General features: G+C 65.6%; 48 protein-coding genes (2 of these 48 cut by a window edge). 29 read left to right on the forward strand and 19 right to left on the reverse strand.

Annotated features, from left to right (window positions below; all coding sequences use genetic code 11):
• From ACQR1E_RS11255 to ACQR1E_RS11310, 12 genes are all read right to left on the reverse strand, one after another.
• Window positions 1–184, reverse strand: partial view of a phosphotransferase gene (locus ACQR1E_RS11255; RefSeq protein WP_434897044.1) — the 5' portion only. It extends 854 nt beyond the left edge of the window; 184 of the gene's 1,038 nt are visible here — the first part of the coding sequence; the start codon lies at window positions 182–184; its stop codon lies beyond the left edge, outside the window.
• Window positions 171–788 (reverse strand): hypothetical protein, encoded by a 618-nt coding sequence (locus ACQR1E_RS11260; protein ID WP_315753231.1) that lies wholly within the window; start codon window positions 786–788, stop codon window positions 171–173. The genes ACQR1E_RS11255 and ACQR1E_RS11260 overlap by 14 nt, the downstream gene beginning before the upstream one ends.
• Window positions 789–797: 9 nt before the next feature.
• Complete coding sequence (locus ACQR1E_RS11265; RefSeq protein ID WP_315753230.1) at window positions 798–1,835, reverse strand: zinc-binding dehydrogenase; 1,038 nt, start codon at window positions 1,833–1,835, stop codon at window positions 798–800.
• Between the two features lie 8 nt (window positions 1,836–1,843).
• Complete coding sequence (locus ACQR1E_RS11270; RefSeq protein WP_315828209.1) at window positions 1,844–2,767, reverse strand: transketolase family protein; 924 nt, start codon at window positions 2,765–2,767, stop codon at window positions 1,844–1,846.
• A complete protein-coding gene (locus ACQR1E_RS11275) occupies window positions 2,764–3,612 on the reverse strand; it encodes a transketolase (protein ID WP_316169683.1) in 849 nt (282 codons plus the stop codon). Before ACQR1E_RS11275 ends, ACQR1E_RS11270 begins: the two co-directional genes overlap by 4 nt.
• Before the next feature lie 45 nt (window positions 3,613–3,657).
• Window positions 3,658–4,656, reverse strand: coding sequence for an NAD-dependent epimerase/dehydratase family protein (locus tag ACQR1E_RS11280; RefSeq protein WP_315828207.1), 999 nt, complete (start codon window positions 4,654–4,656; stop codon window positions 3,658–3,660).
• Between the two features lie 12 nt (window positions 4,657–4,668).
• On the reverse strand, window positions 4,669–5,277 hold the full coding sequence (locus tag ACQR1E_RS11285) for an SIS domain-containing protein (RefSeq protein ID WP_315712798.1): 609 nt from the start codon (window positions 5,275–5,277) through the stop codon (window positions 4,669–4,671).
• Window positions 5,274–6,212: an NAD-dependent epimerase/dehydratase family protein gene (locus tag ACQR1E_RS11290; protein WP_315712796.1), complete on the reverse strand. Its 939-nt coding sequence runs from the start codon at window positions 6,210–6,212 to the stop codon at window positions 5,274–5,276. Before ACQR1E_RS11290 ends, ACQR1E_RS11285 begins: the two co-directional genes overlap by 4 nt.
• Window positions 6,213–6,320: 108 nt before the next feature.
• Window positions 6,321–7,043 carry a nucleotidyltransferase family protein gene (locus ACQR1E_RS11295; protein ID WP_315753226.1) on the reverse strand — a complete coding sequence of 241 codons (723 nt, stop codon included), beginning with the start codon at window positions 7,041–7,043 and terminating at the stop codon, window positions 6,321–6,323.
• A 9-nt stretch (window positions 7,044–7,052) separates the two neighbouring features.
• Window positions 7,053–8,540 (reverse strand): PfkB family carbohydrate kinase, encoded by a 1,488-nt coding sequence (locus ACQR1E_RS11300; protein WP_409977946.1) that lies wholly within the window; start codon window positions 8,538–8,540, stop codon window positions 7,053–7,055.
• Between the two features lie 481 nt (window positions 8,541–9,021).
• A complete protein-coding gene (locus ACQR1E_RS11305; protein WP_315828205.1) occupies window positions 9,022–10,134 on the reverse strand; it encodes a hypothetical protein in 1,113 nt (370 codons plus the stop codon).
• Between the two features lie 265 nt (window positions 10,135–10,399).
• The gene (locus ACQR1E_RS11310; protein WP_434897045.1) at window positions 10,400–11,902 is read right to left on the reverse strand and encodes an MBOAT family O-acyltransferase; all 1,503 of its coding nucleotides are present in this window, start codon (window positions 11,900–11,902) and stop codon (window positions 10,400–10,402) included.
• 454 nt (window positions 11,903–12,356) lie between these two features.
• On the opposite strand from ACQR1E_RS11310, the gene ACQR1E_RS11315 reads away from it, so the two are divergent.
• The 3 genes from ACQR1E_RS11315 (at window position 12,357) to asnB (ending at window position 17,800) form a co-directional block, all read left to right on the forward strand.
• Complete coding sequence (locus ACQR1E_RS11315; RefSeq protein WP_434897046.1) at window positions 12,357–13,418, forward strand: hypothetical protein; 1,062 nt, start codon at window positions 12,357–12,359, stop codon at window positions 13,416–13,418.
• A gap of 417 nt (window positions 13,419–13,835) precedes the next feature.
• Complete coding sequence (locus ACQR1E_RS11320) at window positions 13,836–15,791, forward strand: TIGR04372 family glycosyltransferase (protein WP_434897047.1); 1,956 nt, start codon at window positions 13,836–13,838, stop codon at window positions 15,789–15,791.
• 38 nt (window positions 15,792–15,829) lie between these two features.
• The gene (gene asnB, locus ACQR1E_RS11325) at window positions 15,830–17,800 is read left to right on the forward strand and encodes an asparagine synthase (glutamine-hydrolyzing) (protein ID WP_315712788.1); all 1,971 of its coding nucleotides are present in this window, start codon (window positions 15,830–15,832) and stop codon (window positions 17,798–17,800) included.
• A 102-nt stretch (window positions 17,801–17,902) separates the two neighbouring features.
• Here asnB and ACQR1E_RS11330 read toward each other — a convergent pair whose 3' ends face one another.
• Window positions 17,903–18,865 carry a lysylphosphatidylglycerol synthase transmembrane domain-containing protein gene (locus tag ACQR1E_RS11330; protein ID WP_315712786.1) on the reverse strand — a complete coding sequence of 321 codons (963 nt, stop codon included), beginning with the start codon at window positions 18,863–18,865 and terminating at the stop codon, window positions 17,903–17,905.
• 187 nt (window positions 18,866–19,052) lie between these two features.
• Here ACQR1E_RS11330 and ACQR1E_RS11335 point away from each other — a divergent pair, with 187 nt between their 5' ends.
• The 6 genes from ACQR1E_RS11335 (at window position 19,053) to ACQR1E_RS11360 (ending at window position 29,679) form a co-directional block, all read left to right on the forward strand.
• Window positions 19,053–20,336: a nucleotide sugar dehydrogenase gene (locus ACQR1E_RS11335; RefSeq protein ID WP_315753219.1), complete on the forward strand. Its 1,284-nt coding sequence runs from the start codon at window positions 19,053–19,055 to the stop codon at window positions 20,334–20,336.
• Between the two features lie 10 nt (window positions 20,337–20,346).
• Window positions 20,347–21,363: an NAD-dependent epimerase gene (locus tag ACQR1E_RS11340; RefSeq protein WP_315753218.1), complete on the forward strand. Its 1,017-nt coding sequence runs from the start codon at window positions 20,347–20,349 to the stop codon at window positions 21,361–21,363.
• An 11-nt stretch (window positions 21,364–21,374) separates the two neighbouring features.
• Complete coding sequence (locus ACQR1E_RS11345; RefSeq protein ID WP_315712782.1) at window positions 21,375–22,787, forward strand: mannose-1-phosphate guanylyltransferase/mannose-6-phosphate isomerase; 1,413 nt, start codon at window positions 21,375–21,377, stop codon at window positions 22,785–22,787.
• A 70-nt stretch (window positions 22,788–22,857) separates the two neighbouring features.
• On the forward strand, window positions 22,858–25,080 hold the full coding sequence (locus ACQR1E_RS11350) for a tetratricopeptide repeat protein (protein WP_434897048.1): 2,223 nt from the start codon (window positions 22,858–22,860) through the stop codon (window positions 25,078–25,080).
• Window positions 25,081–25,161: 81 nt separating this feature from the next.
• Complete coding sequence (locus ACQR1E_RS11355) at window positions 25,162–27,375, forward strand: tetratricopeptide repeat protein (RefSeq protein WP_434897049.1); 2,214 nt, start codon at window positions 25,162–25,164, stop codon at window positions 27,373–27,375.
• An 84-nt stretch (window positions 27,376–27,459) separates the two neighbouring features.
• On the forward strand, window positions 27,460–29,679 hold the full coding sequence (locus ACQR1E_RS11360; protein WP_315768248.1) for a tetratricopeptide repeat protein: 2,220 nt from the start codon (window positions 27,460–27,462) through the stop codon (window positions 29,677–29,679).
• Window positions 29,680–29,686: 7 nt separating this feature from the next.
• Here ACQR1E_RS11360 and ACQR1E_RS11365 read toward each other — a convergent pair whose 3' ends face one another.
• Window positions 29,687–30,397, reverse strand: a complete 711-nt coding sequence (locus ACQR1E_RS11365; RefSeq protein ID WP_315768246.1) for a DUF1223 domain-containing protein — start codon at window positions 30,395–30,397, stop codon at window positions 29,687–29,689.
• 360 nt (window positions 30,398–30,757) lie between these two features.
• Between ACQR1E_RS11365 and ACQR1E_RS11370 the strand changes: the two genes are divergently transcribed.
• Both ACQR1E_RS11370 and ACQR1E_RS11375 read left to right on the forward strand, forming a co-directional pair.
• A complete protein-coding gene (locus ACQR1E_RS11370; protein ID WP_315712777.1) occupies window positions 30,758–31,765 on the forward strand; it encodes a Gfo/Idh/MocA family protein in 1,008 nt (335 codons plus the stop codon).
• Between the two features lie 55 nt (window positions 31,766–31,820).
• Window positions 31,821–32,972, forward strand: coding sequence for a DegT/DnrJ/EryC1/StrS family aminotransferase (locus tag ACQR1E_RS11375; RefSeq protein WP_315768244.1), 1,152 nt, complete (start codon window positions 31,821–31,823; stop codon window positions 32,970–32,972).
• Between the two features lie 524 nt (window positions 32,973–33,496).
• Here ACQR1E_RS11375 and ACQR1E_RS11380 read toward each other — a convergent pair.
• Window positions 33,497–33,985 carry an HXXEE domain-containing protein gene (locus tag ACQR1E_RS11380; RefSeq protein WP_434897050.1) on the reverse strand — a complete coding sequence of 163 codons (489 nt, stop codon included), beginning with the start codon at window positions 33,983–33,985 and terminating at the stop codon, window positions 33,497–33,499.
• 276 nt (window positions 33,986–34,261) lie between these two features.
• Between ACQR1E_RS11380 and murJ the strand changes: the two genes are divergently transcribed.
• From murJ to ACQR1E_RS11400, 4 genes are all read left to right on the forward strand, one after another.
• Window positions 34,262–35,791: a murein biosynthesis integral membrane protein MurJ gene (gene murJ, locus ACQR1E_RS11385; RefSeq protein ID WP_434897051.1), complete on the forward strand. Its 1,530-nt coding sequence runs from the start codon at window positions 34,262–34,264 to the stop codon at window positions 35,789–35,791.
• A 152-nt stretch (window positions 35,792–35,943) separates the two neighbouring features.
• Window positions 35,944–38,253 (forward strand): xanthine dehydrogenase family protein molybdopterin-binding subunit, encoded by a 2,310-nt coding sequence (locus ACQR1E_RS11390; protein WP_434897052.1) that lies wholly within the window; start codon window positions 35,944–35,946, stop codon window positions 38,251–38,253.
• Between the two features lie 129 nt (window positions 38,254–38,382).
• On the forward strand, window positions 38,383–38,832 hold the full coding sequence (locus ACQR1E_RS11395; protein ID WP_315712768.1) for a c-type cytochrome: 450 nt from the start codon (window positions 38,383–38,385) through the stop codon (window positions 38,830–38,832).
• A gap of 148 nt (window positions 38,833–38,980) precedes the next feature.
• Entirely contained in the window at window positions 38,981–39,901 is a 921-nt protein-coding gene (locus ACQR1E_RS11400) for a c-type cytochrome (RefSeq protein ID WP_434897053.1), read from the forward strand.
• Window positions 39,902–39,928: 27 nt separating this feature from the next.
• On the opposite strand, the gene ACQR1E_RS11405 is transcribed toward ACQR1E_RS11400, so the two are convergent.
• Complete coding sequence (locus ACQR1E_RS11405) at window positions 39,929–41,089, reverse strand: ABC transporter substrate-binding protein (protein WP_315768234.1); 1,161 nt, start codon at window positions 41,087–41,089, stop codon at window positions 39,929–39,931.
• Between the two features lie 236 nt (window positions 41,090–41,325).
• Here ACQR1E_RS11405 and ACQR1E_RS11410 point away from each other — a divergent pair, with 236 nt between their 5' ends.
• Complete coding sequence (locus tag ACQR1E_RS11410; protein ID WP_315712764.1) at window positions 41,326–43,848, forward strand: bifunctional diguanylate cyclase/phosphodiesterase; 2,523 nt, start codon at window positions 41,326–41,328, stop codon at window positions 43,846–43,848.
• On the opposite strand, the gene ACQR1E_RS11415 is transcribed toward ACQR1E_RS11410, so the two are convergent.
• Together ACQR1E_RS11415 and ACQR1E_RS11420 are read right to left on the reverse strand one after the other, a co-directional pair.
• A complete protein-coding gene (locus ACQR1E_RS11415) occupies window positions 43,802–44,866 on the reverse strand; it encodes a helix-turn-helix domain-containing protein (protein ID WP_434897136.1) in 1,065 nt (354 codons plus the stop codon). The two genes, ACQR1E_RS11410 and ACQR1E_RS11415, sit on opposite strands and share 47 nt — an antisense overlap.
• Window positions 44,867–45,249: 383 nt before the next feature.
• Window positions 45,250–45,495: an Lrp/AsnC ligand binding domain-containing protein gene (locus ACQR1E_RS11420; protein WP_315712762.1), complete on the reverse strand. Its 246-nt coding sequence runs from the start codon at window positions 45,493–45,495 to the stop codon at window positions 45,250–45,252.
• A 122-nt stretch (window positions 45,496–45,617) separates the two neighbouring features.
• On the opposite strand from ACQR1E_RS11420, the gene thiD reads away from it, so the two are divergent.
• Window positions 45,618–46,418: a bifunctional hydroxymethylpyrimidine kinase/phosphomethylpyrimidine kinase gene (thiD, locus tag ACQR1E_RS11425; protein ID WP_434897054.1), complete on the forward strand. Its 801-nt coding sequence runs from the start codon at window positions 45,618–45,620 to the stop codon at window positions 46,416–46,418.
• A gap of 114 nt (window positions 46,419–46,532) precedes the next feature.
• Window positions 46,533–46,988 carry a nuclear transport factor 2 family protein gene (locus ACQR1E_RS11430; RefSeq protein WP_409977945.1) on the forward strand — a complete coding sequence of 152 codons (456 nt, stop codon included), beginning with the start codon at window positions 46,533–46,535 and terminating at the stop codon, window positions 46,986–46,988.
• 33 nt (window positions 46,989–47,021) lie between these two features.
• On the opposite strand, the gene ACQR1E_RS11435 is transcribed toward ACQR1E_RS11430, so the two are convergent.
• A complete protein-coding gene (locus ACQR1E_RS11435) occupies window positions 47,022–48,071 on the reverse strand; it encodes an AraC family transcriptional regulator (RefSeq protein ID WP_315712759.1) in 1,050 nt (349 codons plus the stop codon).
• A 140-nt stretch (window positions 48,072–48,211) separates the two neighbouring features.
• Between ACQR1E_RS11435 and ACQR1E_RS11440 the strand changes: the two genes are divergently transcribed.
• The 11 genes from ACQR1E_RS11440 to ACQR1E_RS11490 all read left to right on the forward strand — a co-directional run.
• Complete coding sequence (locus ACQR1E_RS11440) at window positions 48,212–49,036, forward strand: alpha/beta fold hydrolase (protein WP_315753203.1); 825 nt, start codon at window positions 48,212–48,214, stop codon at window positions 49,034–49,036.
• Window positions 49,037–49,051: 15 nt separating this feature from the next.
• Window positions 49,052–49,564, forward strand: a complete 513-nt coding sequence (locus ACQR1E_RS11445) for a hypothetical protein (RefSeq protein ID WP_434844060.1) — start codon at window positions 49,052–49,054, stop codon at window positions 49,562–49,564.
• 27 nt (window positions 49,565–49,591) lie between these two features.
• Window positions 49,592–50,236, forward strand: coding sequence for a hydrolase (locus ACQR1E_RS11450; protein WP_315712755.1), 645 nt, complete (start codon window positions 49,592–49,594; stop codon window positions 50,234–50,236).
• A gap of 14 nt (window positions 50,237–50,250) precedes the next feature.
• Entirely contained in the window at window positions 50,251–50,538 is a 288-nt protein-coding gene (locus ACQR1E_RS11455; RefSeq protein WP_315738868.1) for a XapX domain-containing protein, read from the forward strand.
• Window positions 50,535–52,412 (forward strand): amidohydrolase, encoded by a 1,878-nt coding sequence (locus tag ACQR1E_RS11460; RefSeq protein ID WP_434897055.1) that lies wholly within the window; start codon window positions 50,535–50,537, stop codon window positions 52,410–52,412. Before ACQR1E_RS11455 ends, ACQR1E_RS11460 begins: the two co-directional genes overlap by 4 nt.
• Window position 52,413: 1 nt before the next feature.
• Entirely contained in the window at window positions 52,414–52,839 is a 426-nt protein-coding gene (locus tag ACQR1E_RS11465) for a DoxX family protein (RefSeq protein WP_434897056.1), read from the forward strand.
• A 26-nt stretch (window positions 52,840–52,865) separates the two neighbouring features.
• Entirely contained in the window at window positions 52,866–53,756 is an 891-nt protein-coding gene (locus tag ACQR1E_RS11470) for a VOC family protein (RefSeq protein ID WP_434897057.1), read from the forward strand.
• Between the two features lie 30 nt (window positions 53,757–53,786).
• Window positions 53,787–55,190: an alginate export family protein gene (locus ACQR1E_RS11475; protein ID WP_434897058.1), complete on the forward strand. Its 1,404-nt coding sequence runs from the start codon at window positions 53,787–53,789 to the stop codon at window positions 55,188–55,190.
• Window positions 55,191–55,209: 19 nt separating this feature from the next.
• Window positions 55,210–55,902 (forward strand): YoaK family protein, encoded by a 693-nt coding sequence (locus ACQR1E_RS11480; RefSeq protein WP_315753197.1) that lies wholly within the window; start codon window positions 55,210–55,212, stop codon window positions 55,900–55,902.
• A gap of 312 nt (window positions 55,903–56,214) precedes the next feature.
• Window positions 56,215–57,480 (forward strand): HlyD family secretion protein, encoded by a 1,266-nt coding sequence (locus ACQR1E_RS11485; protein ID WP_316192925.1) that lies wholly within the window; start codon window positions 56,215–56,217, stop codon window positions 57,478–57,480.
• A gap of 12 nt (window positions 57,481–57,492) precedes the next feature.
• Window positions 57,493–57,671, forward strand: partial view of a DHA2 family efflux MFS transporter permease subunit gene (locus tag ACQR1E_RS11490; RefSeq protein WP_315753195.1) — the 5' end (the start) only. Its footprint extends 1,405 nt past the window's final position; only the first 179 of its 1,584 coding nucleotides appear in the window; its start codon is at window positions 57,493–57,495; its stop codon lies off the right edge, out of view.

Raw genomic sequence — 57,671 nt, forward strand, 5'->3', positions numbered from 1 at the left:
GAGCGTCGGTGAAGTAGCGCTTGAGGACCAGCGGGCCGTCGGCCGTGTCGAGACGGAAGACCTGGTTGTTGCGGCCGCCGGCCAGCCGCGTCAGTCCCGTAGGGCTGGCCTTGCCGGCCTGCGCGGCGAGGCGCTGGGCGAGCGCCAGCAGGGCGGCGTCGGCGTTGGCCTCAGCCGCGGTCACGGACGACATCCGCCGCGATCTCGGCCCACGAGGCGCGGCGCTCGTAAGGGACGGCCGTGGTCGCGAACTGGTTCTCCGGGTCGAACAGCACCTTGCGCATCCCTTGCGGGAATCCGGTCATGCCCAGGATCTCCGGCAGGTCGTCGACAAAGACCTCGCAGGCCAGCGCATGCGCACGGGCGACCTTCTCGTCCTTGGTCAGCTCGAAGAACACCCGGTCCGGCGCGATCTGGCTGGCGGCCGATCCCATCAGCCCGCGGTCGGTCAGGAAGCCGCGCGCGGCGGCATGCATGTCGTGCTTCGGACCGAGAATGGGGTGTCTGGTCTTATGACTGACGATGAACAGGTCATGCCCGGCGCCGCGGGCCGCGGTCACGAACTCCGCGAAGCCAGGGTAGGGCGACACCAGGTCCATCCGGGCACCGTAGACGTAGCCCTGGAGCTCGGTGAAGTCGTCCTTGCGCCCGGAGCCGTTGAGATGGTCGCGAACGCTGTTCTTGTCGCGGCCGAGATCGGCCGGGATCAGGCCGCGCTCGAGCGCGGCCGCATGAAACACGCCGTCATAGCAGGCGATCGTGTTGTCGAAGTCGATCCCGATCCGCATGGCCTGGACTTAACGCAGCGACATGTCGATCAGCGGACGGCCGACCTTGCCGGCGGCCAGATCCTGCAGCGCCTGGTCGGCCTGGGCGAGGCTGTAGGGCTTCGACAAGAGATCCCGCACCGGGAAGCGGCCGGAGCTCAGCAGCCGGCCGTAGCGGCCGTAGTCGCGATCCGGAACGCTGTCGCCGCCCCAGGTGCCGAGCAGGCTCTTGCCCTGGTTGAAGACGCCGGGATTCAGCGTGAGCGCCGCGCCATGCTTGGCGTTGCCGATCACGACCGCGCGGCCGCCCTGCTGACGGGTGGAATTGATCGCCTGCTCCATCACGGCCGGGATGCCCGAGGATTCGACCGCGAGATCAACGCCCTGCGGCACGATCTTCTTGATCTCGGCCAGCACGTCGCCGGATGCATCGATGACATGCGTTGCGCCGTAGATCTGGGCAAGCGCACGGCGGGTCGGGTTCGGGTCGATGCCGATCACCGGCATCGCGCCGGCCAGCGCGGCGGCCATCAGCGCGTTCAGGCCGATGCCACCGGTGCCGAACACGGCGACTGCGTCGCCGGGCTGCACCTTGAGCACGTTGTAGACCGCGCCCATGCCGGTCGGCGCAGCGCAGCCGAGCAGCACCGCGACATCCATCGGCAGGTCCGGCGGCAGCAGGGTCAGGCGGTTCTCGCTGACGACAGCGTGGCGCTGGAAGGTGGTGACGCCGCCGGCGTTGACCTTCTTGCCATCCCAGTCATAGACGGCGCCGCCAGCCTCGATGCCCGTGCCCTTGATCCAGGACAGCACGACCTTGTCGCCGACCTTGACCTTGGTGACGGCGCTGCCGGCCTCGATCACCGTGCCGGTGCCCTCGTGGCCGAGGCAATGCGGCACCCATTTGTCCTCGCCCTTGTCGCCGCGCCACTCCATGACCTGGGTGCCGCAGGCGCCGGAATAGGCGATCTCGACCAGCACCTGGCCCGGCTTGAGGGCGGGGGTCTCGATCTCGGCCAGCACGAGCGGCTGGCCGGTCTGGACCAGGAGGGCAGCTTGGGTCTTCATGTGATGTCTCAGCTCAACGCGTGGATGATCTTGTCCGCGATCTGGTGGCCGGTCAGTCCCAGCACCTCGCGGGCATATTCCTGTTCGCCTGATTTCTTGAAGAACGCATCCGGCGTGCCGAAGCGCAGAAACTTCTTCGCCTGCGTCTCGGTGTCGGCAAGCCATTCGGACACGGCGGAGCCGAAGCCGCCGATCAGCGAATGCTCCTCGATGGTCGCGACCAGCTTGAAGCGGCTGAAGGCCTGCTTGAGCTTGTCCTCATCCAGCGGCTTCACGGTGTGGAAGCTGACGACCTCGGCGGAGATGCCCTTCTCCTTCAACTTATGTGCGGCTTCAATGACTTCCGGCAGCATGTTGCCGGTCGAGAGCAGGCAGACGTCGGAGCCTTCCTCGATCGTGATCGCCTTGCCGATCTTGAAATCCGCGAGGGGGCCTTTGTGAACGACAGGCTCACCCTTCTTGCCCATGCGGATGTAGACCGGACGGTCCTGCTGCATCGCTGCGCGCAGCGCGCCGCGCACCTCGAAGGCATCGCCCGGGCAGATCACGACCATGTTCGGGATCGAGCGCAGGAACGAGATGTCCTCGCAGGCGTGGTGGGTCGGGCCGAGGCCGGAATAGGCGAGGCCGGCGCCGACCGCGACGATCGTCACGGGGACCTCGTGATAGCAGACGTCGGTGCGGATCTGCTCCAGGCAGCGCGTCGTCACGAACGGCGTGATCGTATAGGCGACCGGGCGCAGGCCGTTCATGGCCATGCCGGCGGCGACGCCCATCATGTTGGCTTCCGCCACGCCGCAGTTGAAGAAGCGGCTGGGGTGCTTGTCCTTGAACTTGTCGAACAGGCGGTTGCCGATGTCGCCCGAGAGCATGACGACGCGGGAATCCTCGTTGCCGAGCTTGGTCAGTTCGTCAGCGAACGCGTTTCTCATGACAGGCCGAGCTCCTTGAACGCCTTCGTCACTTCGTCTGCGGTGGGGGCGCGATAATGCCAGTTGTTGTCGTCTTCCATGAACGACACGCCCTTGCCCTTTACGGTGTGGGCGATCAGCGCCACCGGCTTGCCCGAGCCGTTCGGGATGTTCTGCATGGCTTCCGCCAGCGCGCCGACGTCATGGCCGTCGATCTCGTGCGCGTCCCAGCCGAACGCGGCCCATTTGTCGCGCAAAGGCGCCAGCATCAGGGTCTCGTTGGAGCGCGCGGTCGCCTGCCACTTGTTGTAGTCGACGACGACGCAGACGTTTTCGAGCTTCTGGGCGGCGGCGAACATCGCCGCCTCCCAAACCGAGCCCTCGTTGTTCTCGCCGTCCGAGAGCAGGGCGTAGACGCGGTAGTTCTCGCCCTTGATGCGCCCGGCCAGTGCCATGCCGCAGCCGAGCGGCAGGCCGTGGCCGAGCGAGCCGGTCGCGGCCTCGACGCCAGGCAGCAGGTTGGCCGGCGGATGCTCAGCGAGACGGCCGCCGTCCTGGCAGTAGGTGTCGAGCTCCTCGATCGGGAAGTAGCCCTTCATCGCCAGCGTCGCGAACAGCGCCGCGGCGGCGTGGCCCTTCGAGAGGATGAAGCGGTCGCGCAGCGGATCGGTCGGGTTCTTTGGGTCGATGTTGAGCACATGCCAATAGGCCGCGGTCATCGCATCGGCGCAGGACAGCGACGAGGCCAGATGCGCGGCCTGGGCCTTGTGCGACATCTCGATGATCTTGCCGCGCAGCCTTGCGGCCTGCGCCTTCAGGGCGGCGGCGTCAGGCTTGGCCGCGGTGCTCCGGACTGCAACGTTCATCGTGCTCTCCAGTCGCGCTTCCTCGGGGAAGCGCAGGGGTCTCGATCAGGGTTTATGTTCGTACTTGGTCGGCAGCTTGGCCATGACATCCTCGAAACGTCGCGCCCAGGCGATGACGTCGTCGATGCCCTGTTCCAGCGAGAAGGTGTCGCGCCAGCCGAGCTCGGTGCGCAGCTTGAAGCTGTCGAGCGTATAGGCGGTATCCTTGCCGGGACGCTCGGGTCCGATCTCGACGCAATCCTCGAACGACTTGCCGAGCCGGGCCAGGATCATCTCGACCAGGGTGCGGATCGAGACCAGCTCATAGCCCGAGATGTGATACGTCTCGCCGAGCTTGCCGCTGCGCCCGATCTTCACGGTCGCGTCCGACACGTCGGTCATGTGGATGAAGACGCGGATCGACTTGCCGCCGCCGTCGAGCCGCAGCTTCTGCCCGGTCATCGCCGCCACGATGGTGCGCGGCACGATGCGATAGAGCTGCTGGCCCGGGCCGTACACATTGGCCGCACGTGTGAAGACCACGGGGAACTGGTAGTTGGCGAAATAGGTCCGCAGGCTCATGTCGCCGGCCGCGCGCGACACCGCGTAGGGCGTCGACGGGTTGAACGGCGCGTCCTCACGGACCCAGCCCTCGGTCGAGCCGTAGACCTCGGGCGTCGTGACGTGGACGTAGCGGTCGAGGCCGTCATAGTTGCGCAGGATGTCGTGCAGGCGGACGGCGGAGACGACGTTGGTCATCATCCAGTGGTCCGGATACAGCCAGCTCTCGCCGACCATGCTCTGCGCCGCGAAGTTCACGACGTGAGTCGGCCGCTCCGAGGCCAGCAGCGTCTTGAGCGCATCGAGATCGTGATTGAGATCGACGCGCTGGAAGCGGACCTTGCCGGGACGCTTCTGCCATTTGTACGGCAGGAAGGCGTCATGCGGCTCGTCCGAGCGGCTGGTCGCGATCACGTCGTGACCGGCCGCAGCCAGGAAGTCGACGAAGGTTGCGCCCGAAAACGAGTTCGAGCCGAGGATCAGGTACTTTTCGTTCGCAGCCATCGTCCTTGCCCGTCAGACCTCGCGCGTCGTGATGATGTCGCCGCGCTGGGCGTACAGCCACTGCATGATCATGTGGCCGATCACCATCTGCGCGTCCTCGGCGATCTGCATGTCGTCGACCGCGAAGTGGATCGGCACGTCGGCGAGCGCCTTGGCCTTGCCGCCGGAGAAGCCCAGCACGGCATAGCTGGTCATGCCGATCTTCTTGCCTTCTTCGAGCGCCTTCAGGATGTTCGGCGAGTTGCCGGAGCCGGAGAAGGTGATCAGCACGTCGCCCTTGCGCGCGAGCACCGCGAGTTGCAGCGAGAACACCTGATCATAGCCTTCGTCGTTGGCGAGGCAGGTGATCACGGACGGGTTCGACGACAGCGAGTGCACGCGCAGGCCCGAGCCGGGCGTCTTCGACAGCGCGTAGAGGAAATCGTTGGCGAGGTGGTTGGCGTTGCCGCCGCTGCCGCCATTGCCGCAGAAGAACACCTGGCGGCCGGTCTGCCAGCAATCACGCAGATCATAGGCGAGCTTCTCGACCGGGCTCCAGTCGAAATCCTTCAGCACGGTGCTGAAGCGGCTGGTGTAGTCGGCGAACAGGCTGCCGGGGGTCTTGAAGGCCAGGACGTTCATTTCACGACCTCCTTCTCCATCCATTTCAGATTATACCAGCGGTCGTCGTTCTTGAGCTGGCCTTGCGAGTACATGCCGATGATTTCCTTGATCGCGTCCTCCACCGTCTTCTTCGGCCGGAAGCCGGTTGCGAGCAGGCGATCGGAGTTGACGCGATAGCTGCGCGGGTCGTTCGAGGGCGTCACGATGACCTCGGCCGGCACGTGCTTGGTGACGAGCCTGGCGATGTCGAGGATCGAGATGTTCTCGAAGCCGGCATTGTAGATCCCGGTGTGCTCAGGATGATCGAGCAGGAAGAGATACAGATCGGTGATGTCGTCGATGTGAATGTTCGGGCGAGTCTGGTCGCCGCCGAACACGGTGATGCGGCCGTTCATCAGCGCCTGCATCGTCAGCATATTGACGGAGACGTCGAGCCGCTGGCGCGGAGAGTAGCCGCAGACGGTCGCGGGGCGCACGATCTGCACCACCATGTCGTCCTTGTAGGACAGCACGATGCGCTCGCCGCACATCTTGGTCTTGTTGTACTCGGAGATCGGCAGCAGCTCGAGATCCTCGGTGACCTGCTCCTCTTCCTTGACGCCGTAGACGCTGCCGGAGGAGGCGTAGATGAAGCGCTTGATGCCGTGGCGATAGGCGCGATCGGCGAGCTGCATCGTGGCGAGGCAGGAGATCTCCCAGGTCAGCTTCGGGTCGAGATCGCCGCAGGGATCATTGGCGACGCTGGAGAGATGAATGATGGCGTCGACCCCGGTCAGGTCGATGGCGTCGGGATTGCGGACGTCGCCCTGGACGACGGTGAGATCCGGATGCGGCTCGAGAAAGTTGCCGAACCACATGATGTCGAATGCAACGACCTTATGGCCGGCCTTCAAGAGCTTCGGCACGAGCACGCTGCCCTTGTAGCCGCACGCTCCGGTCACGAATATCTTCATCTGAGCAATCCCCGTGGCTCGCCTGTCGTGTCGCCGGCTGGCGCGTCGCGCGCACCTTTATACAAATTGGCAGAAGAAGGTGACCAGCCCGGCGGCGAAACCCGCCCGTCAAGCGTCCCCGCCACGGCGTGGTTCGTGATTAAACTCCAAATGGGCCCGGCGCAAGCTTTCCGGGTTGCCGATGTCCCGATGATAACCGCTGGTTTCCACGCAGAAAATGCGTCCCAAATAGTTGGGGATGATTTCCGTGGAGAGATCGACGATCGGCTTTCCCAGCGCGGCGATGTCGGCGATGACGGCGGGATCGAATACATAGACCGCGCCATTGGCGAGGTTCCCGGGCGGATTCTTGACCTTCTCGTGGAAGGCGATGACCCTGTGCTGATCGTCCAGCTCGAGAATCCCGCACGAGCTCGGATCATCGGTGCGGAATGCGAGCATCGTCATGATGCAGCCGGGCGGGCGGTTGCGATGGGCGGCGAGCAGCCCCGCGACGTCGAAATCCGTCAGATTGTCGGCGTGAGCCACGAGGAAGGGCTGGTCGCCGAACCAGGCGCGGTTGGCAAGCACGGTGCCGCCCGTCCCGAGCAGTTCATCTTCGTGAACGAGATCGATGCGGTCCCGCCAGCGCGATTGCGCCACGTGCGCGCGCACCTGTTCGGCGAGCCAGTGTGTGTTGAGCAGCGCGCGCTCGATGCCGCCTTCGAACACGAGATCGAGCCAGTAGTCCAGCAATGGACGGTCGTGCACACGCACCAGGCATTTCGGCGTCGTATTGGTCAGCGGGCGCAGCCGGCTTCCGATCCCCGCCGCGAGCAGGAGGGCACGCATGACGACATCCTACTCCTGGCTGAATCCGGTCTCGTCGATTTCCCGCACCAATTCCGCCGTCGTCAACGGCAGATTGCCGACGCGGGAAACCTGGAGGGCAGCCGCCAGCGATCCGAGATAGGAGGCCTGCCAGATATCGGCGCCCGCGCGCAGGCCCATCGAGCAGGCCATGAAGAAGCTGTCGCCGGCACCGGACACGTCCTTCGGGGATGGATTGAACGCCGGCAGGCGGTCCGAGGTGAAGGTGCCGTCCGCCATGGTGTTGATCAGCGCGCCCTCGGCGCCGAGCGTGATCACGAGATTCTTGGTGCGGGCCCGTTCGACCAGCCGCTCGCTGATCACGGCGAGACCCGAAATGAAGTCGTTCAGTGCGACGCGCGCCTCCCGCTCGGTCGGCGTCAGCAGGGTCATGCCCTTGAAGCGGGAGACGTCGCCGGTCTGCGACGACACCTGGCTGTCGGCCGCCATCATCACGCCCTGGGCGCGGGCGCGATCGGCGATCGCGTCGACCAGATCCTGCGGCAGGCAGCCGTAGTTGAAGCAGGAGAACAGCAGCAGATCGCAGGTCTTCAAGGCGCGCTCGACCGAGGTCAGCATCTGCCGCTGCAGGTCGGCATCCGACGCGTGCTGGCGCAGATGATTGACGCGCAACAGCGTCTTGTTGAGCGCGCGAAAACGCTGCTTGCGCGTGGTCGGCCGGCTCTGGTCGGTGAAGGCGTTGAAGTTGACGCCATGCTGTTCGAGCGTGTTGCGGGCGAACCGCGCCGCTTCGTCGTCGCCGACCAGGGTGAAGAATTTCACGTCGGCGCCGAGCCCGTGCGCATGCGCCGCAACCGCACCCGCGCCGCCGACGAAGGTGCGGGTCATCAGCGGCGTCACGACGATGGTCGGGTCCTCCTGGGACATGCCGACCGCATCGCAGGTGACATATTCGTCGACGATCAGGTCGCCGATGACGGCGACCCGCATGCCGGACAGCTTGCGGAGCAGATCCTTCAGATTCGCGATCTCGAAGCCGTGGCGCCTGGGAAATTCCTGCGGCTTGCGGACCGTGGAGATGTCGATGTTGGCGTCGCGTTCCAGCAGCGACAGCGACGCAAAGCGCAGTTCACCGGACGAGAAGATCAGCCGTCCGCCGTAGGCGTCCACGGCCTCCTGCTCGGGATTGGCGCGATCCTCGAACTCCTTGCCCTTGACGACGACCGTCGGCTTCAGATGCGCGATGAAGTCGGACGCCGATGTTTCCAAGCGCACGACATGGTGCACAAAGGCGATGGAACGCACATTTTCGAGGCGCATGTCCTGCGCCAGGGTCACGCCAGGCGTCGAATCGGGATTGACGCCCACGACCAGCACGTCGGCCTGCTCGGCGGCGAACTTCAAAAGCCGTAAATGTCCGGGGTGCACGACGTTGAAGTTGCCGGACACGAACGCAATCGTCTGCCCGGAGTCGCAGGAGGCGCGAACAGTCTGACAGGCCAGATCCATCTCACTCATATCGATCACCTGATCCAAGGAATTCGCCTCCGGTTCGATCGGGCTGAGGTCGGATAATCGGCCACCGTGTCATTCGCGGGCCGAGGAACTCCGATGCAAAGCGTCGCTGTCGCCCGGCACATCTGCACCGCGAATCCCGTTCCGATTTGCATCTTTCATGCTCGACATTGATTTCGTTGCGAAAAAACAAGCACGGTCCCCCGATCGGAGCGATGGAGGGGCCGGCGGCGGTCATTTCCAGCGGTCTCTTTATCAGGTGTGCGCAGCAGCACAAACAGTCCTGTTAGCTTACGGTTGTGTGGTCGCGTTGGAATGCGGCTTCCGGAGAGCTCATCATCCTTTCTCCGCGATGCTCAGCATCTTTGCTGACGAATCAGGCGGAGGATGGATCCGAGGATGCTCCGACGAGAGACGAACTGCTTCGCTGGTGGGCGGGCCAATCGGAAAAGCCTCGGAGGACGCAAGTCTCTCGCAGCATGCCTCAGTGATAGAGATCGAACTGTTCACCCTGTCCCTTTTCGAGATCGGCTGCCAAGGCGCTGCGGTCGATCCGCGGAAACAGCTTGCTGAACTCGGTCCGGTCCAGCAGGGCGAGGTAGGTCTTGAGCATGCCCCTTTCCGAGGGATGCGCGGGATCGAAGAAGTTGCCGGAATCGCGCGATATCTCGGTGCGGCTCATATCGAAGAACTGGATGCCAAGCTGCGCAAATCTTTCGACGGTCTGTGGACTCCTGATCTCGCGCCAGAGCCCGGAATAGGGCCAATAGGCCTCGTCGGTGTCGAGAAAGGCGCCAGCGCTCTCCAGGAACGGATATTGGATCGCAACCACCGAGAACCCGCGCTCGCGGGAAAGCCTGGAAAGTCGCTCGATCTCGCCAAATTCGCGTTCGCTGAGATGAGGGGCGCCCGGAAACGAGGAGGTGACGTACTGAGCGCCGCGCGCCAAGGTTTCGGCCGCCGCATTTCGATAGGGTGGTGCGACCATGACGGAACCATCCTTGCGGAATCCGAACTTGCCGCGGATTGCCTCGGTGCCGACGAGCCTGTTGTTGTCAACGGGCTCGAGTTGCGGCGTCATCATGGCCGAACGGATCGCATCGAGATCTCCGTGATTCCGCATGACGAAGTCCGCGACGTCGTGCAGCTTCCGCCGATGCGAATCGATGCCTTGGGCGAAGTCCATCGTGCGCTCTTTCCGCCAGACGTCAGCGAGGAAATCGCCAAAGAGGAAGTAGTCCAGCGCCACGACGACCACGCGCGGCTTCGCCACCGTGGTCGCGCGATCGACGAAGTCCACAACGTGCGTGAGAGGCCAGGCCGTCAGGCACGCATTGTAGGCCACATAGGGACGGAACATCTGCTCGCGCGCCTGACCGCAGCGCGAGCTTCCCACCAGCAGAACCTCGGGCTGGACCTGTTTGATTCGTTCGAGCTTGTAGGGAGCGTAGTCCTTGAAGGTGCCGAGCCAGACCATCCGTTCGGAGTGCGATTGCTCGGCTGCGAGCACCGAGAGCGGGACGGTCGCGCCCAATCGCCAGCCGACCCATTCGAAAACAGCCAGCAGCGGCAGGAAGACGATGGCGAACAGAGCCACTACGATCGCAAGATACCGCGCCAAAGTTCGAGCCCGCCTTGGTGATTGTGCTTCGGGAGTAAGCGAGTTTGGCTCGCAATCCGCGTCGTGCTGGAAGTTGATTGCGCCAGAATCAGGCTAATGGCTGGGCGTAGCCGCTGCAAGCGGACGATGCGCCGTCGGCACGCCGCCCGCCTGGACAGCTTCGACAAGAACATATCCGCCTTCATAAGGCCGAATGTCGGTGGGAGGGTCCGAGGCCCGTCGCTCGCCATCTCCTGCGCGTTCAGAACTGGAAGTAGAGGAACTGGGAGGTGTCTCCGGCGATGATGTTCATCAGAACCGCCGCCACGAGCGCGATCGAAGTTCCGATGGCCCACGGCAGGGACGGTCGCCACTTCAGGTTCAGAATGCTCCAGGGACGAGGGTTGTGGTAGGTGTCCAGCCCGACCTTCCAACGCTCGAACATCGTGTTCACGTTGGGCAGGGTGAAACAGGCGACATAGCCTGCCAGGATTGCGATCATGAGGCGCGGATCGACGAGGTTCGTTGCCGTGATCTTCTCCGGGTTGGACAGGGCGAGCATCCCCTTGATGAGCCTGACCGCGGCATTCGGATTGTCGGCCCGGAAGAAAACCCATGCCAGAACCACGACGAACTGTGTCAACAAGAGCGCCGCCACCGCATACCAGGCGGTCACCGACAGGCGGGTGAGGGCCGGTCGCTGCGCGACGAATTTGCTCCAGCGATGATTGACGATCAGAAACAGCCCGTGCAGCGCTCCCCAGATGATGAAGGTGAAGCCTGCTCCGTGCCAGAGGCCGCCGAGCAGCATGGTGGCGAAGAGGTTGGTGTTTCTCCGGTGCTCGCCGTAGCGATTGCCGCCAAGCGGGATGTAGAGATAGTCGCGGAGGAAGCGCGACAGCGAGATGTGCCAACGGCGCCAGAACTCGACGATGCTCAGCGACTTGTACGGGGAATCGAAGTTGAAGGGCAGCCGGATCCCGAACATGATCGAAATGCCGATCGCCATGTCGGAGTAGCCTGAGAAATCGAAGTAGATCTGCAGCGAGTAGGCGAGCGCGCCGCCCCAGGCGTCCATCAGGTGAAGGTGGCTCGAATTGGCGGCATGGAACACTGGATTCGCGATCAGGCCGAACCCGTCCGCGATGAACGACTTCTTGAAAAGTCCGATGGTCAGAATCGTAAGGCCGACCGCGACCTTCTCGATGGAAACCCGTCGGCTCTCCTCCGAGCCGAATTGCGGCATCATCTCGCGGTGATGGAGAATCGGGCCGGCGACCAGATGCGGAAAATACGTGACGAACAGGCCGTACTTCACAAAGCTTCGTTCATCGGAATACCCGCCATAGACGTCGGCGAGGTAGGCGATCTGGGTGAAGGTGAAAAACGAAATGCCAAGCGGCAGAACGATCGCAAGCGAGGGGTGCTTCGACGCGGTGATCGCATTGAGGATCTGGATGCCGAAATTCGTATATTTGTAGAACGCGAGCGCGGCCAGGTTGAGCGTGATGGCAGCTGAAAACAGGCCGGTGCGGAGCTTTCCGGTCTGTCCGGCAATCAGCAGACCCATCGTATAATTGAAGACGATGGAGATTAGGATGATCGGGACGAAGTGAATGTCCCAATAGCTGTAGAAGGTGAGCGACGCCGCGGCGAGCCAGCTGAGGCGCACGACAGGGGCGGCGAAAAAGCGAGCCAGCAGAAAATAGCCGACCAGGGTCACCGGCAGGAACAGGAACAGAAACTCAAACTGCGTGAAGAGCATAACAAGTTTCTTGATGTTGCTGCATATTGCGCTGCTTTATCAATGATTGAGGGCGCTGCCAAGTTGCGTGCACCTCTCCAGCTGCGAATTTCGGGGGATGCCGCCTGCTGACGGCAGCGACATGCGGCCGGCCTCTCGAACAGGGCAGACCCTTTTCGATCAATGATTCTTCTGCTATGGCAGCTCAAAATTCGGCCCAACGACGCCAATCCAACGCCGCCATGATGGGGGTTCACGCAATCACTCTCGCCGATGACCGCAGCGGCGAAGAAACCCCTCGATGGATCACGCAGATGACATCCCGATAGGTCTGCGCTCCCGCGCAAAGTAAACTTGGGAGGAGTGGGAAGCCCTCTGTTGCACCGGCTGACGTCGTGTCTAGACTCTCGTCGTCGGAGCTGAAAGCAGCGGCCACGACACCCACCGAGACAACCTATCGAGCGGAAATTGCGTCATGTCGACAGTCGGCCGGTCTGCACCGGAAAAGTCAGCTGAACCGGCCGGATTCGGGCGCTATCTCATCGCAGTCGGAATTGTCGGCTTGGCGGCCGTGTTCGCGTTTTCGCTCGGTTTGTCGCTCTTCTCGTTCGACGCGTGGACGTTGCGCGATGGGCTGTTGCAGATTCCGCGCCAAAGCGACACCAACTGGTATCGTAATTTCGGAGGTCGCAGCATTCCGCAGATCCAGGACCAGGATATCTTCTACAGCAATCTGGGAGGATCGGTCGGAGCCGCCGAGCAGGCTGACATTGTCTTTCTCGGTCCGTCCTTCGTCAGCTATGCCGTAGACCGGCAGACGCTCGCGCAATCGCCGGTGCTCGGTCGATTGGGGATCTACAACATGGCCTTCGTGGGCATTCGCGGCGGTGAGTTCTCGCGGCTCGTGATCCAACGCTGGAAAATCCGTCCGCGTCTGTGGATCATCAATGCCGACGATCAGTTCGTGCACTTCTTCAGCAACGACCTCAACGTCACTCTTGGTCCGCAGAAGCAGCCCATTGCCGCCGTTCAGCGCAACCGACTACGGGGGTACCTGACGGTGGTCGGCCGCAATCTGCACTGGCGCATCGAGGATCTGATTGCGGCGTATCAGAACGGCCATTTCTCGCCCACCGGCCTCTATCGCAACATCGCTGATGGTGACATGGGGCTGGATGACAATCCGGGCTATGTCGCCTTGGGCAACAAGCCGATGCTGTCGGCCCGCGATCCCGACTGCCATACGACCCCCGCGATTGTCGACTATGCGAAGAGATTTCTCCATGAAGTGGGCGGAGAGGCCGTGCTCACATTGGTCCCGCATAGCCAGTCCTGCGTCCAGCAGGCCGCAGAACTGGCGAAGGAATTGAACATCGAACTGATCGCGCCGCCATTCGATGGCCTGACGACGATCGACGGCGGCGGCCATTTGGACAGGCACGGGGCGCAGATCTTTACGAGCTATCTCGCTCGCGAGATCGTCAAGACGGCGGCTTTCAAACGGGCATTTCCCGTTGGAGCTGGCGACGGCAAATGATGCCGATCTTGCTGAATTCCAACCAAGGAGGAGCCGCCGGCTCCACGCGGGGTCGTCCGACACGCTTCGTCCGAGCCCTCGCGCATCAGGTGGGGCTCCCCGAGACCAATCGGCGCCGGGCTTAAGATTCTGAATTCTCATTTCATCCGGTTTTGCTCGCGTTCATCCCCATGTTCGGCTTGGAAAATTCCCGGCACCTCTGTTATAGCTGCGATCCAATCGGCTCAATCCTTGGTTGGCATTTGCGGCGGCGATGTCTCCACGGGGAATTCTCCCATTTGACCCGGCGAGCGTACTGTCCTTATCCCGAGACGTGATCCTTGGCGCGCAGGCGACTTGAATGGCCGGTCGTCCAGGCTCCGCCTTGATCCGAACGCGCGGAATCCGGGATTTCAAGGTTGTGTGGAACTTGGTCGTATGAAACTGCAAAAGCAAAGGCCGATGCGCGGCGGCCGCCGACGGTTTGTCTACCAGGTCTTCGTCATAGTCGGAGCGACCCTCAATCTGCTGCCGCGACGCGCGGTGTTCCTTGGTCTGGTCATCGCTTTCGCCGCGAGACTTCCACTCCGGCGGCGCCTTGCTCAGGCCTATTTTCCCTATGCGACGTCGCATCTTGCAGCTCGGCCGGAGTTTCGTTTTTCGACGGCTCTCAGCCGATACTTCCCCGGCGCTTCGATTCAAGCCCTGAGCAGCATCGGCGCCTATCGCGAGGCGGCCGGGACTGTCGGCCGCGAAACCTTGGCGTTCGATGATGCGGACACCAGATACGCGCTGGTTCGATCCTTGTTCGAACTGGGCGAGTTTTCGGAAGCGCGCGATGCCGCGGCGGGAGCGAAGCCCGAACAGCTCGAAGCGACGGTCGATCTCGCCTTCTACAAGGCCATGGTTGACGTGATCGAAGGGGATGAGGCTGCGGCGCTCGACGCGATGTTCTGGGCGGGCCGGAGCAGCCTGCATTTTTTCCGTCCCCACCAGAACATCGCAGCTCGGAATTCACCGCGCTATGTTCCCAACAGCCTCGATTTCCTCTGCGGCGCTCCCGGCCGGCTGTTCGACCTGTGCAATTTCACGGGCCAGCGCGTGATGCATGTCGGTCGCGGCGAGATTGCAATTCGGTTGTATGAGCGCGCCTTGGATGCGCAGCGGGAACTGCGGGCATCGCCGCCACCGCTTTCTGATGAGTTGAAGCGTCTGCTCGACCGGCTCGGCCTCACCTTCGATACGCTGCGGCTCGTTCCTGAGGAATGGGCGACGCAGATCGGCCATCTCGGCATGCTCGACATTCTGTTTCGGATGCGAGAGCTGGGCTGGTGGTCAGGCGAAGCCGTGATCGTCGTCCGTCCCGATAGCATCGCCAACGCGGTCTTCTTCAAGCTGTTTGAAGGTTTCGGCAAGGTCGTGGTGATCGGCGAAACCGTATCGGAGCGACTGGGTGAGGAGCTGCTGTCCTTGCAGCGCTGGTGCGGGTTGAACTTCAACGCGTTCAGGCTGCCGGATGGGCGGGTCGTGCCCTGGCAGGACGCGGGTGCGATCGCCATCGAGCAATGGGAGCGTGAGGGCAGAGGGCATCCGTTGCGTGATGCCTACGACCGGAGTGCGGCCGCCGCTGCGGCTCGCTTCGATGCGTTCCGTTCCAGGTACGGCATGAAGCCCGACGACTGGTATGTGTGCCTGCACACCCGGGACGCAGCGCATTATTTCGAGTTCATGGGCACAGGGCAGACCCACCGCAATGCGCCGATCGAGACGTCTTTGGACGCCATTCGTCTGATCGCCTCCCGTGGCGGATGGGTCATCAAGCTCGGTGGTCCGAACTCGCCGAGGCTTCCGCCGATGGCTCGCACGATCGATTACGCGCTGAGCGAATTCAGATCGGAGCCGATGGACATCCACCTGATCCGCCACGCCCACGCCTTCATCGGGACGACGTCCGGGCTGACGAATGTCGCTGTCAGTTTCGGCATTCCTTGTGCGATCGTGAATGCGATCACGACCGACGCCCAGCTGTGGAACAGCAACGTCCGTTTTGCCCTCAAGCCCGTCAGACTGGCAGACGGCACCGTGCTGACGCAGCACCAACTGACAACGTCGCCCTGGCGCTGGCGCGTGTTCGATGCAGCCGTGCTGGGCCGGAGCGGCGCGCATCCGGAGACCAACTCGGCGGACGACATCCGCCACACGGCGGATGAGGTCCTGGCCATCGCCGACGGTCGGTTGGCTGAATTCGAAGGCGATCACGATGGCGCACGACTGCTGTCGCGCTGGAGGCGTGCGCTGGGGCTGCCCTATTACTACGGCACCAGCCGTCCGAGCCTCGGTTTCCTGGCCAATCATGAGACGGAATTGCTGCACGACGCTGGTGAGGGTCACTGAGCCATGCAGATGGGGGACGAAGCGGCGGAGAGGGGACCATGTGCGGCATAGCCGGCCTGTTTCGCCCCGGCGGAGCCGACCAGGCCCAACTGGCCGGGATCGTCGAACGGATGACGGCAGCGCTGGCGCATCGCGGCCCCGATGCGTCCGGCAGTTGGATCAGTGCTGCGAAGGGGCTTGCCTTCGGACATCGCCGTCTGGCGATCCTCGATCTCTCCGAGGCCGGGGCGCAGCCGATGCACAGTGCCTGCGGACGCTACACCGTCACCTTCAACGGCGAGATCTACAACCATCTCGATGTCCGTGCAGAGCTGGAGGCCGCCGGCGCCGCGCCGAATTGGCGCGGTCATTCCGACACCGAGACGCTGCTCGCCGCGATCAGCCGATGGGGCGTTGAGCCGGCGCTTCAGCGCCTGATCGGCATGTTCGTCTTCGGGCTCTGGGACGCCGAAACTCGGCAGTTGATCCTGGCGCGCGACCGCTTCGGCGAAAAGCCGCTGTTCTACGGCTGGAGCGGCGCCGATCTGGTGTTCGGCTCCGAGCTCAAGGCGCTGGCGGCGCATCCCTCCTGGGCGCCGTCGCTCGACCGCGCGGCGCTCACGGCGTTCATGCGCTATTCCTACGTGCCTGCGCCTGCCACGATCTGGACCGGCATCCGCAAGCTGCCACCGGCGTCGTTCGTGAGCTTCGCCTCGGATGCGGCTCCCGGCGGCTGGCCACTGCCGCAACCCTATTGGTCGCTGCGCGATCGCGTCGCTGCCGCCCAGGAGGATCGCATCGCCGACGAGCGCGAGGCCGTCGATCGGCTGGAGCAGTTGCTGTCGGTCGCCGTGAAGCGGCAGTGCCTGTCGGACGTGCCGCTCGGCGCGTTCCTGTCCGGGGGCGTCGACTCATCGACCATCGTGGCCTTGATGCAGGCGGGGGCGAGCCAGCCGGTCCGCACCTTCAGCATCGGCTTTGCCGAAGGTGGCTACAACGAGGCCGAGGACGCCCGCAGGGTTGCCCAGCATCTCGGCACGGATCATACCGAGCTGTACGTCGATGCGCGGACCGCGATGGACGTGGTGCCGAAGCTGCCGCGGATCTATGACGAACCGTTCGCCGACTCCTCGCAGATCCCCACGCATCTGGTCGCGCAGCTCGCGCGCCGGCATGTGACCGTCGCATTGTCAGGTGACGCGGGCGACGAGCTGTTCGGCGGCTACAACAGGCATGTCTGGGGCGGCGCGCTGCAGGCGCGTCTTGGTCGCGTGCCGATGCCGCTGCGGCGTGCCATTGGCGCCGTTCTCGGCGCGATCGCCCCAGAGCCGGCCGAGACGGTTCTCAGGGCGCTGCAGCCGGTGTTGCCGGCCCGATTGAAGGTTCGGCATGCCGGCGATCAGGTGGCCAAGCTCGGCCGCGTCATTGCCGCCGACGGCTTTGATGGCCTCTACCGGGCGCTGTGCTCGATCGATCAGGATCCGGCCGGGACGGTGGTGGGTGGCACGGAGCAGGAGAGTTGGGCGGGGAGCGAGATGCGGCAGCTCGCGGCGCGGCTCGATCCGCTCGACCGCATGACCCTGGCGGATTCCCTCAGCTATCTCAGCGACGACATCCTGCAGAAGGTCGATCGCGCGGCGATGGCGGTTGCGCTGGAGACGCGTGTGCCGTTCCTCGACAAGGACGTCGTCGAGTTCTCGGCCAAGGTGCCCGCCGGCATGAAGGTGCGGGACGGCCGCGGCAAATGGCTGGTGCGGCAGGTGCTGTATCGCCACGTACCGGCCGAGATGATCGATCGGCCGAAGACCGGCTTCAGCATTCCGCTCGACGCGTGGCTGCGTGGGCCGTTGAAATCCTGGGCCTCGGACCTGCTGTCGCCGGAGCGGCTGAGGCGGCAGGGCCTGTTCGATCCGGTGCGGGTGACGCGCATGTTCGACGAGCATCTCAGCCGCCGCCACAATCATTCCTACTGGCTGTGGAACGTGCTGATGGCGCAGGCCTGGCACGACGAATGGGCGCGCGCCGCTTAGAGCATGATCCGGAAAAGTGGAAACCGGTTTTCCGAAAAGATCATGCTCAAACAAAGAGATGAGATCATGATGCGATTCCGTGGAATCGCATCATGATCCAGGTCAGTCTTCGACCGTCGCGGGAACGGCGAGGCGGCCGGCGCCTTTTTCGGCGCTGAGAATCCACACCAGCCCGCCCATGCCGCCGACGATGAAGTAGACCGCGCCGAACAGGATCGAGACCACGGTGCCGTCCGCCGGCGCCAGGCCGGCATAGCCGAAAGCCACCATCATCGTCGCCTCGCGCACGCCCCAGCCGGCGATCGAGATCGGCAGCATCGTGATCAGCATGATCGGCGGGGTCAGCAGGAACAGTTGTTCGAATGCGGCTGGCGCCGCGATGGAGCGCACCGCGCACCAGGCAATGACGACGGCCAGCACGTGAATTGACAGTGACAGCGCGGCGATCTTCGCAGCCGTGGTTCGGCCGAAGATCACCTTGTTCGCGATCACCGAGCAGGCATAGACGTGACGCGTCGGCCACCACGCCTTCATCCACGCCGCCGGCAGATGGCCGATGGTGAGGAAGCCGACGCCGGCCGCCAGCGCGGCGGCGTCGACCAGCACCAGGGCCAGCCGCCCGTGCTCGTCGGCGATCATGCCATAGCTCCACGGCAGGCTCGAGACGATGATCAGCGCCAGCGCAATGAAGCCGACGGCGCGGTCGGTCAGGATCGAGTAGCTGGCCGCGCGCCAGCCGGCGCCGGTGCGCCCGATCAGCCAGAGACGCACGGCATCGCCGCCGATCGAGGACGGCAGGGTCTGGTTGAAGAAGGCGCCGATCATGTTGTAGCGGAACGCCTGCAGGTCCGTCAGCGGCGCGCCGCACAGCGCGGAGATCTCGCGCCACCGCAGGGCGCCGATGAAGATCTGCACCAGCGTGATGGCTACCGCCAGCCCGATCCAGCCGATGTTGATCTGGCTGAGCCGTTCGCGGATCGCCGCAAAGTTGATCCCGCGCAACGCGAGATACAGCAGGGCCAGCGACACCACGATCCGGAGGAGAAGAATCAAAAACGCACGCATGCCAGGCTGGCTTCGCTCTTGGTTGAAACGGTCCAAGCCGAGTGCGATACGCGCAACTCCCGTCCTGGCAAGGCCGGACCCCGGTCGAGGGGGAGCCTTAGCCGCCCCTTGCGGTCCTGATGCACCGGTGGCTAAACAGTCGCAGGGGTGGCGTCAATGGCCTCCGAAACGACCGGAATATCAATTTATGTCTCATGGCCGGAAGATTGCGGTGATAGGCCTTGGCTATGTCGGCCTGCCGGTCGCGGCTGCGTTCGCGCGGACGGGCTGCCCGACGATCGGGTTCGATATCGATGCGGTCCGGGTCGCGGAGCTGAAGGATGCAAGGGACCGGACCTGCGAGGTCGATGCGGCCGACCTGCGCCGGCCAGGCCTGCGCTTCACCAGCGAGCCGGATGATATCGCGACTGCCGATTTTTTCATCGTCACCGTTCCGACCCCGATCGATAGCGCGCGGCGGCCCGATCTCGGCGCCATGCTGGCCGCGACGCGCACGGTGGGGGCCGTTCTGAAACGCGGCGACATCGTCGTCTATGAGTCGACCGTGTACCCGGGCGCCGTCGAAGAAGACTGCGTCCCGTTGCTGGAGAGCTGCTCGGGACTGAAGGCGGGGACGGATTTCAACGTCGGCTATTCGCCGGAGCGCATCAATCCTGGCGACAAGACGCATCGCTTCGAGACCATCACCAAGGTGGTCTCGGCACAGAATCCGCAGACGCTCGCGATCGTCGCCGCCGTCTACGGCTCTGTCGTCACCGCTGGCATCCATCGCGCGCCATCGATCAAGGTCGCCGAGGCGGCCAAGGTGATCGAGAACACCCAGCGCGATCTCAACATCGCCTTCATGAACGAGTTGTCGCTGATCTTCCAGGCACTGGAGATCGATACCGGCGACGTGCTCGCGGCTGCCGCGACCAAGTGGAACTTCCTGCCGTTCACCCCCGGCCTGGTCGGCGGCCACTGCATCGGCGTCGATCCCTATTACCTCACCTACCGCGCCGAGAAGGCGGGCTACCATCCCGAGGTGATTCTGGCGGGCCGCCGCATCAATGACGAGATGGGCCGGCGCATCGCGCGCGAATGCATCCGCGGATTGCTGCGGCGGAAGGGCCGGGGGGGCGTCGTCACCATTCTCGGCATGACGTTCAAGGAGAACGTGCCGGACATCCGCAATTCGCGGGTGATCGACATCATCAGCGAATTGCAGTCGTTCGGCGTCGAGGTGCAGATCGCCGATCCCCTCGCCGATGCAGCGGCGGTGCACGAGGAGTATGGCATCGGCCTGACGGCGATCGAGGCGCTGCGCCCAGCCGACGCGGTGGTGTTGGCCGTGTCGCACGATCAGTATCTCGCCGGAGGCTGGGCTCTCGTGCAGGGCCTGCTGCGCGAGGAGAGCGGCCTCGTGCTCGACGTGAAGATGAAGCTCGACCGCGCGAGCAAACCCGCCGCCATCGAACTGTGGCGACCCTGACGGAGCGACCATGGCAGATCATCCCATCCTCGTGACCGGCGCCGCCGGCTTCATCGGATTCCACCTGTCGCAGCGGCTGCTTGCGGAGGGGCGCCGGGTCATCGGCATCGACAACGTCAACGCCTATTACGATCCGAAGCTGAAGGAGGCGCGCCTCGAGATCCTGAAGGCGCAGCCGGGTTTCGTTTTTCATAAGCTCGATCTCGTCGACCGCGCCGGCATCAAGGCGCTGTTCGCCCAGCATCGCTTTCCGGTCGTGGTGCATCTCGCCGCTCAGGCCGGCGTGCGCTACTCGCTGGAAAATCCGCACGCCTATGTCGACGCCAATCTCGAAGGCTTCATCAACGTCCTCGAAGGCTGCCGCCATCATGGCTGCGAGCATCTGCTGTTCGCCTCGTCCTCATCGGTCTATGGCGCCAACACCAAGCTGCCGTTCTCGGTCAAGGACAATGTCGATCATCCGATCAGCCTCTATGCGGCGAGCAAGAAGGCCAACGAACTGATGGCGCATTCCTACAGCCATCTCTACCGCCTGCCGGCCACCGGGCTGCGCTTCTTCACCGTCTACGGCCCCTGGGGCCGTCCCGACATGGCGATGTTCATCTTTGCGAAGGCCATCCTCGCCGGGCAGCCGGTCAAGCTGTTCAATCAGGGCCGGATGCGGCGTGATTTTACCTATGTCGACGACATCGTGCAGGCCATCGTCCGCCTGATCGGCCGCCCGCCCCAGGGAAACCCGGATTGGGATGGAAACAGACCCGATCCGTCGAGCAGCCGGGCGCCATGGCGGATTTACAATATCGGCAACAATCATCCCGAACAGCTGATGGACGTGATAACGTTGTTGGAGAAGGAATTTGGGCGGCCGGCCATCAGGGAGATGCTGCCGATGCAGCCCGGCGACGTCGAGGCGACCTACGCCGATGTCAGCGACCTCGAGCGCGACATCGGCTTCCGGCCGGCGACGTCGATCGCCGACGGCATCGGACGTTTTGCGAAATGGTACCGCGACTATCACCGAATTTAACGGGTTGATTCATGACCGGACGCATCATTCCTCTCATCATGTGCGGCGGCGCCGGGACCCGGCTCTGGCCGGCCTCGCGCGAGGTCAGGCCGAAGCAGTTCCTGCCGCTGTTCGGCGCCCGTTCCACGTTCCAGGACACGCTGCTGCGCGTCTCCGATGCCGATCTCTTCGAGCGGCCGATCATCATCACCAATCTGGCCTATCGCTTCATGGTGCTGGAGCAACTGGCCGAGATCGGCATCGAGGCCGACATCCTGCTGGAGCCGATGCGGCGCGATTCGGGCCCGGCCATCGCCGCCGGAGCGGCGTTCGCCCAGTCGCGCCATCAGGACGCTGTCGTGCTGGCCCTCGCGGCCGATCACGTCGTCCGTGACACCCCCGCTTTTCTCGCGGCGTGCCGGCAGGGGCTCGCGGCCGCCGAGGCCGGCCGCATCGTCACCTTCGGCGTCAATCCGGAGCGCGCGGCCACCGAATATGGCTATATCAGCCCGGGTGCATCGGTATCCGGGGAAGTGCGGGCCGTCGCGAAATTCGTCGAGAAGCCGGATCAGCCGACCGCCGAGCGCTACATTCGCGAAGGCTATCTCTGGAACAGCGGCAACTTCATGTTCCGCGCATCGGTCCTGCTCGATGAATACCGCAAGTTCGATGCGGGCAGCGTGCAGACGGTGATCGACGCTGTCTCCAAGGCCGGCCGCGACCTCGGCTTCATCATCCTGGACTCCGATGCCTTCGCGGCGGCCAAGCCGATCTCGATCGACTATGCCGTGATGGAAAAGACCGAACGTGCCGCCGTGGTGGCGGTGTCGTGCGGCTGGTCTGATGTCGGCTCCTGGCATGCGGTCTGGGAACTGTCCGACAAGGACGGGCAGGGCAATGCCGCGCGCGGCACCGCCGTGTTCGAGGATTCCCGCAACTGCAACGTGGTCACCGACAAGGCGCTGGTCGCGCTCGAGGGCGTCGATGATCTCGTCGTGGTGGCGGCGCAGGATGCCGTGCTGGTCTCGCGCCAGCGCGATGCCAACGGGTTGAAGCGGCTGGTCGCCAAGCTCAAGACCGTCGCGCCCGAAGTGACCGAGGCGCACATCAAGGTGCATCGGCCCTGGGGCAGCTATCAGTCGGTCGACAATGGCGAGCGTCATCAGGTCAAGCGCATCATCGTCAAGCCCGGCCAGCGGCTGTCGCTGCAGAAGCACTATCACCGCTCCGAGCACTGGATCGTAGTGCGCGGCGCGGCGCGGGTCACCATCAACGAGACGGTCAAGACCGTGCACGAGAACGAATCGATCTACATTCCGATGGGCGCGGTGCACCGGCTGGAGAACCCGGGCAAGATCCTGCTGGAACTGATCGAGGTCCAGACCGGGTCCTATCTCGGCGAGGACGACATCATCCGCATCGAGGACGATTACCGCCGCGAGTAGGGCGGGGTCTCGCCGCGAATCACGCGAGCCGTGCTAGATAGCCCCGGACGTCGTCCGCCGGAGAGCTTCCTTGCAAAGCACGATCGGATCGCGCGCGTTCCAGAACGCGCGCCTGCAGAAGAAGAACCGCAAGCAGGCCGACGGCCTGCTGCCGAAGGCCGTCGAGGCCTACCGGTCGGGCCGGCATGCCGACGCCCAGGCCATCTGCGGTCAGGCGCTGGCCCTCGTGCCCGATCATTTCGACGCCCTTCACCTTCTCGGCGCCTCCGCGCTCGACAGCGGTCGGCTCGACCTCGCCGAGCAGGCCCTGACCCGCGCCGTCGCGGTGGAGCCGCGCAATGCCGAGGCCCTGGCCAATCTCGGCCTCGTGCTGTTCAGCATGAAGCGCTACGAGGAGGCGCGCGCGGTGCAGGAGCGCGCCGTCGCGCTCAAGCCCAATTTCGCCACGGCGCTGACGAGCCTCGGCAACACCCTGATGAACATGCAGCTGTTCGCGCAGGCGATCGAGGTGCATGACCGCGCCATCGCGCTGAAGCCCGACTTCGCCGACGCCTACTGCAATCGCGGCATGGCGCAACTGCTCCTGCTGCGCAACGAGGAGGCGAGACTGAGCTTCGACCGCGCCTTGGCGCTGGCGCCGCGGCACATGCAGGCGACCTTCGGCAAGGGGTTGGTCAGCGTCAATCTGCGGCACCTCGAGCAGGCGCTCGCCGCCTTCAACGCCGCGCTTGCCATGAAGCCGGGCACGGCGGCCGTCATCGCGCAGCGTGGCCGCCTCTATGTGCAGATGGGACGGTTCGCCGAGGCCGAGGCCGATTTCGATGCCGCGCTGGCGACCGACCCCGGGCTCGAGGCGGCGCTGCTTGGCAAGGCGCATGTCTGCGTGCTCACCGAGCGGATCGCTCCGGCGATGCTGGCCTGCAAGCGGGTGCTGGAGCAGAATCCGGCGTCGGAGGTCGCGCTGATCTGGCTCGGCACGTGCCTGGCGAAGCAGGGCGACACGGCCGGCGCCATCCAGCACTTCGACCGCGCCCTCGAGATCAAGCCGGATTTCGAGGATGCAATGATGAAGAAGATCTTCGCGCTCGATTTCTATCCCGGCGCCGACGTCGCCGTGCATCAGGCCGTCCGCCGCGAATGGTGGGAGCGGATCGGCGCGCATATCTCGCAGCGCCAGCTCGCCGCCATCGACCGTGATCCGGATCGCCGCATCACGGTCGGTTACGTGTCGTCCGACTTCCGCAGCCATTCGGCCGCGCTGACCTTCCTTCCGGTGCTGCGCCATCACGACCACGCGGCGTTCAAGGTCATCTGCTACTCGTGCTCGCCGCTGGTCGATTCGGTCACCGAGCAGTGCAAGGCGGCGGCCGACGGCTGGGTCGACGGATCTCAGCTCTCCGACGATGAGTTGGCCGATCGCATCCAGGCCGACCATGTCGACATTCTGGTCGATCTCTCCGGTCATTCTGCCGGCAACCGGCTCACCGTGTTCGCCCGCAAGCCCGCGCCGATCCAGGTCACCGCATGGGGCAATGCGACCGGCACGGGATTGCCCACGATGGACTACTTCTTTGCCGATCCGGTGACGGTGCCGGCGGCGGTGCGGCCGCTGTTTGCCGAGCAGGTCTACGATCTTCCGGCGCTGATCACCACGGATCCGCTGCCAGACGCGCAGCCGACGCCGCTGCCGATGCTGCGCAACGGCTACGTCACCTTCGGTGTCTTCAACCGCGTCGACAAGATCTCCGACGAGGTGCTGAGGGTGTGGTCGGCGCTGCTCCAAGCGTTGCCGGACGCCCGCGTCGTCATCAAGAACGGCGCGCTGGAGGATGCATTCCTGCGCGACACGCTGATCGCCCGCTTCGCCGCGCACGGCGTCGGCGAGAGCCGCCTCACCTGTCTCGGCGCTTCGATGCGCCATGAGCACATCGCGGCGTTCGCCAACATCGACATCTCGCTCGATCCGTTCCCGCAGAATGGCGGCGTCAGCACCTGGGAATCGCTGCAGGCCGGCGTTCCCGTGGTTGCCAAGCTCGGCAACAGTGCAGCGTCGCGGGCCGGCGGCGCGATCGTCAAGGCGATCGGGCTCGACGACTGGGTGGCCGAGGACGACGAGGGGTACATTGCGATCGCCCTGAAGCACGCGGCGCGGCCGGCCGAGCTCGCTCAGCTCCGTGCGGAGCTGCCGATGCGGGTGGCCAACTCGGCCGCCGGCAACGTCGAGACCTACACGCGCAAGGTCGAGGAGGGGTATCGCCAGTTCTGGCGCCGCTATTGCGCTACTGGCGGCTGAGGCCCATCCGTCGCGGCCTGAAGCAAGGTCGCGCGTGAACAAGCCCGATATGTAGATCCACGCGTTATTCGGAGGCCGTCTTTGGCAAGCGATGTCGGTTCCCGTGCGTTTCAGAATGCGAGGCTGCAGAAGAAGCACCGCAAGCAGGCCGATGCGCTGATGCCCGCGGCCGTCGCCGCCTATCGCGGCGGGCGGCGGGCCGAGGCCCAGGCGATCTGCGGCCAGATCCTGGCGTTGCTGCCGGACCATTTCGATGCCCTGCATCTGCTCGGCGTGACGGCGCTCGACGGTGGCCAGATCGATCTCGCCGAGCAGGCGCTGACCAGGGCCGTGGAGATCGAGCCGCGGAATGCCGAGGCGCTCTCCAATCTCGGTCTCGCGCTGTTCAACCGCAAGCGCTTCGAGGAGGCGCGCAAGTGCCAGGAGCGGGCGATTGCGCTGAAGCCAGCCCTCGTGGTCGCGCAGACGGGTCTCGGCAACACGCTGATGCGGCTCGGCCTGCCGGGCGAGGCGATCGCGGCGCATGACCGCGCGATCGCGCTCAAGCCCGACTATGCCGACGCCTATTGCAACCGCGGCATGGCGCTGCTTCCGCTCGGTCGCAACGCGGAGGCCAACGAGAGCTTCGACCGCGCGCTGTCGCTCAATCCGCGCCACATGGAGGCGATGTTCGGCAAGGGGCTCGCCAGCATCAATCTGCGTCACGTGACCGAGGCGCTCGCGGCCTTCGATGCGGCGCTCGCCATCAAGCCCGGTGCACCGCAAGTGCTCGCCCAGCGCGGCCGGCTGCATCAGATGGCCGGGCGTTTCGACCAGGCGAAGGCGGACTACGAGGCGGCGCTGGCGCGTGATCCGATGCTGGAGATGGCGTTGCTCGGCAAGGCCCAGCTCGGCCATTTCAAGGACGTCGCCCAATCCGTCGACGCCTGCCGCAAGGTGCTGGAGCAGAATCCGCGCTCCGAGGAGGCCTGGCTGTGGCTCGGCGTCTGCTATGGCAAGCAGGGCGAGGTCGCCTCGGCCGTCGCACATTTCGATCGCGCCCTCGAGATCAGGCCCGATTTCGCCGAGGCGATGACCGCCAAGATCTTCACGCTCGAGTTCATGCCGGAGGCCGATTTCGCGCTCCAGCAGGCGGCGCGGCGCGAATGGTGGCAGCGGATCGGCGCCGACATCCCGCGCCGGCCGGCGGCCAAGCGCGATCTCGACCCGGAACGGCGCCTGACGATCGGGTACGTCTCGTCCGACTTCCGCAATCATTCGGCCGCGCTGACATTCCTGCCGGTACTCAGGCATCGCGACCCGCAGAATTTCGCGATCGTCTGCTACGCCTGCTCGCCGGTGCAGGACAGTGTGACCGCGCAGTTCCGGGCCTGCGCCGATCTCTGGGTCGACGCCGTGCAGATGTCGGACGACGAACTCGCCGACCGCATCACGGCCGATGGCGTCGATATCCTGGTCGATCTCTCCGGCCACTCCGCCGGCAACCGGCTGCCGCTGTTTGCCCGCAAGCCCGCACCTGTCCAGGTCACGGCCTGGGGCAGCGGCACCGGCACCGGCCTGCCGACCATCGACTACTTCCTGGCCGATCCGGTGACGGTGCCCGACGCCGTGCGTCATCTGTTCGCCGAGCAGGTCTACGACCTGCCGGCGGTGATCACCACCGAAGCGTTGCCGGACATCGCGCCGACACCGCTGCCGATGCTCAACAACGGCTTTGTCAGCTTCGGCGTGTTCAATCGGCTCGACAAGATCTCCGACGCTGCGCTGATCGTCTGGACCCGCATCATGCAACAGCTGCCGGACTCGCGCATCGTGATCAAGAGCAGCTCGCTCGATGATCCCTTGTTGCGCGATCGTCTCCTGGCGCGCTTCGCCGCCCATGGTGTCGCGCCGGAGCGGGTCGTCTGCCTCGGCTGGTCGACGCGCGAGCAGCAGATCGCGCAGTTTGCCGAGGTCGACATCTCGCTCGATCCGTTCCCGCAGAACGGCGGCGTCAGCACCTGGGAATCGCTGCAGGCCGGCGTGCCGGTCATCGCCAGGCTCGGCTGCAGCGCGGCGTCGCGCGCCGCAGCCGCGATCGTCACGGCGGTCGGGCTCGGCGAGTTCGTGGCCGAGGACGACGAGGGCTATGTTGCGCTCGCCGCGAAGTGGGCCTCTCGGCCGGCGGAGCTCGCCAGGCTGCGGGCTGCTCTGCCGGCGATGGTCGCAGGCTCGGCCGCGGGCAATGTCGAGACCTACGCGCGCAAGGTCGAGGAGGGTTATCGCCTGTTCTGGCGCCGCCATTGCGCCGGATAGTTCTTGTGTCGCGGCATCCGCTCGTGCCGCATGTGAGTTCACCGCGTTCCCGCGATCTGCACGCTCCTCATGGAGGCAAGTCTTTTGGCAAGCAATGTCGGCTCTCGTGCCTTCCAGAATGCGAGATTGCAGAAGAAGCATCGTAAGCAGGCCGATGAGCTCATGCCGCGCGCCGTGGCGGCGTATCGTGCCGGCCGTCACGCCGAGACGCAGGCGATCTGCGGCCAGATTCTGGCACTGCTTCCCGACCATTTCGATGCGCTGCACCTGCTCGGTGTCACGGCGCTCGACGGCGGCCAGCTCGACCTCGCCGAGCAGGCCCTGACCAGGGCCGTGGAGATCGAGCCGCGGCATGCCGAGGCGCTCTCCAATCTCGGTCTCGCGCTGTTCAACCGCAAGCGCTTCGACGAGGCGCGCAAATGCCAGGAACGGGCGATCGCGCTGAAGCCGAATCTGCTCGTGGCGCTCACGGGCCTCGGCAACACGCTGATGCGCCTGGGGCGGCCGGAGGAGGCGATCACCGCGCATGACCGGGCGATCGCGCTCAAGCCCGACTATGCCGACGCCTATTGCAATCGCGGCATGGCGCTGCTTCCGCTCGCCCGCAATGCAGAGGCCAATGCGAGCTTCGATCGCGCGTTGTCGCTCAACCCGCGTCACATGGAGGCGATGTTCGGCAAGGGACTCGCCAGCATCAATCTCCGCCATTCCGACGAGGCGCTCGCGGCATTCGACGCCGCGCTTGCGATCAAACCCAACGCCGCGCAGGTGCTGGCGCAGCGCGGCCGGCTGCATCAGCAGGCCGGACGTTTCGACAAGGCGATGCCCGATTTCGAGGCCGCGCTGGCGCTCGATCCGCGGCTGGACGTCGCGCTCCTGGGCTTCGCGCAGCTCAGCGCCATCAAGGACAATATCGCGCCGGCGATGGATGCCTGCCGCAAGGTGCTGGAGCAGAACCCGCAGTCGGAGGTTGCCTGGACCTGGCTCGGAGAATGCTTCTGCAAGCAGGGCGATCTCGCGACGGCCTTGCAGCACTTCGAGCGTGCGCTCGAGATCAAGCCGGATTTCGGTGATGCGATTACCGCGAAGATCTTCCTGCTCGACTTCATGCCGGATACCGATTTCGCTCAGCATCAGGCGGTACGCCGGGAATGGTGGACCAGGATCGGCAGCAAGATCACGCGCCGGCCGCCGCCGGTCCGCGACCGCGATCCGGAGCGGCGGCTCACCATCGGCTACGTCTCGTCCGATTTCAGGAATCACTCGGCTGCCCTGGTGTTCCTGCCGGTCCTGCGCCACCACGACCATCAGGCGTTCAGGGTCGTCTGCTATTCCTGCTCGCCGCTGCAGGATGGCACGACCGAGCGATGCCGTTCTGCCGCCGACCTCTGGGTCGACGCCTGGCAGATGTCCGATGAGGAACTGAGCGACCGTATCGAGGCCGATCAGGTCGATATCCTCGTCGACCTCTCCGGCCATTCCGCCGGCAACCGGTTGCCGGTGTTCGCGCGCAAGCCGGCGCCGGTGCAGGTCACGGCGTGGGGCAGCGGCACCGGCACGGGGCTTCCGACCATCGACTACTTCTTCGCCGATCCGGTGACCGTGCCGGAGGCTGTGCGTCCGCTGTTTGCCGAGCGGGTCTATGATCTGCCGGCCGTGATCACCACCGATCCCTTGCCGGGATGGCAGCCGACGCCGCTGCCGATGCTGCGCAACGGCACCGTCACGTTCGGCGTCTTCAACCGGATCGACAAGATCTCCGAGCCTGCGCTCGCGCTCTGGTCCCGCCTGATGGGCGCGCTGCCGGGCTCGCGGATCGTCGTCAAGAACGGCGCGCTCGATGCGCCCTTGCTGCGCGACGGTCTCGTCGCGCGGTTCGTGGCGCATGGCATCGCGCAGGAGCGCATCACCTGCCTCGGCCTGTCGACGCGCGACCAGCACATCGCGCAGTTCGCAGGCATCGACATGTCGCTCGACCCGTTCCCGCAGAACGGCGGCGTCAGCACCTGGGAGTCGCTGCAGGCCGGCGTCCCCGTCATCGCCAAGCTCGGCCACGGCGCGGCGGCGCGCGCGGCCGCGGCGATCAACACGGCGGTCGGGCTCGGCGACTTCGTGGCCTCCGACGATGACGGCTACATCGCCATCGCGCTGAAATATGCTGCCGCACCCGCGACGCTGGCGAAGCTGCGTGCTGAACTGCCGGCCATGGTTGCCAACTCGGCCGCCGGCAATGTCGAGACCTACACGCGCAAGGTGGAGGAGGGCTACCGCCAGTTCTGGCACCGGTACTGCGCCTCCTCCTGACCGCATACTACAATCGCGCCGCGCCGACGATGCGCCCGTCCGCCGCTTCGAGAATCACGGCGGCATCCTCGCCCTCCGGCATCGGCTCGGTGAGGCGCAGCGCGGCGCCGCTCCAATCTGCCAGCGTGCGCACCGAGCGCACCACGTTGAGCTCCTCCAGCGTGCGGCCGCCATTCTCGCCGCGGCGGATCGCCGTTTCATGCCGATGATCGAAGCCGACCAGGAGGAGGCGTCCGCGTCCTTCACCGCCGCCGACCTCGACCGTGAGCCTGTCGCCATTGCGTGCGAGCTTGAGCCGCGCCGCCGTCGCGCTCGCGCCCCTGGCGCGATTGATCGCGGCTCCCACCTCGGCCCTGTTGGAGCCGACATGACCCGTCACCCCGTCGACGACGATCTCCGGCGTGTAGGAGCCGTCGCCGAAGCGGCTGCCGTAGCGGGCCTGGCGGTCGGTGGCGGCCGGCAGCGAGAACGGATCCTTCCAGCCCAGCCGGTCCCAATAGGTGACGTGAAAGGCGAGCGGCAGCACGTCGCGGCGCTGCCGCACCAGCTCGTTCAGATAGGCATTTGCAGGCGGGCAGGAGGAGCAGCCCTGCGAGGTGAAGAGCTCGATGACGACGGGCCGATCCACCGCGGCCGCCGACGGCGACCACGGGGCAAGCGAGGCGAGCAGCACGGCGAAGGATGAGGCGTAGCGGAGCGAGGCGAGGCTGAGGGTCATGGGTGTTCTCCCGCGATGTGACGTGATCTCCTTCGCCGGCGGGCTCCACCGTGTTACCTCCTGCCGTAGCCAACACGCAGGCGTGAAGACGCATCGACGGTTACCTTCGCGGCCTGTCGTGACGCGTGAGCAGGGCGCTCGCCACACGTGAAGGGCATCGTGCACGCCGTTCAAGAGACAGCGCTTTTCGTCCGCACCCGATGTAACTTTCTGAATCAAATCGTGTCCTGAAAAGGGTTTCCGCATTCGCCTCGCTTCAAGCGGCATGCTAGGAGAGCTTCGACCGGTGATTTGCCGTTCGTTAACCGTTGCGGCCAATCCGTGACGTCGCAATCCGGGGACATTGATGGGGTCGATGACATGAGTTCCAAGGGGGCGGGCCACAAGGCCGAGCTGAGGCAGGCGCTGCGAGTCGGCGTGATCGGAGCCGGCGTGATGGGCAGCAATCATGCCCGCGTGCTCGCCGGTCTGCCCGACGTGCACCTCGTCGGCGTCGTCGATCCGCTGCCGGCGCATCGCAGCCGCGTCACCGAGCTTGCGAACTGCCCGACCTTCGAGACGCTCGATGAGCTCGTCGCCGAGGGCGTCGACGCCGTGACGATCGCCGCGCCGACCCATCTGCATCACGAGCTCGCGCTCGCCTGCATCGCCCGCAAGGTGCATCTGCTCGTCGAGAAGCCGATCGCCTCCACGGTCGAGGAAGGCAAGGAGATCGTCTCGGCCGCGCACCGCGCCGGCGTCACCCTGATGATCGGCCATGTCGAGCGCTTCAATCCGGCGGTTGCCGCGATCAAGAAGGCGATCGCCGGCGAGGATATCCTGTCGATCGCGATCACCCGCGTCGGCCCGTTCCCGCCGCGCATGTCCAATGTCGGCGTCGTCATCGACCTCGCCGTGCACGACATCGACCTGATCCGCTGGTTCACCGAGTCCGACATCATCGAGGTGCAGCCGCAGCTCTCCAGCGCGGTCGCCGAGCGCGAGGACATCGCGCTTCTGCAGTTCCGCACCGCATCGGGCGTGTTGGCCCACATCAACACCAACTGGCTGACGCCGTTCAAGGCGCGCAACGTCACCGTGGCGACGCGCGGCAAGTACATCATGGGCGACCTGCTCACCCGCCAGGTCACCGAATGCTTCGGCTTCAAGCCGGACGGCAGCTACTCGATGCGGCATCTCCCGGTCGGCCATGACGAGCCTCTCCGCGCCGAGCTGATCGCGTTCCTGCATGCGGTGCGCTCGGGCACGTCGCCCGCCGTCACCGGCGACGAGGGCGTCGCGAGTCTGGCGATCGCCACGCAGTGCCTGGAAACCTCGAGCCATCGCCCGGCCGAGGCCGCCGCCACCAAGCTGCGCGCGGCCGGCTAGCCGGCCCGGCCTTCGCTTCATCCTCATTTCCGTTTGCGAACATGTGTCAGAGCTCATGAACCAGCACCTGCGTCATCAGCCCATTCCGTTCATCGACACCGCCGCGCAGCGCCAGCGGCTCGGCAAGTCGCTCGATGACGCCGTCGCCCGCGTGCTCGCGCATTGCCAGTTTCTCGGCGGCCCCGAAATCATCCAGCTCGAGAAGGAGCTGGCTGAATTCTGCGGCGCCAAATACGCCGTGAGCTGCTCCAGCGGCACCGACGCGCTGCTGATGGTGCTGATGGCCCAGGGTATCGGCCCCGGCGACGCGGTGCTGTGCCCGTCCTTCACCTTCTGCGCCACCGGCGAGGCGGTGGCACTGACCGGCGCCACGCCGGTGTTCGTCGACGTGCTGGAGGACACCTTCAACATCGATCCGGCCTCGCTCCGCCGCGGCATCGCCACCGCGAAGCGGCTCGGCCTGAAGCCGAAGGCTGTGATCCCGGTCGATCTGTTCGGGCAGAGCGCCGACCACGATTCGGTCGCCGCGATCGCGCAAGCCGAAGGCCTGTTCGTGCTCGACGACGCCGCCCAAGGTTTTGGTGCCAGCTACAAGGGCCGCCGCATCGGCACCTTCGGGCTCGCGACCGCCACCAGCTTCTATCCGGCCAAGCCGCTCGGCTGCTTCGGCGACGGCGGCGCCATCCTCACCGACGATGCTGGCCTCTTGGAGCGGCTGCGCAGCGTGCGCGCCCATGGTGGCGGCAGCGACAAATACGACAATGTCCGCCTCGGCCTCACCGCGCGGCTCGACACCATCCAGGCTGCGGTGCTGATCGAGAAGCTCAAGATCTTCGAGGACGAGATCGCCGCGCGCAACGCGGTGGCCGAGCGCTACACCGCGGCGCTGGCCGACGTCGTGAAGGTGCCGCGCCTCGCCGAGGGCTGCACCTCGGTCTGGGCGCAATACACCATCCGCCTGCCCAAGGGCGTCGACCGCGACACCTTCGCTGCCGCGCTGAAGGCGCAGGGCATTCCGACCGCGATCTACTATCCGAAATCGATGCATCAGCAGACCGCCTACCGCATCTTCCCGAGCGCCGATGGCGGCCTGCCGGTCAGCGAGCAGCTGTCCAGCGATGTCATCAGCCTGCCGATGCACGCCTATCTCGACGAGCCGACGCAAGGGCGCATCATCGACGTCGTCCGCGGCGCAGTCCGGGCCTGAGGCCTTACGCATCCTTGACGTCACGCCGCTTGCTGCGGCGCGGCTCACAGCGCCGGCGGGCGATCTGCCCCGTTGGCAGCCCCAAATCACACTGTCGTCCCGGCGAACGCCGGGACCCATACCGCGTGATCTCTGAAACGGGCAGGCGGCCCGATCCACGCGCCCCATCGGCCGCACGGCGTATGGATCCCGGATCAGCGCCCGCCGCCGCTTCGCGTCGGCCGGCTTGTCCGGGATGACAGCGGAGTGCTTGGCACGCATCTGGCGCCTTCTCCGGTGTTGTTCGTGCTGACGCCGCATCGGCACACTCATCGTCATTGCGAGTGAAGCGACTTGTCCGCCATAGCCCGAAGGGCGACGGCGGAAGCAGTCCAGAGCCCAGCGTGCGACTCTGGATTGCTTCGTCGCTGACGCTCCTCGCAATGACGGCGGTGAGTTGCGTGCTCGCAGCAAGCCTCGCCCCGATGAGCGCATCGACATCCGGAGTACTAATCGGCCCTACGGGCTGAGCGAAAGATCGTTGGCTACCGCGAACCGTTGATCACTCGGCCAGCTCTGAAGAGAACAGGGATGAGGGCAACGATGGCAATCACGACCAGCGGTCCGGCCCAAACGAACGTGCCGCTGTCAATGTAGCCCTCCGCCAACGCCGTTCGCAGCAGCGTGGCGGTGACCGGCAAATTGATGAGCACTGCAGTTGCAGTCCCCGGCGCATAGCGGCGCATCGCCAGTGTCGACAGAACATGCGGGACGGCGACGTTCAGCAGCATGGCCAGTGCGTAGCCACACAACAAGTAGGATCCGAGACTTTGCTTGCCCTGCAAATTCGCGAGAACGGCCGCGACCGCTGCCACCAGCGTCAACACCGCCAACGCAAACCGAAACTCACTGCTTCCTACGGTATGGTGCCATCTCCCAGCCGTTGCCGACCATCCCGGCAACCAAACGGCCTCTTCGGCGTTGTGAACGGCAATTGCCGCCACAAAGAACCATGCGAGAGTTGAGTAGCTCACTCTGGGAACCAAGCTTCTAACAACGCCACATTGCATGCCTACCTTGGTCGGGACATGACCCATTTGACATGTCTCAAGTGTCCGCGAACCGGAGGTCGGACATCGGCCCGAGCATGCTTGCCAGCCGGCGGAGCGCAAGATCCGAGACGATATGTGCTGGCGCTGGCCGCAAGTCGGGAGAGGGGGCCGCGACCGGGTCGCCACAATTTACCCCCAAGCAGGCATCGCCCGCGTTCTCCGCTTCAAACCCGCCCCCCAATGCTCTAGAAGCCCCCCATGCTCGGACGTATCTTCACCGTCGGCGGCTATACGCTGCTGTCTCGGCTCACCGGCTTTGCCCGCGACATCATGCTGGCGGCGATTCTCGGCGCCGGGCCGGTGGCGGATGCGTTCTTCATTGCGTTCCGGCTGCCTAATCATTTCCGGGCGATCTTCGCCGAGGGTGCGTTCAACGCGGCCTTCGTGCCGGCCTATGCGCATGTCCATGGCGAGAAGGGGCCGGCCTCGGCGAGCCTGTTTGCCGACCGCATCTTCACCCTGCTGCTGGCCTCGCAGGTCGTGCTGCTGATCCTGGCCTGGGTGTTCATGCCGCAGGCGATGACGATCCTGGCGCCCGGCTTCACCGACGATCCGGCGCAGCGGGACCTGGCGATCACGCTGACGCGGATCACCTTTCCCTATCTGCTGCTGATCACGCTGGTGACGCTGTATGGCGGCATGCTCAACGTGATGCAGCGTTTCGCCAGCGCGGCGGCGGCGTCGATCTTCCTCAATCTCGCGATGATGGCGACCTTGGCGCTGGCGGCGTTCTTCCCCGGCGTCGGTCATGCCGCGGCCTGGGGCGTGCTGATCTCGGGCTTCCTGCAATATTTTCTGCTCGCCGGCGATCTCGCCCGCCATGGCGGCCTGCCGCGCTTTGCGCCGCTGAAGCTCGACGACGACATCCGCGCCTTCTTCAAGGCGCTGGGGCCGGCGACGCTGGGCTCGATGGGCACGCAGGTCGCGATGTTCGCCGACACCATCATCGCGACGTTCCTCCCCGCCGGCGCGATCTCGGCGCTGTATTATGCCGACCGCCTCAACCAGTTGCCGATCGGCGTGATCGGCATCGCCATCGGCACCGTGCTGCTGCCGGAAATGTCGCGGCGGCTGACCGCGAACGATCATGAAGGGGCCATGGAGCAGCAGCGCCGCGCCTTCGAGTTCACCTTGCTGTTCTCGGTGCCGTTCGTCGCCGCCTTCCTCGCGGTGCCCGACGTCATCACGCGCGCGATGTTCGCGCGCGGCGCCTTCACCAAGGGCGATGCCGCGGCGGCCGGTGCGACGCTCGCCGCCTATGCCGTCGGCCTCATTCCGTTCGTGATGATCCGCAGCGCGGTCTCGACCTTCTACGCGCGCAAGGACACCGCCACGCCGGTGAAGGCCTCGCTCACCGGGCTGACCGCCAACGTCGTGCTGAAGGTGCTGCTGATGGGCTCGCTCGCCCAGGTCGGCCTCGCGCTGGCGACGGCCGTCGGCGCCTGGATCAACCTGCTGCTCGTGCTCGGCTTCGCCGTGCACAAGGGCTATCTGCGGTTCGATCGGCGGCTCACCATGTCGCTGCTGAAATTTGCCGGAACCGGCGTGGTGCTCGCGGCGGCGCTGTGGGCGACAGCGTTGGTGGCATCGGCCCATCTCGCTTCGCTCGGCCGCTTGCAGGACGAAGCCGTTCTCGGCCTGTTGATCGTGGTGGGGGCCGTCATTTATGCCGGCGCCATTCTGGTGCTGTTCGGCCCGCGCTGGCTCAAGGCCCTGGTGCGGCGCTGACGTTTGCGCTGCAGCATCGAGCTGGTGGCATGCCTGCGGAGAGTTGACCGCGCGTGGGTCCAGGGGCGGCCATATGGCGTTTGCGCGAGTCTTCGTTCCGCTGCAATATGCCGTCCGATAGTCGCGACAATGCAAGCGGGAAGTGAAACCAGATGGCAGCTCCTATCAAGTTCGGCGTCGGACAAAGCGTTCTCCGGAAAGAGGACGACGCGCTGATTCGCGGCAAGGGCCGCTATACCGATGATCTGGCGCCGGCTGCCGCCTTGCATGCGCTGGTGCTGCGCTCGCCGCATGCCCATGCCAAGTTCACCATTGATGTCACCCAGGCGCGGCTCTTGCCGGGCGTGGCGCTGATCCTGACCGCCGCCGACACTGCGGAGCTCGGTGGGCTGCCCTGCCTGTTCAATCTCGAGACCGATCCGTTCACCGCGCCGCCTTATCCGATCCTCGCCAAGGACGAGGTGCGCCACGTCGGCGATGCCATCGCCTTCGTCGTCGCCGATACGCTGGATCACGCGCGCGACGCGCTGGAGGCGATCAAGGTCGAGTGGACGACCTTGCCGGCCGTGACCGGCGTCGTGAACGCGATCAAGCCGGATGCGCCGCAGGTATGGGCCGAACACAAGGGCAATGTGCTGTTCGACGTCTCGATCGGCGACAAGTCCGCGACCGAGGCGGCCTTCGCGAAAGCGCATACGGTGGCCGAGATCCGCATCGTCAATCCGCGCGTGGTGGCGAGCTTCATGGAGACGCGCGCCGCAGTCTGCGAATACGACACCAAGCGCGATCATCTGACCCTGACGGCTGGCAGCCAGGGCAGCCACCGGCTGCGCGACATCCTCTGCCAGAACGTGCTGAAGATCCCGACCGAGAAGATGCGGGTGATCTGCCCCGACGTCGGCGGCGGCTTCGGCACAAAATTGTTTCCCTACCGGGAGTATGCGCTGCTCGCGGTCGCCGCGCAGCGGCTGCGCAAGTCGGTGCGCTGGGCCGCCGACCGCTCCGAGCATTTCATGGGCGACGCGCAGGGCCGCGACAACGTCACCACGGCGAAGATGGCGCTGGCCGAGGACGGCAAGTTCCTCGCCATGGACGTCGACCTGATGGGCGACATGGGCGCCTATCTCTCGACCTTCGCGCCCTACATCCCGCATGGCGGCGCCGGCATGCTGCCGGGGCTCTACGACATCCAGGCGTTCCACTGCCGGGTGCGCACGATCTTCACCCACACCGTTCCGGTCGACGCCTATCGCGGCGCGGGCCGCCCCGAGGCGGCGTATGTCATCGAGCGCCTGGTCGATGCCTGCGCGCGCAAGCTCGACATGTCAGTCGATGCGATCAGGCGCAAGAACTTCATTCCGCCGCGTGCGCTGCCCTACAAGACCGCGACCGGCAAGGTCTATGATTCCGGCGACTTCAACGCGCACCTCAAGCGCGCGATGGAGATCGCGCAGTGGAAAGAGTTTCCGAAGCGCGCCAAGGCTGCGAAGAAGCACGGGCTGATCCGCGGCATCGGGCTCGCGAGCTATGTCGAGGTCTGCGGCACCATGGGCGAGGAGACCGCCAAAGTGCGACTCGATCCCAATGGTGACGTGACGATCCTGATCGGCACGCAGTCGAGCGGGCAGGGCCACCAGACCGCCTACGCCCAGATCGTCGCCGAGCAGTTCGGCCTGCCGCCGGAGCGCGTCCACATCCATCAGGGCGACACGGCCGAAATCGCGACCGGCCTCGGCACCGGCGGCTCGGCCTCGATTCCCTCCGGCGGCGTCAGCGTGCAGCGCGCCACCCATGAGCTCGGCGACAAGCTCAAGCAGATCGCTGCCGAAGCGCTCGAGGCCGGCCTCGGCGATCTCGAGATCGCCGACGGCGTGATCCGCGTCGCCGGCACCGACCGCGCGATCTCGTTTGCCGATCTCGCCAAGCGTCCGGGCACAGATCCCGCCAAGCTGAACGGCAGCGCCACCTTCGCCAGCGCCGATGGCACCTATCCGAACGGCACGCATGTGGCCGAGGTCGAGATCGATCCGGCGACCGGCATCATCAAAATCGTCAACTACGTCATCGTCGACGATTTCGGCGTGACGCTGAATCCGCTGCTGCTGGCCGGCCAGGTGCATGGCGGTGCGGTGCAGGGCATCGGCCAGGCGCTGATGGAGCAGGTGGTCTACAGCAACTCCGACGCCCAGCTCGTCACCGGCAGCTTCATGGACTACGCGCTGCCGCGCGCCGCCGACGCGCCTTCCTTCACCTTCGAGACCCACAACGTGCCTTGCAAGACCAATCCGATGGGCGTCAAGGGCGCCGGCGAAGCGGGCGCGATCGGCTCCTGTCCGGCCGTCGTCAATGCGATCGTCGAAGCCCTCTGGCGCGAGTACAAGATCGATCACATCGACATGCCTGCGACCCCGGAGCGCGTCTGGATCGCGATCCGGGAGCAGCATCGCCGTCATAGTCTCTGAGTACTCTCCCCCCGGATCTCCTCCGATATCCGCCTCAATTCCGGAATAACCCGCCGGCTGAGGGGTTGACCACCCAAGCGACCCGTCCAGGTGGGCTGGACGGGATTGTGACAACAAAGGAGCGAATTGATGAAGCGGACTGTCGTGGCTGTCGCAGCTTTGCTGCTAGGGGCCGGCGCCGTGATGGCACAGCAGGATCTGGTCAAGCATAGCCAGGACACGATGAAGGCCAACGCCAAGAACCTCGGCGGTGTCCTGATCGCGATGGTCAAGGGCGAGAAGCCGTATGATCAGGCCGCCGTCAATGCCGCTCTGGCGCAGCTCGAGGAGACCGCCAAGAAGCTGCCGACGATGTATCCGGCGAGCCTGAAGGGCGCCAAGTTCGAAGGCGACTACGGTCCGTCGCCGAAGATCTGGGAAGACCAGGCCGGCTTCAAGGCCAAGATCGAGAGCTTCGGCAAGGTCGTCACCGAGGCCAAGGCCAAGATCAAGGATCTCGACAGCCTGAAGGCGACCGCGCCGGGCATCGGCAAGGAATGTGGCGGTTGCCACGAGACCTTCCGTCTCAAGAACAGTTGATCTGACCAGCCATCAACGGGGGCGGACGCGACATTGCGTCCGCCCCCGTTTGTTTGCGCCGCGCGGGCGTCCTGACGTATCACGGCGCCGCCGAGCTCCGGTGATGATCGCCGGGCCGACGATATCCTCCTGCTGTGACGGAGCCACCATGCTACGCCGCCTCCTGCTTGCTCTCTGCGTGCTCGGCGCCGCCGGCCTGGCGGTGTTCTGGTGGCTGACCCAGCCGTCGACGATCACGCTCGCAGCGGCGACGCGCGCGCCGGATCTCGCCAACGGGCAGGAGATGTTCAACATCGGTGGCTGCGCGTCCTGTCACGCGGTGCCGAACCAGCCGGATCGACTGAAGCTCGGCGGCGGTCTGCCGCTGAGCTCGCCGTTCGGCACCTTCTATGCGCCCAACATCTCGCCCGATCCCACTGACGGTATCGGGCGCTGGAGCGAGCCCGAGTTCGTCAATGCGGTGGTGAGGGGCGTGTCGCCGGACGGCAGCCACTACTACCCGGCATTTCCCTATCCCTCCTACGCTGCGGCGAAGATCGACGACGTCCGCGATCTCTTCGCCTACATGAAGACGCTGCCGCCGGTCGCCGGCGCCTCGCGCGCGCACGACATGCCATTCCCGTTCAACATCCGTCGCACCGTCGGGGTCTGGAAGCTGCTGTTCTTCGACGACAGGCCGTTTGCCGCCAACGCCTCGCGCCCGGCGGAGTGGAATCGCGGCGCCTATCTGGTCAATACGTTCGGCCATTGCGCCGAGTGCCACAGCCCGCGCAACGCGCTCGGCGGTATCGTTTCGGCGCAGCGTCTGGCGGGCGGGCCGGATCCGGAAGGTCAGGGCTTCGTGCCGAACATCACCCAAAAGGGCCTGGCGGACTGGAGCGAGAGCGACATCAGCTATTTCCTCGAGACCGGACAGCTGCCCGATGGCGACAGCGCCGGCGGCTCGATGGCGCGGGTGATCCGCAACACCTCGCAGCTCACGCCCGAGAATCGCAAGGCGATGGCGGTCTATCTGAAATCGCTGCCGCCGGTGGAAGGCCCGCCGAAGCCGAAGAAGCCGGCAAGCTGATCAGTTCGGCGAGCGCGCGCACTCAGGTCAGATCGGCTTGAAGCTGCCGTCGCTCTGGATCACCGTCAGCGATACCGGCGGTGGATTCTCCTTGCGCGCGTTGCCGAAGCTGACCACCAGTCCGCCGATGTCGAACTGGCCGACCTCGTTGATGATGCGGAGCAGCTCGGCGCGGGTCGGGTTCGGCCCGGTCATCGCCAGGGCGCGGGCCACCAGGCGGCCGGTGATGTAGCCCTCGAGCCCGATGAAATCCGGCGTCTGGCTCGGATCGAGCGTCTTCATCGCGGCCTGGTAGTCGGCGACGACGCGGAGGTCGGTGTCCCACGGAAACGGGACCACCTCGGAGACGATAACGCCGCGTCCCTCCGGACCGAGCTCCTTTGCAAGCGCATTGCCGCCGACAAAGGAGACCGCCGTGAAGGTCGGATTGAAGCCGCTGCGATGCGCCATCTTGATGAACTCGGCGCACGGGCCGTAGGTGCCGACCAGGATCACCGCTTCCGGCTCCGCGCGCCGGATGACCTTGAGCGCCGCGCCGACCGCGCGCGTGTTGCGCTCGAACGTGCCTTCGGCCGCGAGCTCGAGGCCGCGGCGATCGAGATGCGTCTTCACGCCGGCCAGCACGTCGCGGCCGAACGAGTCATCCTGATAAAAAATGGCGATGCGGGTGAGGTGAAGCTCTTCGGTGAGATACTTGATCGTGGCTTCGGCCTCGGCCGCGTAGCTCGCGCGGATGTTCACGACGTTCTGGAATTCGGGCGCCCGCAGGAATTCGGCGCCCGAGATCGGCCCGATGAAGGGGACGTCGTTCGACGCCGCGATCGGCGCGGTGGCCATCGCGGTCGGGGTGCCGACGGCGCCGATCAGCGCGAACACCTTGTCCTCGTAGATCAGCTTGATGGTCTCGACCACCGAGCGATCGGGGTCGTAGCCGTCATTGCGGCTCGCCAGCTTCAGCCTGCGGCCGTAGACGCCGCCCTTGGCGTTGAGCTCGTTGAAGGCCGCCAGCAATCCCTGGCGCGCCGCCTGGCCCAGTGCGGCCGACGGGCCCTCCAGCGCCGCCACCTGGCCGAACATGATGGAGTCGTTGGTGACGCCGAGCTCGTCGGCGCGCGCAGACCCGGGCGGCAGCACGCCGGCGATCAGGACGAGAACGATGGAGATCCGAAGGCTTGAAAACCAGTTCATTGCGATCTTCGATGCACGAGTACGCTTGATGACAACTCAGTCTAGGCGTGTTGAATGAAGACCTCGCTAAAGACGTGGCCCGCGCTTGATCGCGTTTTGGGCGGCCCTCAACAGTCAGCCGTTAACCAAGCCCGGTTTCTGGTACGCCACGACGGATCATCTTTGACCGTCCTTAACTTACCGCGGCCAGCATCGGCCGCATCGTGGTGACGGGCAGCCGTTTGGCGGGGGCCATATTGCAGGTTGAAGAGTACAGCGCACCGACGCTGCAGGAAAAGGATGATGCTCGCAGCGGTAGCGGGCGCGAGAGGCTGCGCGCGTCGCTATCGCGATACCGGCTTTATCGCCCTGCGATCATCGCGGCATGCGTCGGCGTCGTGCTGTCGGTCGTCGGGACGGTTGCCGTGGGACGCTGGGAAAACCGGCTGGCGCGCACCGATTTCGAAGGCGTGGCCGAAGCTCAGGCGATCCTGGTCCAGAACGGCGTCAACGAATATGTCAGCCGGCTGACCGCGCTGCGCACCCGCTTCGAATCCGCCAACGACGACATCACCCGCAGCGAGTACCAGACCTTCAGCGCGCGCCTGTTCGAGGCGCATCGCGGCATGCTGCGCCTGGCGTGGCTGCCGCGGATCAAGCGCAAGGAGCGTGGCGAATACGAGGCGGCAGCGATCACCGATGGTGTTCCCGCCTTTCGCATCAAGTCGTATCCCGACGGCACCGTGGCGCCGGAGAGCGACGAATATTATCCGGTCTACTTCTCCACCGAGGCGAAGACCTCGCCGGTCTACGGTCTCGATTATTGGAGCATTCCCGACCATCGCGCCGTGCTGGAGCAGTCGCGCGACTACGACGTGATCGGCGCATTGCGCACGCGTCAGAACCTGATCAATCAGAACGAGCGCAACAACGCCGTGATGATCGGCATCCCCGTCTACGCCAAGGGGACGTCGCGCACGACGGTCGCCGACCGCCGGCGCAATCTCAGCGGCTTCATCATCGGTGTGTTCGACCTGCCGACGCTGTTGCAGTCGGTGCGCGCGAACAATCCCAACAGCCCGGCGCTCGCGATCAACCTTCTGCCGCCCGAGCGCGTGATCAACGCCTCCGGCGTGGACCCGCAGCGCTGGCCCGCGGACCCCAGCATCTGGTCGACGACCTTGCGCATCGGCGATGCCGACTGGGTGTTCCAGGCGGCGCCCGCCGGTGGCAGCCTGATGGCGAGCCACAACCGCGCGCTGGCGCTGTACGCGGCCGGCATGGCGACGACGATCTTCCTCGCCGTGTATCTCGCGCTGTCGAGCCGCAACGCCCTGCAGCTCGCGCTCGCCAATCGCCGCGTGCTCGAACTGGCGCAGACCGACGCGCTGACGGGCCTTGCGAACCGCGCCTTCTTCCTCGAGGAAATGGAGCGCATCAACGACGAGAAGAGCGGCCGCTTCACAGTCTTCCTGCTCGACCTCGACCGCTTCAAGAATGTCAACGACTCGCTCGGCCATGGCGCCGGCGACGAACTGCTGGTGCAGGTCGCTCAGCGGCTGAGATCGCAGCTGCGCGACGAGGACGTGCTGGCCCGGCTCGGCGGCGACGAGTTCGCCCTGATCCAGGCCGGATCCGCCGACCAGCGCGCCGCCGCGATCGAGCTTGCGCAGCGCATCACCAAGCTGATCGCCGAGCCGTTCCAGCTCGGCGGGCAACGGGTCGAGATCGGCACCAGCATCGGCATCTCGCTCGCGCCCCAGCACGGCCGCGACCAGGAGCACCTGCTCAAGAAGGCCGACCTCGCGCTCTACCGCTCGAAATCCGCCGGCCGCAGCTGCTACACGCTCTATGACGATGCGATGTCGGCCGAGCTCGAGGCGCGCAACACGCTCGAGGGTGATCTGCGCGACGCCATCGCGCAGTGCCAGTTCGAGGTGCACTATCAGCCGTTCTACGACGCCGAGACGCGCGAGCGCCGCGGCGTCGAGGCGCTGGTGCGCTGGCGTCATCCGGTCAAGGGGCTGGTGCCGCCGGACAAGTTCATCCCGCTTGCGGAGTCGACCGGCCTGATCGTGCCGCTCGGCGAATGGATCATCGGGCGCGCCTGCGACGACGCCACCGCATGGCCGGACGACGTCAAGATCGCCGTCAATCTGTCGCCCGTCCAGTTCAAGCAGGCCGAACTGTTCGACGTCATCCAGTCGGCGCTCGCGAGGTCCGGCCTCGATCCGAAGCGTCTCGAGATCGAGATCACGGAGTCGGTGCTGCTGGAGCGCGCGGCCGAGAACGAGAGCTTCATCGACCGGCTGAAGGGCCTCGGCATCTCGCTGGCGCTCGACGATTTCGGCACCGGCTATTCGTCGCTGCGTTCGCTGACGGCGTTCCCGTTCAACAAGATCAAGATCGACAAGTCCTTCGTCGCCAATCTGAGCGTGCGCGACGAAAGTGCCGCCGTCATCTCCTCGGTCGTGACGCTGGCGCGGGGGCTTGGCATCCAGATCACCGCCGAAGGCGTCGAGACCGAAGAGCAGCTGGTGCAACTGCGCGCCCTCGGCGTCAACTTCGCGCAGGGCTATCTGCTGGGCCGGCCGATGCCGGTCGAGCAGCTCGAGCAGCATCTGGAGATCGCGCGCGCTGCGTCCGATGCCGACGAGCCGCAGCCGGCGGAAGACGCATCTGAGGACGACGCATCCGAGGACGACGACCCGCACTCGGCGGCCGTCGTCGCGCTCATTCCCCGGTCCGGGGCGCTGCTATCCCTCGCATCCAACGGCTGAGCGGCGAGGCGGTTTCGGCGTCCGCGTCGACCGGCAGGCGTGGCGAGCCCAGCATGGCGGCCTCGCGCGCGGCGCTCGGCGTGATGCCGTAGGCGGCCTTGAACAGCCGCGTGAAATGCGCATCGGTCCCGAGCTGCCAGCGCCGCGCGACCTCGCTGATGCGCTGCGTCCGCGATCCCGTCCCGGCGAGATCGAAGAATGCGCGGTGCAGGCGGCGGCTGCGGATGTAGTCGGCGATGCCGCCGATCGGCGCGAACAGGCGATAGAGCGACGCGCGAGACATCCCGAAATGCAGCGCCACCGCGTCGGCGCTGAGTTCAGGGCTCGACAGCCGCGCTTCGATATATTGGCGGACGCGGAGCAGCGAGGCGTCCGGCGTCACGCTGCGGTCGGCATCGCGGCGTTCGAGCTCGCCGCGCAGGCACGCCGAGATCAGCGCGATCGTGCCCTCGACCGCGGCCTGGCACTCGTCGAAGCTCATGCGCGGCGCACAGTCGAGCAGCGCGCCGAAATGCCGCGCCAACAGCGGCGCCAGCGCGCCGCTGCGCGGCAGCACCAGGCCGTGCAGGTCGTCGAGCTGCAGCAGGCGCGCATCGAACATCGGACGCGGCACCACCAACGTGACGTTCTCGAACGGTGTCGCGCGCGTTTCGAGTGTCTGGGCGAGATCGAGCACGCAGAGGTCGCCGGCCTCGACCCGGATCGGCGAGGCGCCCGCGACGCCCTCATAGCTGCCGTTCACGTAGAGCTGCAGGATGATGTGATCCACGCCGCTGCGGGCGACGGTTTCGGCCGATCGCCGGAACCGCTGGCCGCTCGCACGGGCCGATCCCAGCAGCACGGAGCCCAGCGCATAGGACAGCACGTCCGCGCTGAACGGAGCGGCCTCGCCGGCCGCGAGCTGGTCGACCTCGAAGAACGTCGACGTGGCCTCGCGCCACGCCGCAATGTTCGCCTCGGTGTCCATCTGCGCGGCGCAAAAGCCGTAGCTCGGCAGCAGGGACGAAACGGCTTTGATCTCACTCTTCACGCGGCGCCGCAGTCATTCTTGAGTTTTCGTCTCAACTTCTTGATCGACCGTATCGGATCGGCCGCCCGCCTTGACCCGGTGCTCCGCGTACCCGCTATAGAACGCCTGTCGCCAAGTTGCCGAAGGGAAAGCCGGGCCGTTCGACGGTCCCCCCATTGCCCCTCACGATCGAAAGGTCCGGCTTTCCGGCCCACTGGTGCGAATTGGCGGACAACGGTCTCCGGCCGCCACCGTCTTTCATGACGAAACCATGCTTGACCCATTTTCAGGACCTCGGCGCCCGTCGGTCACGACGGGCGCCTTTGTCGTGAGGCAGGTGTTGAGGCAGGCGCCCGACGGGCAGGCCGCGCCGGGTGAGAAAGCGCGCCTCGTCAGGTGGCGCCGAAGGCCTTGAACGTGATGATGGTGTGGGTGTCCTGAATGCCGGGCAGGATCTGGACCTTCTCATTCACGAAGTGGCCGATGTCGGTGGCATTGTCGACGTAGAACTTCACCAGCAGGTCGTAATTTCCCGCCGTCGAGTAGATCTCGGAGGCGATCTCGGCTTCCGCCAGCGCATTGGCGACCGTGTAGGACTGGCCAAGCTTGCACTTGATCTGGACGAAGAAGGGAACCATTGCGGGCTGTCTCCGGAAGGCATCTTTCGCCTCAATATAGCGTTTTCCGACGAAGTCGATACGCTTTCTCCGGTGGGCCGGCCTGCTTGCCGGGCGCGGCCGGCCCGCGCTAGGAAGGGGGCATGAGCACCCCCGTCGCACTTACCATCGCCGGTTCGGATTCCTCCGGGGGAGCCGGTATCCAGGCCGACCTCAAGACCTTCGCGGCGCTCGGCGTCTATGGCGCCTCGGTGCTGACGGCGCTGACCGCCCAGAACACCAGGGGCGTGACCGGGGTGCATCTGGTGCCGCCCGATTTCGTCGCCGCGCAGATCGATGCGGTGTTCGATGACCTCGCGGTCGGCGCGGTCAAGATCGGCATGGTGGCGCAGGCGCCGATTGCCGACGCCATTGCGGCAAGCCTCGCGCGCTGGCGGCCGCGGCACGTGGTGCTCGATCCGGTGATGGTCGCAACCTCGGGCGCCCGGCTGTTGCCGGAGGATGCGATCGACGCGCTGCGCCGCGGGCTGATCCCGCGGGCGTCGCTGATCACGCCGAACCTGCCCGAGGCGGCCGCGCTGCTGGAGGAGCCGGTCGCGACCTCGGACGAGGCGATCGCGGCGCAAGGCCGCCGGCTGCTCGCGCTCGGCTGTCCGGCGGTGCTGATCAAGGGCGGCCACGGGCAGGGCGCCGACAGCACCGATTACCTGATCACATCAGCAACCAGCATCCCATTGCCGTCGCCGCGCATCGACACGACGAACACCCACGGCACGGGGTGTTCGCTGTCGTCGGCCGTGGCCGCCGGGCTGGCAAAGGGGGAGAGCCTCGAGGCGGCCGTAGGCAACGCCAAGGCCTTCATCTCCGGCGCGATCGCGGCTGCCGATCGCTTCACGGTCGGACACGGCCACGGCCCGGTGCATCATCTCCACCGCTATTATTGAGGTCACTCATCTTTGAGGTCACTTCCCGTGGGAAGTCCGCTTAGCTGGCGACAGCCGAAATAGCTGGGGTGGACAACGGCTGAATCATGTCTGCGCCCCGGGGGAGATGACGGAATGATGACGCGTTTCGCCGCGGTGGCCGCGGTGCTGTTCGCCACGGTCGCAACACCGGTGCTGGCTCAGCGGGCCTATTCGGCCCAGGAGGAGCGCAACAAGGCGATCGTGCTCGACTTCTATGAGCAGGGCCTCAATCGCAAGGATTTCGAGGCGGCGTCGAAATATCTCGGCACCTACATCCAGCACAATCCGAATGCCGAGGACGGCCCGGAGGGATTTCGCAAGTTCATCGAATTTCTGAAGGCCAAATTTCCACAGTCGCACAGCAGGATCACGCAGGTGCATGTCGACGGCGACTTCGTCGTGCTGCGCGTTCACGCCGTCCGCGAGCCCGGCACACGCGGCAACGCCATCGTCGACATCTTCCGTCTCAAGGACGGCAAGATCGAGGAGCATTGGGATTCGGTGCAGCCCGTTCCCGAGCAGTCGGCCAATCCCAACGGGATGTTCTGAAGAACGCGTCTGAAGGCGTCTCCCGCCGGCGGATCATGGCCCGCGCGCGACAGCGACTTCCCGCCGCACGCCCTCCATCAGCCGCGAGCGGTATTCGCCCGGTGATTCGCCGAACCAGCGATTGGATGCGCGGAAGAAGGTGCTCTGGTCGGCATAGCCGAGCAGATAGCCGATGTCGGTGAGCGTCATGCGGAAATCGGCGAGATGGCGCTGGGCGAGCTCGCGCCTGACATCGTCGACGAGATCGCTGAAGGAGAGCCCTTCGTCCGCCAGCCGGCGCTGGAAGGTTCGGTCGCTCAAGCCCAGCTCGGCTGCGATGGCCGAGCGCAGCGGGCTGCCGTCGGGCAGCAGCCTGACGATCGCTGCGCGGGCGCGATACGCAGTGTCGGCCTTGACCAGACGCTCCAGCGCCTCGTCGGCGATCCGATCGTGGATTGCCGAAAGCTCGGGCGCCGAGGTCGTCAGCTTGCAGGCGAGATCCTGATCCGACACCAGGAAGCCGTTGAATGGCGCATCGAATTCGAGTGGGGATTGGAACGCCCTGTTGTAGCACGCGATCGACAGCGGCACCGCATGCGAGAAACGCGTGGCGAGCGGCGTCAGCGGACGATCCAGCATCCACCGGCATAGATTGAGCAGATTGACGACGCCGTAGTCATAGCGCTGCCGCGGAATCGGGCATTCACCGCCGAACACGTCGGTCCGCACCCAACGGCCGCCATTGCCCTGCTCGAGCGTGATGGTCACCGCGTCGCTCACCAGGCACATGTAGCGGATCAGTCGCGTCAGCCCGGCGAGGAGCGTGGGGCTCGACATCATGGCATAGCCGGCGACGCCATAGTTGTCAGGTCGCGGCGCATCGAGCTTTGCCAGCCCGATGTCCGGATTGCCCGAACGCTCGGCCGCCAGCACCCACAACCGGCTCAGCGCCTCGGTCGGCCAGCGGCGATCGCAATCGTCGAGATCGTCGATCGAGAGGCCTACGTCGGCGAACAGCGCGGCCGCATCCAGACCTTGCTCGTTCAGCGTCGTCGCGACGCCGCGCATCCAGGACGACGATGTGGTTCGAATCTGCTGAGCCATCCCTTGGCCTTCTGGGGCCAGTGCTTTGGCCTCCTCGGGTCATTGTGCAGATGCACATGAGATTGCATAGCACCGGGTATTGGCGATCGCGACACGAAATTCGTTGGTGCGACCGCATGGCTGGCGCGCAGGAGAAAATCATGCCCGTTCTGAAAACCAATGACGGCACAGAGATTTACTACAAGGATTGGGGCTCCGGCCAGCCGATCGTGTTCAGCCATGGCTGGCCGCTGTCAGCGGATGATTGGGATGCGCAGATGCTGTTTTTCCTCAATCACGGCTTTCGCGTCATCGCCCATGATCGCCGCGGCCATGGTCGTTCGGCCCAGGTCGCCGACGGTCACGACATGGACCACTATGCCGACGATCTCGCGGCCTTGACCGCGCATCTCGATCTCAAGCGCGCGATCCATGTCGGCCATTCCACGGGCGGCGGCGAGGTGGTGCATTACCTCGCGCGCCATGGCGAGAGCCGCGCGGCCAAGGCTGCCATCATCGCCGCGGTGCCGCCGCTGATGCTGCAGACCGCGGCCAATCCGGGCGGGCTGCCGAAGTCGGTGTTCGACGACTTTCAGACCCAGGTCGCCACGCGCCGCGCGGAATTCTATCGCGACGTCGCCGCTGGGCCGTTCTACGGCTACAACAAGCCTGGCGCCAAGCCGTCCGAGGCCGTGATCCAGAACTGGTGGCGGCAGGGCATGATGGGCAGCGCCAAGGCGCACTACGACGGCGTCGTCGCCTTCTCGCAGACCGATTTCACCGAGGATCTCAAGAAGATCACCTTGCCGGTGCTGGTCATGCACAGCGAGGACGACCAGATCGTGCCTTACGCGGATTCCGCGCCGCTGTCGGCCAGGCTGCTGAAGAACGGCGTGCTGAAGACCTACAAGGGCTTTCCGCACGGCATGCCGACCACGGAAGCCGAGACCATCAACGCCGACCTACTGACCTTCATCAAGGGCTGATCAGAGGAGGCTTGCATGACCTGGGGAATTCCGACGGCCCTGTTTCTTCAGATCCACGTGGTGCTGAGCCTGATCGGAATCGCGACCGGGCTCGTCATGCTCGCCGGCATGCTGGCAGGCCGCCATCTGGCGGCCTGGGCGGCGCTGTTCCTGGTCACGACCTTCCTCACCGGCGTGACCGGCTTTCCGCTGCCGCCGTTCGGTCTCGACCCGCCGCGCATCATCGGCATCATCCTGCTCGCGCTGTTGATTGCGGCCAGCGCCGCACTCTATGCGTTCGCGCTGTCGGGATGGTGGCGACGGGTCTACGTCGTCACCGCGCTGCTCTCGCTCTATCTCAACGTCTTCGTCGCGATCGTGCAGTCGTTCCAGAAGATCGGCGTGCTCAATGTCCTGGCGCCGACGCAGAGCGAGCCGCCGTTCGCCGCAGCTCAGCTCGTCACGCTCGCTATGTTCATTGCTTTCGGTGTCTTCTCGTGGCGGCGTTTCGCGCCAACCACGCTGGCGCCGCGAGCGTCTCTCACCTGATCGATTCGACCCTTCAAGGAGAACCTCGTGTCCAAGCTCGAAATGCTGACCCCGCAGAACTGCGCCGTGGCGCTGATCGACTATCAGCCCGCGATGTATCAGGGCGTGCAGTCTCATGACCGCCTCGGCGTGTTCAACAACATCCAGATCGTCGCCAAGGCGGCCAAGCTGTTCAAGATTCCGACCGTGCTCACCACAGTCGCCAAGGACTCGTTCTCCGGTCCCTTCATGCCGGAGGTGACCGAGCTGTTTCCAGAGCACGACATCGTCGACCGCACGGCGATGAACTCCTGGCTCGATGCCGGCTTCCGCAAGCAGGTCGCTGCCACCGGTCGCAAGAAGTTCATCATCGCGGGACTCTGGACCGAGGCCTGTGTGCTGTTCCCGACGCTCGACATGCTGCGCGAAGGCTATGAGATCTACATCCCGGCCGATGCCTGCGGCGACCTGTCGCTCGAAGCGCACAACAGGGCGATGGACCGCGCGGTGCAGGCCGGCGCGGTGCCGATCACCTCATGCCAGTTCGCCTTCGAGCTGCAGCAGGACTGGGCGCGTGCCGAGACCTATGACGGCATGATGGAGATCCTGAAGGCGCATTCGCCCTACGGCATCCAGATCCGCTTCTCCAAATGGGCGCTTGGAGAGCACGCCTCGGAGGGCGGGGCCAAGTAGTCCCGGGACGAACGATGAAGATCTATCTGTTTTCGCTCGGGGCAGGGCTGCTGGTCGGCGTGATCTACAGCCTGCTTCAGGTCCGCTCGCCGGCGCCGCCATTGGTGGCGCTGGTCGGCCTGCTCGGCATCCTCGTCGGAGAGCAGGTGATCCCCGTGGGCAAGCAGCTCCTGAACGGGACCACGCTTGCTGCCGCGTGGCAGAAGGCGGCCTGCGCCACGCACATCTTCGGCCTGCTGCCCGGCCACCACGGCCGGGCAGAGACGACCAATTCTACCGCCCAGAATGAGAAGGCCTCATGAGCGATTACCCCGATCTCATCCTCCATCACGGCCTGTTCACGACGCTCGATCGGTCCAATCCCACGGCGAGCGCGGTGGCGATCAAGGACGGCGCCTTCACCGCGGTCGGCCACGAGCAGGACGTGATGAAGCTCGCCGGTCCCCGAACGAAGATCATCGATCTCAAGGGCCGTCGCGTGCTGCCGGGGCTGATCGACAATCACCTGCACATCATCCGCGGCGGGCTCAACTTCAACATGGAGCTGCGCTGGGACGGCGTGCGCTCGCTCGCGGACGCGATGGCGATGCTCAAGGCCCAGGTCGCGATCACGCCGCCGCCGCAATGGGTGCGCGTGGTCGGCGGCTTCACCGAGCACCAGTTCGCCGAGAAGCGGCTGCCGACGATTGACGAGCTCAACGCCGTCGCGCCCGACACGCCCGTGTTCCTGCTGCATCTGTACGACCGCGCCATCCTGAACGGCGCCGCGCTGCGTGCCGTCGGCTACGACAAGGATACGCCGCAGCCGCCAGGCGGCGAGATCGCGCGTGACGCACAGGGCAATCCGACCGGCCTGCTGCTCGCCCAGCCGAACGCCGCGATCCTCTACGCGACGCTGGCCAAGGGTCCAAAGCTGCCGTTCGACTATCAGCTCAACTCGACGCGGCACTTCATGCGCGAGCTGAACCGGCTCGGCGTCACCGGTGCGATCGATGCCGGCGGCGGCTTCCAGAACTATCCGGACGACTACGCCGTGATCCAGAAGCTGGCCGATGACGGCGAGCTCACGATCCGACTCGCCTACAATCTGTTTACCCAGAAGCCAAAGGGCGAGAGAGACGACTTCCTGCGCTGGACGCAGAGCTCGACCTACAAGCAGGGCAACGACTATTTCCGCCACAACGGCGCCGGCGAGATGCTGGTGTTCTCTGCCGCCGATTTCGAGGATTTTCGCGTACCGCGGCCGGACATGCCGGCCGAGATGGAAGGCGAGCTCGAGGAGGTCGTGCGCATCCTGGTCCAGAACAAGTGGCCGTGGCGGCTGCACGCGACCTATGACGAGACCATCTCGCGCGCGCTCGACGTGTTCGAGAAAGTCAACCAGGATACGCCGCTCGAGGGTCTGCACTGGTTCTTCGACCATGCCGAAACGATCTCGGACCAATCGATCGACCGCATCGCGGCGCTCGGCGGCGGCATCGCCGTGCAGCACCGCATGGCCTATCAGGGCGAGTACTTCGTCGAGCGCTACGGCTTCGGCGCGGCCGAGGCGACGCCGCCGGTGAAGAAGATCCTCGACAAGGGCGTCAAGGTCTCCGCCGGCACCGACGCGACCCGCGTCGCTTCCTATAACCCCTGGGTGTCGCTGTCGTGGCTGGTGACCGGCCGCACCGTCGGTGGCCTGCGGCTGTATCCGCAGCGCAACTGCCTCGATCGCGAGACCGCGCTCAGGATGTGGACCGAGAACGTCACCTGGTTCTCCAACGAAGAAGGCAGGAAGGGCCGCATTGCGGTCGGGCAGTTCGCCGATTTGATCGTGCCGGATCGCGACTTCTTCTCCTGTGCGGAGGCCGAGATCGCCGACATCACCAGCGACCTCACCATGGTCGGCGGCCGCATCGTCTACGCCGCCGCCGCGTTCAAGCCGCTGGACGACGCCGCTCCGCCGCCGGCCATGCCGGAGTGGTCGCCGGTGCGCCGCTTCGGCGGCTACGGCGCCTGGCTGGAGAAGGACGATCACGGCGGCGTCCGCGCCCAGGCGATGCAGATGTGCGGCTGCGCCAGCGCATGCGGCGTGCATGGCCATGACCACGCGCGGGCATGGTCCTCCAGCCTGCCGGTCTCCGATCTCAAGAGCTTCTGGGGTGCGCTCGGCTGCGCCTGCTGGGCGGTCTGAGATGGCGGGGATGTCCGACACGCCACGGCCGATCGCCGCGGTGCTCGACTGGCGCTGGCTGTGGCACGCGGCGCGGGTCGCGCTGGTTTCAGCCTATCTGATCGGCGGCGTCCAGAAGTTCATGGACTTCCCGAGCGCGATTGCCGAGCAGGCGCATTTCGGCCTGGAGCCGGCGGCGCTGTGGGCGGCGGCCGCGATCGCCGTCGAGCTGATCGGCTCGGTGCTCGTCATCGCGAACCGGTTCGTCTGGCTCGGCGCCGGCGCGCTCGGCGTGCTCACGCTCGTTGCGATGCTCGCCGCCAACGATTTCTGGCACATGTCCGGCCATGACCGGTTCATGGCGCTGAACGCCTTCTTCGAGCATCTCGGCCTGATCGCCGGCCTCGTGCTCGTCTCGATCATCTCCCGGCGCACGCACCGCGCTTGATCCACATCTGCTCATTCGAGGTCGTCATGGTCCGTTCCCGTCATCTGCTCGGCGCCGTCATCGCCACCACGCTGCTCGCCGCGCCCGCGTTCGCCAAGGACGCGCCGCCGCTGATCGGCGTGGGCGCGCAATACGACACCACGCATGTCTATGTCGCGCCGGACGATGTCGAGAAGTTCGCCACCAGCTTCCTCGCCACCTTCGGCGGCCAGAGCACCAAGCAGGTGGTTGCGACCGTGACGCCTGCTCCGAGCAGCACGACCTCGCAGCTGTTGCAGACGCCAGTCGGCACGGTGTCGCTGTTCGGCTTCAAGACCGGAATTCCGTATCCGTTCGGGGCCGAACGCACCGGCTATCTGGTCACCGATCTGGACGCGGCGATCAAGGCGGCCAAGGCCGCCGGCGCCGACGTGCTGGTCGCGCCATTCCCCGATCCGATCGGACGTGATGCCGTGATCCAATGGCCGGGCGGCGTCAACATGCAGCTGTACTGGCACACGACCAAGCCGTCCTACACTGCGTTCCAGACCGTTCCGGACAACCGCGTCTATGTCTCGCCCGATCGCGCCGAGGCCTTCACCCGCGCCTTCCTGCGTTTCTCGAAGGGCAAGGTTGTCTCCGACGATGCCAAGGCGCCCGGCGTCGAGATCGGCCGCCCGAATGATCACTATCGGCGCATCCGCATCGCATCGGTGTTCGGCCGCATGACCGTGCTCGTCACCGACGGCCATCTGCCGTATCCGTTCGGACGCGAGACGACCGGCTACGAGGTCGCCGATCTCAAGGCGACCCTGGACAAGGCAAAGGCAGCGGGCGCCACCGTGGTGGTCGAGCCGTTCAACTCGGACGGGCGCGAGCAGGCGGTGGTGCAGTTCCCCGGCGGCTATGTCGCGGAGATCCATGCGCCATTGAAGTAGGATGCTGCGGCGATTCCTGAGAGGTCATGGATGGCGTGGCTCCTGAGAAAGACCCTGGTCGCGAGTACGCTGCTCAGCGCGCTGTGTGCAGCCACGCCAGCTTTCGCCGAGGACAACGCCTCGCGTCCGGCGATCCGCACCAACCGCTGGCAGGAGGACTGGTCGGTGCTGGCCGATCCGGCGCTGCGCACGGCGCCATCAGATCCGATCAAGTACATCCCGCTGCAGCAGGACCATCCGCAGAGCTACGTCTCGTTCGGCATGAACCTGCGCGAGCGGTTCGAGAGCCTGGATGCCGCGAGCTTCGGCATCGGTGGAACGCGACCCGATCAGCATGTCCTGCAACGGCTGCAGATCCATGCCGACGCACATCTCAACGAGAACTGGCAGTTGTTCGTCCAGCTGGAGGACGACCGTGCCTTCGGCAAGGCCAAGATCACGTCCGTCGACCAGGACCCGCTCGACCTCCGGCTCGCCTTCCTCGCCTATGTCAATACGACGGACAGCGGCACGTTCAAGGCCCGGGTCGGGCGGCAGGATTTCGACTTCGACCTGCAGCGCTTCGTGTCGTCGCGCGACGGACCGAACGTGCGCCAGTCCTTCGATGCGCTGTGGGCCGACTGGGAAAGCGGCCCATGGCGCTTCATCGGCTTCGTCAGCCAGCCGGTGCAATATAATCTGGTGCGTCCGTTCGACGACACGTCGAACGGATCGTTCCTGTTCCACACCTTCCGCGTCGAGCGCCAGGTGCTCGGCACCAACGAGTTGTCGTCGTATTATTCCTACTATCAGCGCGACAATGCGCGTTTCCTCGACGCAGCCGGCCTCGAGCAGCGCCACGTGCTGGACATCCGCTTCGCCGGCAAGCTCGCGGGCTTCGACTGGGATCTCGAGGCGATGGGGCAGGCGGGCTCGGTCGGGGCGAAGCAGATCCGCGCCTGGGGCGCCGGCGCCCGCGCCGGCTACACCTTCGCCGACCTCGCCTGGCAGCCGCGCATCGGCCTTCAGCTCGACGGCGCCTCCGGCGACCGCCATCCCGGCGACAACAGGGTCGAGACGTTCAATCCGCTGTTCCCGAACGGCTATTACTTCACGCTGGCCGGCTTCACCGGCTACACCAACCTGATCCATCTCAAGCCGTCGCTGACGGTGAAGCCGACCGCCGCGCTGTCATTCATGGCCGCGATCGGCCTGCAATGGCGCGTGACCGATGCGGACGCGATCTACGTCCAGCCCAATGTCGCGGTCGCCGGCACCGCGGGGCAGGGCAGCTCGTGGTCCGGCGTCTATGCGCAGTTGCGCGCCGACTATCGCTTCAACGCCAACCTCACCGGAGCGTTGGAAGCCGTGCACTATGAGATCGGCCAGACGCTGCGCCGCGCCGGCGGCCATGACTCCGACTACATCGGCATCGAATTGAAATACGCGCTCTGAGCAACGAAAGTAGGACGACATGTCGCAATTCGAGTCCCGCAACGTGGTGCCGCTGCTGCTCAGCGTCAATGCCGGCTATGTCGACACCGCCGGGTTCCTGGCGCTGCAGGGCCTGTTCACGGCGCATGTTACCGGCAACTTCGTGACGTTCGGCGCGGCGCTGGCGCTCGGGACCTCGGGCGCGATAGCCAAGCTGCTGGCGCTGCCGGTGTTCTGCGTGGTCGTGATCGCGACGCGGCTGACCGGCACGTTGCTGTCGCGGCGGTGGTCACGCGCCTTCGAGATCCTGATCGGCGTCAAGCTGGTGCTGCTCGTCCTCGGCGCCGTGCTCGCCATCCATTTCGGCCCGTTCCACAATGGCGACAGCCGCGAGGCAATCATCACCGGCATGGTGCTGGTCGCGGCGATGGCAATCCAGAATGCCGTGCACCGGATCCATCTGCCGAGTTCGCCGCCCTCGACCCTGATGACCGGCACCACCACGCAGGTGATGATCGACCTCGCCGACAGGATCTATGTCGGCGACAAGGGCCAGGCGTCGCCGCCGGCGCGGCTCATGCAGATGGCCATCAACGTGCTCGCCTTTGCGCTCGGCTGCGGCGCCGCCGCGCTGCTGTTCGTGCGGCTGGGCAGCTGGTGCTTCGTCGTGCCGCCGGTCATCGGCGCGCTGGCTCTCGCCGTGCGTCTCGCCGGGCCGGAGCCGGCGCGCTGAGAACGCCGTCAGGGGCCGGTGCCGCGCGCCGGCCGGACGTGCGGTGCCGGCGCCGCCGGCGGCAGCCGTGTGCGCGTGTTGTATTTGCCCGAGTTCATCGAGCCATCGCGATGACGTGAGACTGCAACCGCGGCGGCGGAACGCAGTTGACGTTGCTGACGGCGGACTGCGGTGAAGGCGCAGCGGAACGCGCGCCGGCGGCCTTCAATGACGAAAAGTTTAGCCGTCCGCATCGCGGCTCGCCATTGCGTCCCACCTGCCTCACCCCCAATTCTAGAAACGAAACGGTTCCGTTCTATTAAAGGAGACGTGATGACACAGCAAGCTCTGTCATCGGCCGAGGTCCCATCGGCGGCCAACGACGATCCGGCGGTCTCGGCCCGCGATCGGGCCGTGCGGCAATGGCGCGGGGATGCCTCCGGCGAGCCTCGGCAGCAGATCGAGGCCAAGGCGCCGGCTGCGGAGCCCGGCCCGCCGCCGACGGAGCACGGGCAGCGCCAGGAGAGGTCCCGGAGGAGCCTGATCCGGCGGCATCCGCTCGGGGCAGCGCTGGGTCTCGTGCTGCTGCTCGCCGTCGGCGCCGGCGGCTACGTCTACTACGATGCGGCCGGTCACTATGAGACCACCGACGACGCCTTCATCGCGGCCCGCCAGTTCTCTATTGCGCCGAAAGTCTCCGGCTACATCACCGCCGTTCCGGTCACCGACAACCAGCACGTCAAGGCCGGCGACGTGATCGCGCGCATCGACGATCGCGACTACAAGACCGCGCTGGCGCAGGCCGATGCGCAGGTGAAGTCGGCGCAGGCGGCGATCCGCAACATCGATGCGCAGATCGACGTGCAGCAGGCGCAGATCACCGCGGGCCAGGCCCAGGTCGAGCAGGCCCAGGCCGGGCTGACCTTCGCAGAGCAGCAGGCCAAGCGCTATCAGGACCTCGCCCGCACCGGCTCCGGCACGGTGCAGAGCGAGCAGCAATACACATCGCAGCTCCAGCAGCAGAAGGCGGCGCTGACCTCGGCGCAGGCCAACCTCTCGGTCGCGCAACGCCAGTTGGAGTCGCTGAAGGCGCAGCACGAGAGCGCCGACGCCAATCTCGCTCAGGCGCAGGCCCAGCGCGACCAGGCTCAGCTCAATCTGTCGTACACGACCGTGACCGCGGCGCAGTCCGGCCGCATTGTCAATCTCAGCGCCGCCGATGGTCAGTTCGCGGCACAAGGGACGGCGCTTTCGATGTTCGTGCCCGATGACGTCTGGGTGACCGCCAATTTCAAGGAAACCCAGCTCGACGAGATGCGGCCCGGCCAGCCCGTGACCCTCGAGATCGATGCCTATCCGGAGCGCGAGATCCGCGGCCATGTCGCGAGCGTGCAGTCCGGCTCGGGCCCGGCGTTCTCGCTGCTGCCGCCGCAGAATGCGACCGGCAACTACGTCAAGATCGTGCAGCGCGTGCCGGTCAAGATCGACATGGACGATCCGCCGACGGACGTCGCGCTCGGCCCGGGCATGTCGGTGGTGCCGACCGTTCGCGTCGATCCCAAGCCGTCGCTCTATGAGCGGCTGAAGGCCGTGCTGTGAGAGAGGTCGGCCATGAGTGAGGCTGCTCCTCTCGCCGCGTCGCGATCCGCAGGCAGTCCGTGGATCATCGCGGTGCTGGTGGCGCTCGCGACCTTCATGGAGGTGCTGGACACCACCATCGCCAACGTCGCACTGCCCTATATCGCCGGCGGCATGGGCGTCAGCCAGGACGAATCCTCCTGGGTGGTGAC

Origin of the sequence: Bradyrhizobium sp. HKCCYLRH1030, assembly GCF_051168395.1 — a bacterium.
GTDB lineage: Bacteria > Pseudomonadota > Alphaproteobacteria > Rhizobiales > Xanthobacteraceae > Bradyrhizobium.

Coding starts and splice junctions, on each gene's coding strand:
- ACQR1E_RS11260 (WP_315753231.1), bottom strand. CDS start 788: ATGCGGATCGGGATCGACTTCGACAACACGATCGCCTGCTATGACGGC.
- ACQR1E_RS11310 (WP_434897045.1), bottom strand. CDS start 11,902: ATGCTCTTCACGCAGTTTGAGTTTCTGTTCCTGTTCCTGCCGGTGACC.
- ACQR1E_RS11365 (WP_315768246.1), bottom strand. CDS start 30,397: ATGACCCTCAGCCTCGCCTCGCTCCGCTACGCCTCATCCTTCGCCGTG.
- ACQR1E_RS11435 (WP_315712759.1), bottom strand. CDS start 48,071: ATGGCTCAGCAGATTCGAACCACATCGTCGTCCTGGATGCGCGGCGTC.
- ACQR1E_RS11390 (WP_434897052.1), top strand. CDS start 35,944: ATGGCAGCTCCTATCAAGTTCGGCGTCGGACAAAGCGTTCTCCGGAAA.
- ACQR1E_RS11455 (WP_315738868.1), top strand. CDS start 50,251: ATGAAGATCTATCTGTTTTCGCTCGGGGCAGGGCTGCTGGTCGGCGTG.
- ACQR1E_RS11285 (WP_315712798.1), bottom strand. CDS start 5,277: ATGAACGTCCTGGCCTTCAAGACCCCCGGCAGCCTGTTCGCCGACTAC.
- ACQR1E_RS11265 (WP_315753230.1), bottom strand. CDS start 1,835: ATGAAGACCCAAGCTGCCCTCCTGGTCCAGACCGGCCAGCCGCTCGTG.
- ACQR1E_RS11300 (WP_409977946.1), bottom strand. CDS start 8,540: ATGAGTGAGATGGATCTGGCCTGTCAGACTGTTCGCGCCTCCTGCGAC.
- ACQR1E_RS11440 (WP_315753203.1), top strand. CDS start 48,212: ATGCCCGTTCTGAAAACCAATGACGGCACAGAGATTTACTACAAGGAT.
- ACQR1E_RS11430 (WP_409977945.1), top strand. CDS start 46,533: ATGATGACGCGTTTCGCCGCGGTGGCCGCGGTGCTGTTCGCCACGGTC.
- ACQR1E_RS11340 (WP_315753218.1), top strand. CDS start 20,347: ATGGCAGATCATCCCATCCTCGTGACCGGCGCCGCCGGCTTCATCGGA.
- ACQR1E_RS11345 (WP_315712782.1), top strand. CDS start 21,375: ATGACCGGACGCATCATTCCTCTCATCATGTGCGGCGGCGCCGGGACC.
- ACQR1E_RS11420 (WP_315712762.1), bottom strand. CDS start 45,495: ATGGTTCCCTTCTTCGTCCAGATCAAGTGCAAGCTTGGCCAGTCCTAC.
- ACQR1E_RS11320 (WP_434897047.1), top strand. CDS start 13,836: ATGAAACTGCAAAAGCAAAGGCCGATGCGCGGCGGCCGCCGACGGTTT.
- ACQR1E_RS11330 (WP_315712786.1), bottom strand. CDS start 18,865: ATGCGTGCGTTTTTGATTCTTCTCCTCCGGATCGTGGTGTCGCTGGCC.
- murJ (WP_434897051.1), top strand. CDS start 34,262: ATGCTCGGACGTATCTTCACCGTCGGCGGCTATACGCTGCTGTCTCGG.
- ACQR1E_RS11400 (WP_434897053.1), top strand. CDS start 38,981: ATGCTACGCCGCCTCCTGCTTGCTCTCTGCGTGCTCGGCGCCGCCGGC.
- ACQR1E_RS11290 (WP_315712796.1), bottom strand. CDS start 6,212: ATGAAGATATTCGTGACCGGAGCGTGCGGCTACAAGGGCAGCGTGCTC.
- asnB (WP_315712788.1), top strand. CDS start 15,830: ATGTGCGGCATAGCCGGCCTGTTTCGCCCCGGCGGAGCCGACCAGGCC.
- ACQR1E_RS11280 (WP_315828207.1), bottom strand. CDS start 4,656: ATGGCTGCGAACGAAAAGTACCTGATCCTCGGCTCGAACTCGTTTTCG.
- ACQR1E_RS11445 (WP_434844060.1), top strand. CDS start 49,052: ATGACCTGGGGAATTCCGACGGCCCTGTTTCTTCAGATCCACGTGGTG.
- ACQR1E_RS11315 (WP_434897046.1), top strand. CDS start 12,357: ATGTCGACAGTCGGCCGGTCTGCACCGGAAAAGTCAGCTGAACCGGCC.
- ACQR1E_RS11375 (WP_315768244.1), top strand. CDS start 31,821: ATGAACCAGCACCTGCGTCATCAGCCCATTCCGTTCATCGACACCGCC.
- ACQR1E_RS11335 (WP_315753219.1), top strand. CDS start 19,053: ATGTCTCATGGCCGGAAGATTGCGGTGATAGGCCTTGGCTATGTCGGC.
- ACQR1E_RS11370 (WP_315712777.1), top strand. CDS start 30,758: ATGAGTTCCAAGGGGGCGGGCCACAAGGCCGAGCTGAGGCAGGCGCTG.
- ACQR1E_RS11460 (WP_434897055.1), top strand. CDS start 50,535: ATGAGCGATTACCCCGATCTCATCCTCCATCACGGCCTGTTCACGACG.
- ACQR1E_RS11485 (WP_316192925.1), top strand. CDS start 56,215: ATGACACAGCAAGCTCTGTCATCGGCCGAGGTCCCATCGGCGGCCAAC.
- ACQR1E_RS11405 (WP_315768234.1), bottom strand. CDS start 41,089: ATGAACTGGTTTTCAAGCCTTCGGATCTCCATCGTTCTCGTCCTGATC.
- ACQR1E_RS11475 (WP_434897058.1), top strand. CDS start 53,787: ATGGCGTGGCTCCTGAGAAAGACCCTGGTCGCGAGTACGCTGCTCAGC.
- ACQR1E_RS11465 (WP_434897056.1), top strand. CDS start 52,414: ATGGCGGGGATGTCCGACACGCCACGGCCGATCGCCGCGGTGCTCGAC.
- ACQR1E_RS11480 (WP_315753197.1), top strand. CDS start 55,210: ATGTCGCAATTCGAGTCCCGCAACGTGGTGCCGCTGCTGCTCAGCGTC.
- ACQR1E_RS11470 (WP_434897057.1), top strand. CDS start 52,866: ATGGTCCGTTCCCGTCATCTGCTCGGCGCCGTCATCGCCACCACGCTG.
- ACQR1E_RS11270 (WP_315828209.1), bottom strand. CDS start 2,767: ATGAGAAACGCGTTCGCTGACGAACTGACCAAGCTCGGCAACGAGGAT.
- ACQR1E_RS11295 (WP_315753226.1), bottom strand. CDS start 7,043: ATGCGTGCCCTCCTGCTCGCGGCGGGGATCGGAAGCCGGCTGCGCCCG.
- ACQR1E_RS11275 (WP_316169683.1), bottom strand. CDS start 3,612: ATGAACGTTGCAGTCCGGAGCACCGCGGCCAAGCCTGACGCCGCCGCC.
- thiD (WP_434897054.1), top strand. CDS start 45,618: ATGAGCACCCCCGTCGCACTTACCATCGCCGGTTCGGATTCCTCCGGG.
- ACQR1E_RS11395 (WP_315712768.1), top strand. CDS start 38,383: ATGAAGCGGACTGTCGTGGCTGTCGCAGCTTTGCTGCTAGGGGCCGGC.